The organism is Clostridium vincentii (genome assembly GCF_002995745.1).
GTDB classification, from domain to species: Bacteria; Bacillota; Clostridia; order Clostridiales; family Clostridiaceae; genus Clostridium; species Clostridium vincentii.
Window position 1 is genome coordinate 57672 of record NZ_PVXQ01000008.1, and the last position, 54084, is coordinate 111755.

51 protein-coding genes, 7 tRNA genes and 1 other annotated feature (1 of these 59 cut by a window edge) are annotated in these 54084 nt (G+C 32.2%); of the genes, 49 read left to right on the plus strand and 9 right to left on the minus strand.

The features are described from left to right. From fsa to CLVI_RS05390, 3 genes are all read left to right on the plus strand, one after another. Window positions 1-207: the end of a fructose-6-phosphate aldolase gene (fsa, locus tag CLVI_RS05380; protein WP_106059097.1), read on the plus strand. It extends 441 nt beyond the left edge of the window; only the last 207 of its 648 coding nucleotides appear in the window; the start codon falls outside the window, past its left edge; its stop codon occupies window positions 205-207. A 56-nt stretch (window positions 208-263) separates the two neighbouring features. Continuing rightward, a complete protein-coding gene (gene tkt, locus CLVI_RS05385; protein WP_106059098.1) occupies window positions 264-2255 on the plus strand; it encodes a transketolase in 1992 nt (663 codons plus the stop codon). Between the two features lie 178 nt (window positions 2256-2433). Beyond that, window positions 2434-4041: a xylulokinase gene (locus tag CLVI_RS05390; RefSeq protein WP_106059099.1), complete on the plus strand. Its 1608-nt coding sequence runs from the start codon at window positions 2434-2436 to the stop codon at window positions 4039-4041. A gap of 83 nt (window positions 4042-4124) precedes the next feature. Here CLVI_RS05390 and CLVI_RS05395 read toward each other — a convergent pair whose 3' ends face one another. Further along, window positions 4125-4310, minus strand: a complete 186-nt coding sequence (locus tag CLVI_RS05395; protein ID WP_106059100.1) for a hypothetical protein — start codon at window positions 4308-4310, stop codon at window positions 4125-4127. A 104-nt stretch (window positions 4311-4414) separates the two neighbouring features. Between CLVI_RS05395 and CLVI_RS05400 the strand changes: the two genes are divergently transcribed. The 16 genes from CLVI_RS05400 (at window position 4415) to CLVI_RS05470 (ending at window position 19660) form a co-directional block, all read left to right on the plus strand. Further along, on the plus strand, window positions 4415-4990 hold the full coding sequence (locus CLVI_RS05400; protein ID WP_106059101.1) for a nucleoside recognition domain-containing protein: 576 nt from the start codon (window positions 4415-4417) through the stop codon (window positions 4988-4990). An 11-nt stretch (window positions 4991-5001) separates the two neighbouring features. Then, window positions 5002-5529: a spore maturation protein gene (locus CLVI_RS05405; RefSeq protein WP_106059102.1), complete on the plus strand. Its 528-nt coding sequence runs from the start codon at window positions 5002-5004 to the stop codon at window positions 5527-5529. A gap of 78 nt (window positions 5530-5607) precedes the next feature. Beyond that, window positions 5608-6339 carry an ABC transporter ATP-binding protein gene (locus CLVI_RS05410; RefSeq protein ID WP_106059103.1) on the plus strand — a complete coding sequence of 244 codons (732 nt, stop codon included), beginning with the start codon at window positions 5608-5610 and terminating at the stop codon, window positions 6337-6339. After that, the gene (locus CLVI_RS05415) at window positions 6326-7951 is read left to right on the plus strand and encodes a putative ABC transporter permease subunit (RefSeq protein WP_106059104.1); all 1626 of its coding nucleotides are present in this window, start codon (window positions 6326-6328) and stop codon (window positions 7949-7951) included. The genes CLVI_RS05410 and CLVI_RS05415 overlap by 14 nt, the downstream gene beginning before the upstream one ends. Before the next feature lie 39 nt (window positions 7952-7990). Further along, window positions 7991-8238 (plus strand) — a binding site (T-box leader). Window positions 8239-8273: 35 nt separating this feature from the next. Continuing rightward, entirely contained in the window at window positions 8274-10229 is a 1956-nt protein-coding gene (gene metG, locus CLVI_RS05420) for a methionine--tRNA ligase (RefSeq protein WP_278320504.1), read from the plus strand. Between the two features lie 49 nt (window positions 10230-10278). Next, window positions 10279-11718 (plus strand): methionine--tRNA ligase, encoded by a 1440-nt coding sequence (gene metG / locus CLVI_RS05425; protein WP_242980572.1) that lies wholly within the window; start codon window positions 10279-10281, stop codon window positions 11716-11718. Between the two features lie 49 nt (window positions 11719-11767). Then, window positions 11768-11917, plus strand: coding sequence for a hypothetical protein (locus tag CLVI_RS17810; RefSeq protein WP_242980574.1), 150 nt, complete (start codon window positions 11768-11770; stop codon window positions 11915-11917). Between the two features lie 164 nt (window positions 11918-12081). Continuing rightward, window positions 12082-12879: a TatD family hydrolase gene (locus CLVI_RS05430; protein WP_106059106.1), complete on the plus strand. Its 798-nt coding sequence runs from the start codon at window positions 12082-12084 to the stop codon at window positions 12877-12879. Window positions 12880-13118: 239 nt separating this feature from the next. Beyond that, entirely contained in the window at window positions 13119-14165 is a 1047-nt protein-coding gene (locus CLVI_RS17970) for a G5 and 3D domain-containing protein (RefSeq protein WP_106059107.1), read from the plus strand. Between the two features lie 109 nt (window positions 14166-14274). Continuing rightward, the gene (rnmV, locus tag CLVI_RS05440; RefSeq protein ID WP_106059108.1) at window positions 14275-14823 is read left to right on the plus strand and encodes a ribonuclease M5; all 549 of its coding nucleotides are present in this window, start codon (window positions 14275-14277) and stop codon (window positions 14821-14823) included. A gap of 3 nt (window positions 14824-14826) precedes the next feature. After that, a complete protein-coding gene (gene rsmA / locus CLVI_RS05445) occupies window positions 14827-15669 on the plus strand; it encodes a 16S rRNA (adenine(1518)-N(6)/adenine(1519)-N(6))-dimethyltransferase RsmA (protein WP_106059109.1) in 843 nt (280 codons plus the stop codon). Window positions 15670-15736: 67 nt separating this feature from the next. After that, on the plus strand, window positions 15737-17017 hold the full coding sequence (locus tag CLVI_RS05450) for a hypothetical protein (protein WP_106059110.1): 1281 nt from the start codon (window positions 15737-15739) through the stop codon (window positions 17015-17017). 13 nt (window positions 17018-17030) lie between these two features. After that, a complete protein-coding gene (locus CLVI_RS05455; RefSeq protein ID WP_106059111.1) occupies window positions 17031-17594 on the plus strand; it encodes a hypothetical protein in 564 nt (187 codons plus the stop codon). Between the two features lie 117 nt (window positions 17595-17711). Beyond that, window positions 17712-18545: a YhfM domain-containing protein gene (locus CLVI_RS05460; protein ID WP_106059112.1), complete on the plus strand. Its 834-nt coding sequence runs from the start codon at window positions 17712-17714 to the stop codon at window positions 18543-18545. Between the two features lie 21 nt (window positions 18546-18566). Continuing rightward, window positions 18567-19409, plus strand: coding sequence for an Mrp/NBP35 family ATP-binding protein (locus CLVI_RS05465; RefSeq protein ID WP_106059113.1), 843 nt, complete (start codon window positions 18567-18569; stop codon window positions 19407-19409). A 62-nt stretch (window positions 19410-19471) separates the two neighbouring features. Then, window positions 19472-19660, plus strand: coding sequence for a ferredoxin (locus CLVI_RS05470; RefSeq protein WP_106059114.1), 189 nt, complete (start codon window positions 19472-19474; stop codon window positions 19658-19660). Window positions 19661-19712: 52 nt separating this feature from the next. On the opposite strand, the gene CLVI_RS05475 is transcribed toward CLVI_RS05470, so the two are convergent. The 4 genes from CLVI_RS05475 to CLVI_RS05490 all read right to left on the minus strand — a co-directional run bounded on the left by CLVI_RS05475 (window position 19713) and on the right by CLVI_RS05490 (window position 22395). After that, entirely contained in the window at window positions 19713-19910 is a 198-nt protein-coding gene (locus CLVI_RS05475; protein ID WP_106059115.1) for a hypothetical protein, read from the minus strand. A gap of 72 nt (window positions 19911-19982) precedes the next feature. Continuing rightward, window positions 19983-20435 carry a PadR family transcriptional regulator gene (locus CLVI_RS05480; protein ID WP_106059116.1) on the minus strand — a complete coding sequence of 151 codons (453 nt, stop codon included), beginning with the start codon at window positions 20433-20435 and terminating at the stop codon, window positions 19983-19985. A 6-nt stretch (window positions 20436-20441) separates the two neighbouring features. Further along, window positions 20442-21284 carry a DegV family protein gene (locus CLVI_RS05485; protein ID WP_106059117.1) on the minus strand — a complete coding sequence of 281 codons (843 nt, stop codon included), beginning with the start codon at window positions 21282-21284 and terminating at the stop codon, window positions 20442-20444. A 106-nt stretch (window positions 21285-21390) separates the two neighbouring features. After that, window positions 21391-22395 carry a DUF3048 domain-containing protein gene (locus CLVI_RS05490; protein ID WP_106059118.1) on the minus strand — a complete coding sequence of 335 codons (1005 nt, stop codon included), beginning with the start codon at window positions 22393-22395 and terminating at the stop codon, window positions 21391-21393. A 260-nt stretch (window positions 22396-22655) separates the two neighbouring features. Between CLVI_RS05490 and nrdD the strand changes: the two genes are divergently transcribed. The 6 genes from nrdD (at window position 22656) to CLVI_RS05520 (ending at window position 33302) form a co-directional block, all read left to right on the plus strand. After that, window positions 22656-24770: an anaerobic ribonucleoside-triphosphate reductase gene (nrdD, locus tag CLVI_RS05495; protein ID WP_106059119.1), complete on the plus strand. Its 2115-nt coding sequence runs from the start codon at window positions 22656-22658 to the stop codon at window positions 24768-24770. A gap of 424 nt (window positions 24771-25194) precedes the next feature. Next, window positions 25195-26340: a homocitrate synthase gene (nifV, locus tag CLVI_RS05500; protein WP_106059120.1), complete on the plus strand. Its 1146-nt coding sequence runs from the start codon at window positions 25195-25197 to the stop codon at window positions 26338-26340. Window positions 26341-26390: 50 nt separating this feature from the next. Next, the gene (locus tag CLVI_RS05505; RefSeq protein ID WP_106059121.1) at window positions 26391-28313 is read left to right on the plus strand and encodes an aconitate hydratase; all 1923 of its coding nucleotides are present in this window, start codon (window positions 26391-26393) and stop codon (window positions 28311-28313) included. 118 nt (window positions 28314-28431) lie between these two features. Next, entirely contained in the window at window positions 28432-29751 is a 1320-nt protein-coding gene (locus CLVI_RS05510; RefSeq protein WP_106059122.1) for an ATP-binding protein, read from the plus strand. Window positions 29752-29924: 173 nt separating this feature from the next. Continuing rightward, the gene (gene nrdG, locus CLVI_RS05515; RefSeq protein ID WP_106059123.1) at window positions 29925-30434 is read left to right on the plus strand and encodes an anaerobic ribonucleoside-triphosphate reductase activating protein; all 510 of its coding nucleotides are present in this window, start codon (window positions 29925-29927) and stop codon (window positions 30432-30434) included. 312 nt (window positions 30435-30746) lie between these two features. After that, complete coding sequence (locus CLVI_RS05520; RefSeq protein WP_170065600.1) at window positions 30747-33302, plus strand: AMP-binding protein; 2556 nt, start codon at window positions 30747-30749, stop codon at window positions 33300-33302. Between the two features lie 130 nt (window positions 33303-33432). On the opposite strand, the gene asnS is transcribed toward CLVI_RS05520, so the two are convergent. Beyond that, window positions 33433-34827, minus strand: coding sequence for an asparagine--tRNA ligase (asnS, locus tag CLVI_RS05525; RefSeq protein WP_106059125.1), 1395 nt, complete (start codon window positions 34825-34827; stop codon window positions 33433-33435). A 196-nt stretch (window positions 34828-35023) separates the two neighbouring features. Here asnS and CLVI_RS17390 point away from each other — a divergent pair, with 196 nt between their 5' ends. Next, entirely contained in the window at window positions 35024-35194 is a 171-nt protein-coding gene (locus CLVI_RS17390; protein ID WP_170065601.1) for a hypothetical protein, read from the plus strand. A gap of 59 nt (window positions 35195-35253) precedes the next feature. Here the strand turns inward: CLVI_RS17390 and CLVI_RS05530 are convergent, their stop codons facing one another. Genes CLVI_RS05530 through murC form a run of 3 tightly spaced genes read right to left on the minus strand, consistent with a single transcriptional unit; the run spans window position 35254 to window position 38191 of the window. Beyond that, window positions 35254-35952, minus strand: coding sequence for a metallophosphoesterase family protein (locus CLVI_RS05530; RefSeq protein ID WP_106059126.1), 699 nt, complete (start codon window positions 35950-35952; stop codon window positions 35254-35256). Window positions 35953-35977: 25 nt separating this feature from the next. Further along, a complete protein-coding gene (locus CLVI_RS05535) occupies window positions 35978-36796 on the minus strand; it encodes a purine-nucleoside phosphorylase (protein WP_106059127.1) in 819 nt (272 codons plus the stop codon). A gap of 15 nt (window positions 36797-36811) precedes the next feature. Then, window positions 36812-38191: a UDP-N-acetylmuramate--L-alanine ligase gene (gene murC, locus CLVI_RS05540; RefSeq protein WP_106059128.1), complete on the minus strand. Its 1380-nt coding sequence runs from the start codon at window positions 38189-38191 to the stop codon at window positions 36812-36814. Between the two features lie 203 nt (window positions 38192-38394). Between murC and purR the strand changes: the two genes are divergently transcribed. The 23 genes from purR to CLVI_RS05655 all read left to right on the plus strand — a co-directional run bounded on the left by purR (window position 38395) and on the right by CLVI_RS05655 (window position 54078). Then, window positions 38395-39210: a pur operon repressor gene (gene purR / locus CLVI_RS05545; RefSeq protein WP_106059129.1), complete on the plus strand. Its 816-nt coding sequence runs from the start codon at window positions 38395-38397 to the stop codon at window positions 39208-39210. 128 nt (window positions 39211-39338) lie between these two features. Next, window positions 39339-39668: a septation regulator SpoVG gene (spoVG, locus tag CLVI_RS05550; RefSeq protein WP_106059130.1), complete on the plus strand. Its 330-nt coding sequence runs from the start codon at window positions 39339-39341 to the stop codon at window positions 39666-39668. A 163-nt stretch (window positions 39669-39831) separates the two neighbouring features. Further along, on the plus strand, window positions 39832-41199 hold the full coding sequence (gene glmU / locus CLVI_RS05555; protein ID WP_106059131.1) for a bifunctional UDP-N-acetylglucosamine diphosphorylase/glucosamine-1-phosphate N-acetyltransferase GlmU: 1368 nt from the start codon (window positions 39832-39834) through the stop codon (window positions 41197-41199). Between the two features lie 57 nt (window positions 41200-41256). Then, window positions 41257-42216 (plus strand): ribose-phosphate diphosphokinase, encoded by a 960-nt coding sequence (locus CLVI_RS05560; RefSeq protein ID WP_106059132.1) that lies wholly within the window; start codon window positions 41257-41259, stop codon window positions 42214-42216. 215 nt (window positions 42217-42431) lie between these two features. Beyond that, window positions 42432-43007: an aminoacyl-tRNA hydrolase gene (gene pth / locus CLVI_RS05565; protein ID WP_106059133.1), complete on the plus strand. Its 576-nt coding sequence runs from the start codon at window positions 42432-42434 to the stop codon at window positions 43005-43007. A 14-nt stretch (window positions 43008-43021) separates the two neighbouring features. Beyond that, entirely contained in the window at window positions 43022-46525 is a 3504-nt protein-coding gene (gene mfd / locus CLVI_RS05570) for a transcription-repair coupling factor (RefSeq protein WP_106059134.1), read from the plus strand. Window positions 46526-46629: 104 nt separating this feature from the next. Further along, window positions 46630-47691 (plus strand): SurA N-terminal domain-containing protein, encoded by a 1062-nt coding sequence (locus tag CLVI_RS05575; protein ID WP_106059135.1) that lies wholly within the window; start codon window positions 46630-46632, stop codon window positions 47689-47691. A 186-nt stretch (window positions 47692-47877) separates the two neighbouring features. Continuing rightward, window positions 47878-48429: a stage V sporulation protein T gene (gene spoVT, locus CLVI_RS05580; RefSeq protein WP_106059136.1), complete on the plus strand. Its 552-nt coding sequence runs from the start codon at window positions 47878-47880 to the stop codon at window positions 48427-48429. An 88-nt stretch (window positions 48430-48517) separates the two neighbouring features. Next, on the plus strand, window positions 48518-50059 hold the full coding sequence (locus CLVI_RS05585) for a putative polysaccharide biosynthesis protein (protein ID WP_106059137.1): 1542 nt from the start codon (window positions 48518-48520) through the stop codon (window positions 50057-50059). A 24-nt stretch (window positions 50060-50083) separates the two neighbouring features. Continuing rightward, window positions 50084-50878, plus strand: a complete 795-nt coding sequence (gene mazG, locus CLVI_RS05590) for a nucleoside triphosphate pyrophosphohydrolase (protein ID WP_106059138.1) — start codon at window positions 50084-50086, stop codon at window positions 50876-50878. Between the two features lie 238 nt (window positions 50879-51116). Continuing rightward, on the plus strand, window positions 51117-51392 hold the full coding sequence (locus CLVI_RS05595; RefSeq protein WP_106059139.1) for an HU family DNA-binding protein: 276 nt from the start codon (window positions 51117-51119) through the stop codon (window positions 51390-51392). Window positions 51393-51453: 61 nt separating this feature from the next. Then, window positions 51454-51714 carry an RNA-binding S4 domain-containing protein gene (locus tag CLVI_RS05600; RefSeq protein WP_106059140.1) on the plus strand — a complete coding sequence of 87 codons (261 nt, stop codon included), beginning with the start codon at window positions 51454-51456 and terminating at the stop codon, window positions 51712-51714. A gap of 67 nt (window positions 51715-51781) precedes the next feature. Then, complete coding sequence (gene yabP / locus CLVI_RS05605; protein WP_242980576.1) at window positions 51782-52054, plus strand: sporulation protein YabP; 273 nt, start codon at window positions 51782-51784, stop codon at window positions 52052-52054. A 6-nt stretch (window positions 52055-52060) separates the two neighbouring features. Beyond that, on the plus strand, window positions 52061-52453 hold the full coding sequence (gene yabQ, locus CLVI_RS05610; protein WP_106059142.1) for a spore cortex biosynthesis protein YabQ: 393 nt from the start codon (window positions 52061-52063) through the stop codon (window positions 52451-52453). 76 nt (window positions 52454-52529) lie between these two features. Continuing rightward, the gene (locus CLVI_RS05615; RefSeq protein ID WP_106059143.1) at window positions 52530-52814 is read left to right on the plus strand and encodes an FtsB family cell division protein; all 285 of its coding nucleotides are present in this window, start codon (window positions 52530-52532) and stop codon (window positions 52812-52814) included. A 60-nt stretch (window positions 52815-52874) separates the two neighbouring features. Next, on the plus strand, window positions 52875-53288 hold the full coding sequence (locus CLVI_RS05620; RefSeq protein WP_106059144.1) for a S1 domain-containing RNA-binding protein: 414 nt from the start codon (window positions 52875-52877) through the stop codon (window positions 53286-53288). Between the two features lie 145 nt (window positions 53289-53433). Beyond that, window positions 53434-53522, plus strand: a tRNA-Leu gene (locus CLVI_RS05625). A gap of 24 nt (window positions 53523-53546) precedes the next feature. Next, a tRNA-Met gene (locus CLVI_RS05630) sits at window positions 53547-53622 on the plus strand. A gap of 6 nt (window positions 53623-53628) precedes the next feature. Then, window positions 53629-53705 (plus strand) — tRNA-Met (locus tag CLVI_RS05635). A gap of 6 nt (window positions 53706-53711) precedes the next feature. Then, a tRNA-Leu gene (locus CLVI_RS05640) sits at window positions 53712-53800 on the plus strand. A 24-nt stretch (window positions 53801-53824) separates the two neighbouring features. Further along, window positions 53825-53900, plus strand: a tRNA-Met gene (locus CLVI_RS05645). A 6-nt stretch (window positions 53901-53906) separates the two neighbouring features. After that, window positions 53907-53983: transfer RNA gene (locus CLVI_RS05650), tRNA-Met, on the plus strand. Window positions 53984-53989: 6 nt separating this feature from the next. Beyond that, window positions 53990-54078, plus strand: a tRNA-Leu gene (locus tag CLVI_RS05655). Window positions 54079-54084 lie beyond the last annotated feature (6 nt).

Below are 54084 nucleotides of genomic sequence, written 5' to 3' on the forward strand. Positions count from 1 at the left end.
GCGGATATATTTGAAATTCATGGAATACAAACAGAAATAATAGCAGCTAGTGTTAGAAATCCAATTCATGTTATTCAAGCTGCACAGGCTGGAGCAGATATAGCAACAATACCTTATAGCTTAGTTTTGCAAATGATAAAACATCCATTAACAGATCAAGGGTTAGAAAAGTTTAAGGCAGATTGGGCAGCAGCATTTGGAAAATAACAATTAGATGCTATAATAGAAGTAAAATAAAATTAATTAGTAAAGTGAGGAACAATATGAGTAGAGAATTAGATAAACTATCGATTAATGCAATAAGAATGCTTTCAGCAGATGCTATTCAAAAGGCAAATTCTGGTCACCCGGGATTACCACTTGGAGCAGCTAGTATGGCATTTACACTATGGACAAAAATGAACCATAATGGGAAAAATTCGACTTGGGATAATAGAGATAGATTTGTATTATCAGCAGGGCATGGTTCAATGCTTGAATATTCATTATTACATTTATTTGGATATGGATTAAAAGTTTCCGATATTAAACAGTTCAGACAAGTAGGTAGTTTAACACCAGGACATCCTGAATATGCTCATACTAAAGGAGTTGAAGTTACAACAGGACCCCTTGGACAAGGAATATGTAATGCAGTAGGTATGGCTATGGCAGAAGCTCATCTTGCAGAAAAATTTAATAAGCCAAACTATACTGTAGTTGATCATTATTCTTACGCAATATGTGGGGATGGTTGTCTTATGGAAGGAATTTCAGGAGAAGCATCATCACTTGCTGGAACTTTAGGTCTAGGAAAAGTGGTTGTATTATATGATTCAAACAATATTTCAATTGAAGGAAGTACTGATATAGCATTTAGAGAAGATGTTGCTATGAGATATGAAGCTTATGGATGGCAAGTATTGAAAATTGCAGATGGAAATGATATTGATGCAATAGAAAATGCAATAGAGGAAGCTAAAGCAGAAACTTCAAAGCCATCAATTATAATAGTTAAAAATCAAATTGGTTTTGGATGTGCGGCAAAACAAGGAAAAGCTTCAGCTCATGGAGAACCATTAGGTGATGAAAATATATTAGAAATGAAGAAAAACTTTGGTTGGAAAACAGAACCTGCATTTTATGTACCAGATGAAGTATACACAAATATGAATGAATACATAGAAAAGGGCGTTTCAAAGGAAGAAGCTTGGGATAAACTATTTAAAGAGTATAAAAAAGCTTATCCAGAACTAGCTAATGAATATACTAAATGGTTAAGTGGCGAAATTGATAAAGAAGCATTATTGAATAATGAGGATTTATGGAGTTTTGATAAAGAAATGGCTACAAGAGAATCTTCAGGAATAATGATAAATAGATTAGCTAAGTTAATCCCTAATTTAATAGGGGGATCAGCTGACCTTGCACCTTCAAATAAAACTTATATGGCTGGCAAGGGAGAGTTCTCAGACGAAGATAGAAGCGGACAAAACCTTCACTTTGGAGTTCGAGAACATGCAATGGCAGCTATCGTTAATGGTATGTATGCTCATGGTGGACTTAAAGTATTCTGCTCAACATTCTTTGTATTCAGTGATTACATGAAAGGTGCTATGAGATTATCCGCAATAATGAACCTACCAGTAGCATATGTCTTAACTCATGATAGCATTGGTGTTGGAGAAGATGGACCAACTCATCAACCTATAGAACAATTAGCAGCGCTTAGAAGTATGCCAAATATGACAGTATTTAGACCAGCTGACTCAAAAGAAACAGCAGCAGCTTGGTATTATGCTGTAACTAATGGAACTACACCAACATCATTAGTTCTAACAAGACAAAAGTTACCACTATATGATGGAGACCCTACGAGAGCATTAAAGGGTGGATATATCATTAAAGACTCTAAGAAAGACATTCCAGATATACTTTTAATGGCATCAGGGTCAGAAGTAGAATTAATATTTAAAGCAGCATCTGAATTAGAAGTTAAGGGAATAGATGCAAGAGTTATAAGTCTACCAAGCTTTGAGTTATTTGACGCTCAAAATGAAGATTATAAGGAATCCGTTATGCCGAAATCAGTAAGAGCGAGAGTTGCTGTTGAAGCATTAACATCATTTGGATGGCACAAATATGTAGGTCTTGATGGAGATGTTATATCATTAGATACTTTCGGAGCATCAGGAAATGCAGATACTTTATTTAAACAATTTGGGTTTACTGTAGAAAATGTTGTAGAAAAGTCCGTAAAGGTTGCAGGTAAATAACTAAGAAAAAATAATAAATATATCAAAGTGAAGAACAAAATAATTATATAAAATAAGAAGAGTATGTAAAATAAAAAAATAATAGGATAATAGAAGCAAGTTTTGCAGTTAATAAAATGATTTATTTGCATAACTTGCTTTTATTTTAAATTAATAGATATATAGTGGAGGTTTTTTTATGAGTATAGGAATGAATGAGATAAAAAATGCTATAATCAATGGTAAAACAGCGCTTGGTATTGAACTTGGTTCAACTCGAATTAAAGCTGTTCTAATCGGTGAAGATAATATGCCTATAGCTTCTGGTAGCTATGATTGGGAAAATATATATTCCAACAATATCTGGACTTACAGCCTAGAGGATATTTGGATGGGGATACAGGACAGTTATCAGAAGATGGCTGAGGATGTTAAACAACAATATGGAGTAAACATTAAAACGATAGGGGCAATTGGATTTAGCGCCATGATGCATGGATATATGGCTTTCGACAAAGATGAAGAGCTTTTAGTACCATTCCGTACATGGCGTAACAGCACTACCGAAAAGGCTTCAGAAGAATTGACAAAATTGTTTAGCTACCATATTCCTCAAAGATGGAGTATTGCTCATCTTTATCAGGCTATCTTAAATAAGGAAGAACATGTAGTCGATATCAGTTTCCAGACAACCTTAGGAGGGTATATACATTGGAAACTAACAGGCCAAAAGGTTTTAGGCGTTGGCGAAGCATCGGGCATGTTCCCTATTGATATAGATACGAAAAACTATAATGCACATATGATTCAGCAGTTTGATGAATTGATTGATTCCAAAAATTTCTCATGGAAACTTGAGAATATTTTGCCGAAGGTTTTGGTAGCCGGTGAGGATGCTGGCGTTCTTACGAAAGAAGGAGCAAAGCTTTTAGACGTCACAGGACAGTTGAAACCAGGTATTCCACTTTGTCCTCCAGAGGGTGATGCAGGAACAGGGATGGTCGCAACTAACAGCGTTGCAAAACGTACTGGTAATGTTTCTGCCGGAACATCTGTTTTTGCAATGATTGTACTTGAAAAGGATTTGTCAAAAGTATATCCAGAGATTGATCTAGTTACAACACCTACCGGTAACCTAGTAGCTATGGTTCACTGTAATAATTGCACATCAGATCTCAATGCATGGGTTGGATTATTTAAAGAATTTGCAGAGGCAATGGGCGTAGAAGTTGATATGACGAAGTTGTTTGCGACTTTATATAATAAGGCACTTGAAGGAGATTCAGACTGTGGCGGATTATTGGCTTATAATTATTTTTCTGGTGAACATATAACGAATTTTGAAGAAGGACGTCCGTTGTTTGTGCGTTCACCAGAAAGTAATTTCACTCTAGCTAATTTCATGCGTGTTAATTTATTCACAGCATTAGGCGCGCTAAAAACTGGTTTGGATATTCTTCTTAAACAAGAAGGAATTCAACTAGATCAAATTCTAGGTCATGGTGGCTTATTTAAGACCAAAGATGTAGGCCAGAAAATCATGGCCGCCGCTATGGATGCTCCTGTTTCTGTTATGGAAACTGCCGGAGAAGGCGGAGCATGGGGTATTGCATTGCTTGCGTCCTATATGCTAAACAAAGCAGAGAATGAGACATTAGAGGATTATCTCACACAGAAAATATTTGCAGGGAAAATGGGTACAAAAATGGATCCTGATCCTAAGGATGTTGACGGGTTTAACGAATTTATTAAATGTTACACCAAGGGACTCGCCATTGAGAGAGCTGCAGTAGATAATCTTAAATAGATAAAAGACATAATTAAAGGAACCTTAACTTAGATATATAATAAGTTAAGGTTCCTTTTATTCAGTTTACGCAAAATTATGTACTATAGGATACCTTCTATTTTCAATATAGCTTCTAAGTTCTTAACTTTTTCATTTAAACATACAAACTTTTCTTTTATTGAATCTTTAGATAAAGTAGCATCATTAGCAACATTTTCTATTTCTTCCACAGTTTTTAATGCATCTTCAATGTCTTGTTGAGCAATTTTCAAGTTAGCTTCGTCCATATATTCGCTCTCCTTTTGAATAATTTATATAATTATCCTATCACGACTAAATCTTAAGTGCAAGGCATATATTTTAAGGGATAGTAAGGAACTTTGGAGGAAAAATGATAAATTACATTTGGTTTGGACTTATATTTTTAGGGACTGTTGTTTCATTGTTTACTGGTAAGGGGGGAGACATATCCTCAACTATTGTAAATTCAGCAGATTCTACGGTTAAATTGATTTTAAGCTTAGTAGGAATTATGTGCTTTTGGTGCGGAGTAATGAAAGTCGCAGAAAAAAGTGGCTTAACAGAGAAGTTGGCCAAGCTTATGAAACCTGTTCTAAAGTTATTATTTAAGGAAGCTTCAAAGGATGAGAAGGCACTTGGAGCTATAGTTATGAATTTAACTGCAAATATGATGGGCTTGTCTAATGCCGCAACTCCCTTCGGGATAAAAGCTATGGAAGAAATGGATAGGCTTAATCCTAATAAGGACAGGGCAAGTGACGACATGGCTCTTTTTTTAGTTATGAATGCAGCGTGTATCCAACTGGTACCATCAACTATAATTTCAATTAGAGCTGCTTGCAATTCTAGCAATCCAGGAATAATAATACTACCAGCAATAATTTCTACAGCTACTGCATCTATAGTTGGCATACTTTGTTGTAAAATACTGCAAAAGTATTTTTAGGGGGAGATTCTATGGGGGAATATTTAAGTCAGAGCATTATTGGAATAATAGTTGTAATCATAATTGGATATGGAATGATAAAGGGTAGGAAGGTATACGAATGGTTTATCGAAGGAGCTAAGGATGGCCTTAAGGTTTGCTATAATATATTCCCTTATCTTTTAGCTATGATAGTAGCAGTACAAATATTTAAACAAGCTAATCTTTTGGATATTATAAATAATATTTTAGCTCCAGTGGTGGGAATGGTAGGACTTCCAAGAGAATTGATTCCTTTAGTTATAATAAAGCCTTTATCGGGAAGTGGAGCTATTGGCATTTTCACTGATATACTTCAAAATTATGGAGCAGATAGCGAACTAGGATTAATAGCTTCAGTTATTATGGGAACTACAGAGACTATCTTTTATACAGTAACTATTTATTTTGGAGCTGTAAAAGTAAAAAAAACAAGGCATACCATATGGGCGGCTATTATGGCAGATATGGTAGCTATAATAATGGCTATTCTAATGGTGAAAATACTTATTTTAAGTTAAATTTAAGGTAAAAGAAATAGAAATTTTATCCATAATATGATAACGTTATAGATAATGTATTTAGGAGGCGTGGATAAAATGATAAGTATTGAAAATATCACAAAGACTTACAATGGTAGCAATAAAGCTGTAGATAACCTAAATCTAGAGATTCAGGATGGAGAAATATTTGGTCTGTTGGGTCCTAATGGAGCTGGTAAATCAACGACGATTAAGATGATAACTGGCGTTGTTCAACCGACTATTGGAGATATTAAGATAAATGGTATAAGCATTAATGACAATCCTGTAAAAGTAAAGGAGCAATTTGGTTATGTTCCAGATAGTCCAGACATGTTTTTAAGGCTTACAGGTATAGAGTATCTAAACTTTATGGGGGATGTTTATAACGTTGAAGAAAGTGAAAGAAAGATCCGGATAACAGAATTATCAAAGAGATTTGGTATGGATGAAGCTTTGGGGGACAAAATTCAAGCCTATTCTCATGGAATGAGACAAAAGGTAATTGTAATGGGAGTAATTCTGCATAAACCTAAGGTTTGGATATTGGATGAACCTTTAACAGGGTTAGATCCAAAATCAGCTTTTATATTAAAAGAGATGATGAGAGAACATGCTGATGCAGGGAATACAGTTCTTTTCTCAACTCACGTATTAGAAGTGGCTGAAAAATTATGTGATAAGGTTGCAATAATTAATAAAGGGCAGTTAATATATAATGGAACCTTAGAGAATATGAAAGAAAAGTGTAAAGAAAATGAATCCTTTGAGGAAATGTTCTTGGAGTTGACTAACAATGAAGAGGCTTAAATTATTAACAAAATATTTTCTTAAAAATGCCCTTGCAGAAACTTTTGGAAAAAGTAAAATTAATCCTTGGCTCATAGCACTTGGTATGGTTTTATGTATTGGATTATTATCCATGCCCTTCGCATTTATTGTAGGAGCATTATATGGACCTCTTGCCTCAATTGGACAAGAAGGATATCTTCTAAGTATCCTTTTATTTTTAGGCGCAACTATTACATTCATATTTGGAATAAATACAATAATGAACACTTTTTATTTTTCTAATGATGTAGAACAAATTTTACCATTGCCTTTTAAAGGGTCTCAAATAATATTTGGTAAATTTTTGTCAGTTTTAATTGATATGTATATGTATGCCGTATTTTTACTTTTACCTTTAATAGCATACGGAATAGCAAGTAAAGCTACCTTGGTTTATTATATATATATTGTTTTAGCGTTAGTTGTTACGCCTATTTTGCCTATGATATTAGCATCTTTAATTTGTATGTTTCTTATGAGGTTTACTAGTTTAGCTAAACATAAGGATGCATTTAGAATGTTTTGCGGAACCTTAATGTTAGCAGGGATAGTTGCTTTTAATATATTTACTCAATCAGGGGCAGTCGGTAGCGATGAGTCTATGGCAAATCTTATGGCAAGTGGTAATAATAGCTTGATGGATACAGTTACTAACGTATTAATTACCAGTAAGTTCGCATCACGTGGACTATTATACAGTGGTGAATTAAAGGGGCTACTATTTATTATGGCAGCTTTAATAATTAGTATCGCTGCCTTTGGGATATATTATATTGTAGGTGGTAATTTATATTATAAAGGAATTGTGGGAAGTTCTGAAACCTATAGCAAAAAAGAAAATATATTCAAAGAAAAAAATGTAGATAAATTTGTTAGGACCAGCTCTCCAGTAAAAGCATTAGTTATGAGAGATATTAAAATAGTGTTTAGAACTCCACAGTTCTTTATAAATTGTATTGTAATGTTAGTCTATATGCCTGCAATTATGGGTATGGGATTATTTGCGAGAGGTTCTAATATAGGAGAACTTCTTAGTAAAAGTACAGAATATTATGGATTTGCACTTGTGGCTGCTTTCGGGTTTGCGACTTTAGCTATTGCTACTGGGGGAGCTGCCAGCACGGCTATATCTAGAGAAGGAAAAGATTTTATGGTTTCTAGGTATATTCCAGTTTCATCTAAAGAACAGTTACTGTCTAAAATAATATCTTCACTGCTAGTAAATGAGCTAGGAGCTGTAATTGTAATAGGAATGATGGTTGCACTAGAGTTGCCTTTGAGCTTAATAATACTTGGGACTGTAATTGCAATATTATCAATTCTTGTAATATCATTAATTGAATTATATTTAGATTATAAATCGCCAAGGTTAGATTGGGAAACAGAGAGAGCTATGTTTAAGAAAAACTATTTACCACTAATCCTATTGCTTATCGTGATGATAATAGCAGGATTACTTTGCGGTCTAACGTTCTTAGTTAAAAACTACTTAATTATTTTTGGAGTTATGATAATAATAATTGTTGCAGTAATGTTAATCATATATCCAAAATTAGAGAAGGTAGCTGATAAGACTTATAATGAGGGCTGAAAAGTTGACATAGAAATTTTTTTGATTTATCATAATATAGTAAATGCAAAGAAAAGAAGAGTAATGGAGTAGAGAGTCTAAAGAGAGCTAATAACTGGTGAAAATTAGCGGCGTTAAGCTTTATGAAGATGGTCTTGGAGCAGAACTTTCGAGCAAAATTTTGTTAGATAGTTACGGGAGTAACCGTTATATTGCAAGGTGATAATAGTCACCTTAAGAGTTTCTTGTTGTGAAACAAGAAAAAATTAGAGTGGTAACGCGTAATTTAAGTTTAATACGTCTCTATATAGGTAATATACCTATATAGAGACTTTTTTATTTTCTGAAATTAAAGGAGGAAAAAAACATGTGTAAAAAAACATACTATATAACTACACCAATTTATTACCCATCAACAAAATTACATATAGGAAATACCTATACAACTGTTGCAGCTGATGCAATAGCAAGGTTTAAAAGATTAACAGGCTATGAGGTAATGTTTTTAACCGGGACAGATGAACATGGTCAAAAAATTCAAAGAATTGCTGACGAAAAAGGAGTTACACCGAAGGAACATGTAGACGAAGTAGTAGCGGGAATAAAAAAATTATGGAGCCTGATGAATATTAGTTATGATAAATTCATTAGAACCACTGATGACTATCATGTGAAGGCCGTTCAGGATATATTTAAGAAACTTCATGATCAAGGGGATATATACAAAAGTTCTTATGAAGGTTTATATTGCACTCCTTGTGAATCTTTCTGGACAGAAACTCAAGCAGTTGATGGTAAGTGCCCAGACTGTGGAAGACCAGTGGAAAAGTCAAAAGAAGAGGCATATTTCTTTAAGATGAGCAGATATGCAGATAGATTAATTAAACATATAGAAGACAACCCACATTTTATTCAACCAGAATCAAGAAAAAATGAAATGTTAAATAACTTCTTAAGACCAGGACTTCAAGACCTTTGTGTTTCAAGAACAAGCTTTGATTGGGGAATACCAGTAACATTTGATGAAGGGCATGTAGTTTATGTTTGGATAGATGCATTATCAAACTATATAACGGCTTTAGGATATGGGAGCGATGACACAGAGTTATACAAGAAATTCTGGCCAGCAGATGTTCATTTAATAGGTAAGGATATTTTAAGATTCCATACGATTTATTGGCCAATTATGCTAATGGCTTTAGGTTTAGAATTACCAAAGCAGATATTTGGACATGGATGGTTATTAGTTGATGGTGGTAAAATGTCAAAATCAAAGGGAAATGTAGTAGATCCAGTAACTTTAGTAGAAATATTTGGTGTTGATGCTGTTAGATATTATCTACTGCGAGAAATTCCTTTTGGATCTGATGGAATATTTAATAATGAAATATTTATAAAGAAAATAAATTCAGATTTATGTAATGATCTTGGAAATCTTTTATCAAGAACAGTAGCAATGATAGAGAAATACTTTGATGGAGTAGTTCCAGCCCAAGAAGCTCCTGAAGCTATAGACAATGAATTAATTAATTTGGCATTGGAAGCGCCTAAGAAGGTAGAAGCTTTTATTAATGATTTAAGAATTCCTGAGGCGCTTGAAAGTATATTTGAATTAGTAGGAAGAGCTAATAAATATATAGATGAAACAACTCCTTGGATATTAGCAAAGGATGAGGATAAGAAAAAGAGATTAGGAACAGTTCTATATAACTTAGCTGAAACACTAAGATTTTCAGGTGTATTATTAACAGCATTTTTGCCTGATACTGCAAGAAAAATTAATGAGCAACTTGAGGCAAAGAATACGGACTGGAATTCATTAGAAAACTTTAGGGGAACAGTTCCAGGAACAAAGGTTGTTAAGGGAGATAACTTATTCCCAAGGATAGATGTTGATGCAAAGCTTGCGCAGCTAGAGGCTATAAAGGAAGCTGAATCAAAATTAACAAAAAGAGAAATAACACCAATAAAAGAGGAAATAACTATAGATGACTTTGAAAAGTTAGATCTTAGAGTTGTTAAGGTTATAGCTTGTGAAGCTGTAAAGGGAACAAAGAAGCTACTTAAACTAAAGGTTGACTTAGGTGGCGAAGAAAGACAGGTTATTTCAGGGATAGCTAAGAATTATAAGCCAGAAGAATTAGTTGGAAAGAATGTTGTATTAGTAGCTAATTTAAAGCCAGTTAAATTAAGAGGAGAATTATCCCAAGGTATGATACTTGCAGCCTCAACAGATGATGATAGTTTATTATTTGTAGTTGACCCAGGGGAGCTGCCAACAGGTAGTGTTGTAAGATAATTTTAAGAGTTCAGGAAACTGGACTCTTTTTGATAAAGGAGGTTAAAGTATGAATGTTATTATAGGTAATGCTTGGCCTTATGCCAATGGACCCTTGCATTTAGGAAGAATAGCCTCACTTATGCCAGGAGATATTTTGGCCAGATATCATAGGCTTATGGGAGATGATGTTGTATTTATATCAGGTAGTGACTCTCATGGAACCCCTGTAACTGCAAAAGCTAAGGAAGAAGGAATTAGTCCTTTAGAATCTTTGGAAAAGTATCATAAAGAGTTTGTTAGATGTTTTAATAAACTAGGATTTTCCTTTGATATATTTACTAAAACTAATACACAATACCATAGTAAAAAAGTTCGAGAATTTATTATAGAACTATATAATAAGGGATATATATATGAAAAGGTTATAGAAGAGAGTTATTGTGAGGGGTGCCATGATGTTATACTTGATAAAAATAATGTGCCTAAATGTCCACATTGTGAAAGATGTAATGTAGAAGGAAGTTGCTCAGAGTGTTCAGAAATTTTTGAAAAAGATGAACATTTGGAAAGAAATTGTAGATTTTGCAATTTAAAAAGTGAAGTTAGAGAGACAAAACATCTATTTTTTGCATTATCAAAGTTTGAAAATCATATAAGAAGATTATTTATTAAACAAAAGGGTTGGAGAGAAAATGCACAATCAATAACAAAGAGATACTTAGATGAAGGTTTGAGGGATAGAGCTGTGACTAGGAATTTTAACTGGGGTGTTGATGTCCCTCTAGAAGGCTATGAAGATAAAAAAATATATGTATGGATTGAAGCTGTTATGGGATATTTAACAGCTAGTATAAAATGTTTAGAGGAGAGAGAGGAAGATTATAGAGAATATTGGGATGGAGAAGATAGCATAATATATTTTGTTCATGCCAAAGATAACATTCCTTTTCATACAGTAATATTACCAGCTATTTTAGTTGGCCTTGGGATAAAGAATCCATCTATTAGAGAGGTTTCTAGTGAACATTTAACATTAGAGGGTAAAAAGTTTTCCACGGCTAAGAACTGGGCTATCTGGGTAGACCATATAATAGATAATTATGGGGCCGATGAGGTAAGATATTATCTTATGGTAAATGGACCAGAAAATAAGGATTGCGATTTTACTTGGAGAAATTTTATAAGTACTATAAACAACGACTTGGTTGGTTTATATGGAAATTTTGTAAATAGAACTTTAAGTTTCATAAATAAAAACTTTCAAGGAGAAATTCCAAAAGGTGAAATATCAAAAGAGTTAAAGGATGAAATATTTAATTTATATTTTAATGTTGGTGATAAAATAGAGGAAGGTAAATTCAAGGATGGACTTCAATGTATTATAAAAATGATTAAGAAATCAAATAAATACTTTGATGACGAAAAGCCCTGGGTAACCTTTGATAGTAATAAGAAGAAGTGCAGTGAAACTATATATATGTGTACAAATAATTGCAAATTTAGCTAATTTATTAGAGCCTTTTATGCCATATTCTTCTGAAAAAATAAGGAGATTTTTGAATATTGAAGAGGGAACTTGGAGCTATATTGAAAAGAAGAAGGGCAAAATAGCAGATATACAAGTGTTATTTAATAAAATTGATAAAAAGAATGCTTTTGATGAAGTAAAAAAGATGAAAAAAGAAGGTGTGAGCAAAAAAAATTAGAGCATCTCAATAGGGGTCGAGATGCTCTAACTAACCATCAAAATGGTTAAGGGGTAAATAATAATGCTTTAACTACTTTACAAGTCTTACTATAGTCTTCTAATATGACAGTTATGTGTCAAAATAATTTAAAATTTTAAATAAAAAAAAGGAGTTAGTCAATTATGGATAAGAAATATAAAATATTTGATAGTCATGCCCATTATGATGATGATGTCTTTAATGAAGATAGAGATGGTCTAATCAAGGAATTAAATGAATCTGGAGTTATAGGAATACTAAACTGCTCCTCTAGTTATAAAAGTATAGCTAAGACCTGTGAGCTAATTAATAAATGGGATTTTATTTATGGGGCAGTAGGAATACATCCAGAGAATGCAGACGAGTTTACAGATGAAAGAGAACTTGAAATTTGTAAGGTGATAAAAAATAATATTAAGATTATAGCGGTAGGAGAAATAGGATTAGATTATTATTGGGATAAAAATCCATCAAGAGAAATACAAAAGGATGTATTTAGAAGGCAAATGAAAATAGCTGAAAATGAGAATCTGCCAGTTATAATTCATGATAGGGATGCACATGGGGATACTCTAGAAATAATGAAATCATTTCCAACAGTAAAAGGTGTGGTTCATTGTTTTTCAGGGAGTGTAGAGTTTGCTAAAGAATGTTTAAATCTAGGATATTATATAGGAATAACTGGAGTGGTTACTTTTAAAAATGCAAAAAAGCTCTTAGAAGTAGTAAAGGAAGTTCCTATAGAGAAATTGCTAGTAGAAACGGATTGCCCTTACATGGCTCCAGAGCCTAACAGAGGAAAAAGAAACAAATCAGATTATATAGAATATATAATAGACAGGATTGCTCTAATCAAGGAAATTGATCCTATACAAGTTAATATTCACGTTAATGATAATTTCTATAGGTTGATGCAATTGGAAAAATATAGTAGAATATAAAAGTAGAGTAAATAATATAAAATTAACGATATCTTAGATGTGCAATTTACAGATCTTTGAAAATAATAAATAAAAATTTTGTTAATGAACTGAAGAAATTGTATTATAAATATTTTTATAATATGTATGCACAAGATGCATTTTATTACAGTTCACAAATAGTACGGGTATTGAAATTTGACAAAAAGCACATCTGTAAGATATAATTTATAAGATGCTCTTGCCAAAGGAGGTAATATATGGTAGAAAACTTAAAGAATAACTTGAAGAAAAGTTTTTCTAACGGCCCGAAGGCGAAAATAATGTTGGGGCTAATCATTTGTTTGTTTTGTGTCACGTCAGTGATTATCTCTATGAGAAAAACAGTAAATGTTAGCATAGACGGAAATCAAGAGACATTTGTCACATATAAACAAAATGTTAAAGATGTGTTGCAAGAACAAGGGTATAGTATCAATGAAAAAGATAAGGTGCAACCATCATTAGAAGCAAAAATATCAAAGGATCAAACTATAGCAGTTAAAAAAGCTGTATTAGTTAATATTGTTATAGCAGGTACAGGGCGAGAAATATTAACAGCAGAAGACACTATTGGTGACATGTTAGTTCAGGAGGCAGAGATTCTTGAAGCAGAAGGAGTACAATATAAAGCAGAAGACATAGTAACTCCGAGTAGAGAGACTGTCATTAGTGAAGATATGAACATTCAATTAGTAAATGTTCTAGAGGAAGAGGTAACAGACCTAGAGGCAATACCTTATGAAACAGAACAATCTGTTGATTACGGACAGCTTGATACCTATAGAGAAGTAACTAAACTAGGAGTTTCAGGTGAAAAAGAGGTCACTTATAAAGTGCTTAAGCATGATGACCAGATAGTAGCCAAAGTGAAAGTTGGAGAGAAACCAATAACAGCTCCAGAAAATGAATCTGTTATAGTTGGTGGAAGTACTTTAAAGGTAAATAGAAGTGGCGAAAGCTATCAGTCTAAGAAGACTATGTACATGGAGTCTACAGCCTATAGTGGTGGAGGTATAACTGCCACAGGTAGAAGAGTGGCCTATAATCCAGGCGGATTAAGCGTAATTGCAGTGGATCCAAGAGTGATACCTTTGGGAAGTTTAGTAGAGGTAGCAGGATATGGACGAGCTATAGCAGCAGACACAGGTGGTGCTATTAAAGGAAATATTATAGATGTATATTTTGATTCTAGCAGTGTGTGTTCGAGTTGGGGTAGAAAATATGACGTTGAGGTTAACGTAATAGCTTACCCAGGCGAGTGGTAAAAACCTTTAAGAGATAACTTAAGTTATCTCTTGTTTTTTTGCAAATTTGACAGAATACATTTATATATGTACATTAATTATAGATTTAATAATGAAAGGAAGTAGTATTTTGATTAAAGAAGTGATAGTCGTAGAGGGTAGAGATGATATAACTGCTGTAAAAAGAGCTGTAGATGCAGAAATGATAACTACTAGTGGTTTTGGTATAAATGCAAAGATAATAGATAGAATAAAAGAAGCACAGAAAAGAAAGGGCGTTATAGTTTTAACAGATCCAGACTTTGCAGGAGAAAAAATAAGAAGCATAATATCAAAGCGGGTTAAAGGAGTTAAACATGCCTACATTGCTCAAGAAGATGGATTAAAAAATGGGAATATAGGGGTAGAAAATGCAACCCCAGAAGTCATCTTAGAAGCTTTAGAAAGAGCTAAGGTTACCTTAGAAGAAAAACAGGAAAATTTCAATATGGATGACATGTTTCATTGTAAATTAACAGGGAATATTGATTCTAAGAAAAGAAGAATAATCCTAGGAAAAGAATTAGGAATTGGCTATGGTAATGCCACTCAAATGTTAGGACGACTTAATAATTATGGAATTAAACAAGATGAATTTTTAAAGTCAATAAAAAGAATACAAGAAGAATTAGGAGAGTAAATAATGGATATACATGATTACAATACCCAGGATATAATAAAAAAATATAACTTTAGATGTTCTAAAAGCTTAGGACAAAATTTTTTAGTAGATGAGACCGTGCTAAATGATATTGTGGAAGGGGCTCAAGTCACTAAAGATGATTTAGTAATTGAAATAGGACCAGGAGTAGGTTCATTAACCGCAGCACTTTTAAAGAAGGCAAAAAAAGTAATTTCAATTGAACTAGATGATGAGCTTATTCCAATATTAGAAGCGGAACTGGGAGATCAGGAGAATTTTACTTTAATACATAATGATGCTCTAAAGGTAAACTTTCAAGAGCTTATTGGAGAAGAAAAGAATGTGAAACTAGTTGCTAATCTGCCTTATTATGTAACTACTCCAATAATAATCAAATTACTTAAAGAAAATTATAAATTTACTTCTCTAACTATAATGATACAAAAGGAAGTAGCAGAAAGACTAAATGCTGAGCCGAGTTGCAAAGAATATGGAGCAATAACTTTATTAGTACAATATTATTGTAATACAAATATTATAACAATGGTATCGCCTGAGAGTTTTATACCAAGGCCAAGAATAGATTCAGTAGTTATTAGATTAGATAGGTTAGAAGAACCTAAAGTTAAGGTTAATGATGAAGAATTAATGTTTAAAATAATAAGAAATTCCTTTAATATGAGAAGAAAGACCTTATGGAATGGGACTAAATTCTTAGGTGTTGAGAAAGAAGCTCTTTTAGGAGCTTATGAAAAAGCGAAAATAGATCCAAAACGCAGAGGGGAGACCTTATCCTTAGAAGAATTTGCAACATTAACTGACAGAATTATTGAAGTAAAATAGAAGTAGCATAATAATAAGTGCCTCGCATATAATGTATTGAACTAATATATGCGGAGGGAATAAGAGCTTGGCACATAATAAATTGTATAGAAATTTCATAATTTTACAGGAAGATGAAAAAAAACATGCAGATGCAGGTGAAAAAGCCCTATCAGGATACGCTAAAATAGAGGCGAAGAGTGACAAATGTAAAATATCATTTTATGCGCAGAACTTAAAAGAAAATGATAGCTATTCCATAGTACTTATTTGCTATAAGAAGGATATGAAACAAATAGTAGATTTGGGCACATTGCAAGTAAGTAAAGTAGGTAAAGGAGAAGCTTGCCAAGAATATTATATAAATAACATAGCAGGGTTAGATTTTTCTTATGAAAAGATATCAGGGGCTGCAATATGCAAATATAAGGATAACGAATTATCATTTTTAATGTATGGGTTTATGAATGGTGAAGATGTAAGTGCTGGATGGAAAAAATGCAAGGTTGTAAAACATGATGATAAAAAGGAAAAGGAATTTAAAAAGATAGTGAAAGAAGTTAAGAAAATAGAGAAAGATTATAAAAAAGAAGAAAAACATGAGGAAGAACCTTGTGAGGATAAAATGGAACACAAGCAAAAAGAAGAACCTTGTGAAGATAAAATGGAATACAAGAATAAAGAAGAACCTTGTGAAGATAAAATAGAACACAAGCATAAGGAAGAACCTTGTGAAGATAAAATAGAACATAAGCATAAGCATAAGGAAGAAATTTGTGAAGATAAAATGGAATATAAGAATAAAGAAGAACCCTATGAAGACATAAAAGAATATAAAGATAAAGAATGCAAGGATATGTGCTCTCCTAGAAGTGATGAAGGGGCTAAATTCGAAGAATATGAGAGTATTATTGATAAAATTAAAGAGGAAATTTTAGATCCATATGATTTTGATTTAAGAGGGTCTGGTGGCAAATTCTTTAATGATATCGCAAGTGGATTTGAAGAGACTAGAAATAAGTATAAAGACCTTAAATATTGTAAGTGGTATAAGGTTAAAGTTAATAGTCTGGATGACATGTGTAATATTTCAAATTACAATAAATACACAGTAGCATATTATCCGATGCTAAACTATTATCCTTATATAAGAAAATATGGACATTTTATGCTTGGGTATAAGTGTGATTCTAAAGGCAATTTAAAATATATTGTATATGGGGTCCCTGGAAAAAAAGGCAAGGAAGAACAACCTTATTTAGGGAAGACTGGCTTTGTTACTTGGATGGATGTGGAAGGTACTGACGTAGGCTGTTGGTTAATGTTCTATGATTATAAAAATTCAATAGTTGTAGTTCCTGCGAAGTAGGTAGGAATATCTTATGAATAAAAAACAATTGGCTGTTACATTAATGCTAGTAGGTCTAATGTTAGTTCTGGTATTTGCTCAAAAAATTTTTGATAACGGCTTTAGACAGGTCGCCTTAGTAGATAGTAATATGGGTCAGCTGAAAAATTATACTATAGATAATAAAGGGATTTCTTTTTCTTTGCCAGATAAATGGGCTAGTGAAGAAAAAGACAGTAATGACTATAGTGTTTATAAAGTAGAATTTAAAGATAGTGAGAATAATATCATGGGATATATTGAGTTATTAAAATGCAATGAAGATATAAGAGCTTTAGCACAGAAAGATATTAATAACATGGTTTTATCACATGGTAAGGAAAAAATTGAAGCTTATAAGTCAGTAAATAGAAATGGCATAAGGGTGGAATATAAAACGAAAGTCGAGAAGGGATATTCCTTTATTAATACTAATTATTACATTCCTATTAAAGATGGTACTATAGGCAAGTGTACTTTCATATCTAAGGAGAGTAACTATAAGGATAATCTTAGACTTGTTTATGATTCAATTGTAGATAGTGTAAGCCTAAAATAGGGAATTGCTATTAAGACAGTAAAGTATTATAATATAAATAATTAGGAGAAGCTAATAAGCTTCTCCTAATTGATTATACAGAATTAATTTAAAAACAAGCAAGGAGAGATATAAATTTTGAGAAAAATTAAATATTTGATAGTATCAGTTCTGGTAGTTATGATGACTACACTTTCAGGATGTGGAATTATAGATAGTGGGTTAGTTAAACTTAATTTTAGAAATAATGATTTTGAATATATTAAAGAAAATAAAGTAAATAAGATTGTAATACAGAGTAGTAGAGATTCTGGATTTAAATTTGTAGTAAATGATAGTAATGCAATAAATGATATATATAAAATTTTATGCAAAGGAAAAGTTAAAGGAGAGAAGACTTCATTAGATCCAGATTATGTATTTGAAGTATATGCAGGAGATGAAGTGAAATCATATAACTATGTTGTAAGTGTGGATGAAAGAGGAGTAGGAAATTTTTCTGATGAGGATACTGCATATTTAATTTCTAAAAATTTAGATGATACTATATTACAAAATCTTTCTATAATACGGAAGCCTAGGGATTTTGAAGATATATATTACAACACTATATTAAAAGTATTAGAAAAGGATAAAGATGAACTAACTCTAAATGGTAATACTGTTGGGGTAGATATACTTGGTGACGTAGATTGCTTGAAATATATGCTGTCAGTAGATTTAAAGTCCTTTGAAAATAAGCTAGAGGAAGTTGTTCCAGGAACCAAGATTATTAATAAGGATGCTAGTAAATTTGATACTATTATTACTGTAAAGAACAGAGGTTATAATAGTCAAATATTTAAAACAACAATAATATTAGACAACAAAAAAGATAAGAGTTATGAAACTTATTATGTTCAAGGCACTTATGAATATAAAAGTTGGCAGATTGAAGTAAGTGAAGCAAATGAAAAGCCTGATACATGGTAAATTAAAGGGGGAACATAAGATATGAGTGAATGTTCAAGTTGTAAAAGTAAGGATGATTGTAAATCAAAAGGAATAACATCCTGTGAGACATCTATTAAAGTTTTACCTAAGTATGGAAATGTTAAAAATATTATTGGAGTCATTAGTGGGAAGGGTGGCGTTGGAAAATCAACTATTACTGGAATTATGGCTACTATTCTAAGAAAGAAAGGATTTAAGGTAGGAGTTCTTGATGCAGATATTACAGGTCCATCAATGCCTAGATTCTTTGGAATTAATGCAGAAAGATCAATAATTACTCCAATTGATGAAAATATAGTGAAATTTCAACCTGTTGAGACTGAAAGTGGGATCAAGGTTATGTCCATGAACTTAATAACGCAACTAGAGGATCAGCCAGTTATATGGAGAGGTCCAGTAATAACAGGAGTTCTGAATCAGATGTATACTAATACAGAATGGGGAGATTTAGACTACCTATTAATTGATATGCCTCCTGGCACAGGAGATGTTGCGTTAACTGTAATGCAGGATTTCCCTATAAAAGAAATGATAATAGTATCTACACCTCAAGATATGGTTTCTATGATAGTTAAGAAGATGGTTATTATGGCTGGAAAGCTAGGAATACCAATAAAAGGCGTAGTTGAGAATATGGCATATATAATATGTACAGGTTGTGATAAAAAATTACGTGTCTTTAGTAAAAAGTCAGCAGAAGAACATGCTGAATATCTAGGTATTCCTTTAATTGGTGAACTTCCTATAGATTTAGAGTTTACAGCAGCACTGGAAGATGGAAAAGCTGAAGAATATGTACTTGATAATCCTTTATATTTATTAATTTTCGAAGGATTATATTAATAATATTCTTTCTTATGGGCATAATATAATATGATTTATAAGACTGAAAGGAATGATTTTAAATGAAGGCAAGAGTGGATGAAGAAACTTGTATTGGTTGTGGATTATGTCCGTCAATGTGTGAAGAAGTTTTTCAATTAAATGAAGATGGGAAAGCTTATTCTATTGTTGAAGAGGTGCCAGCTGGCTGTGAAGAGGCGGCTAAGGATGCAGAAACAAGTTGCCCTGTAAACGCAATACAATGTGATTAATAAAAAAAGAACCTTTTTAAAGGTTCTTTTTTTATCCAAATAAATGATAAATCTAAAAGAAATCAATCAACTTATCTACTGATTTATCAGAAGCGACTGAGTTATTAATGCAGTTAATAGTATTAGATAGATGGAGAGTATCTCCTATGTTTGCTGGATTTACTTGACCTAAGGGAACAGAAATTATTGTACCGTCTTCAAGGGAAACAAATGCATCAAAAATATTTTTATCTATTAGTATAGCTCTCATTTTACATACCTCCTATTATATCCTTATTTATAGGGTGGCTATAAAATAAAAAGATATACCAAATAGGTATATCTAATAAATATCATTATATATAATTTTAAATACAGTAAGAGCTTCTTCAATTTTAGGTTTTAATAAATTTGTTTTATTTTCAAAATTTGTTTTACCCTCTGTAGTTATTTTATATATTTTTTGAAATTTCTTTTTAGGATCATCCCATTCTCCTATAACTAGTCCCTGCTTTTCAAATTTTTTTAAAAGAGGATATATTCCACCAGTGCTAGGAATCCATAATCCCTGGGTTCTTTCACCTATCTTATTACATATATCATTACCATTAGCAGGATTTAAATTTAAGATATATAGTACATATATAGGAAGAAGGCCTTTGGTAAAGACTTGACCAACTGCCTCCTTTTCCTTCTCAACCTTCTTTAATTGTAAAATATTTTTTTTATATTCTTCATATAATCGCTTTTCTTCAGATCTAATATCATTTAGGTTCATTTGTTCAAAATTATCCATTTGTTATTAAACCTCTTGAATAATAAGTCCAATTAATCCAGGGCCAGTATGAACTCCTAGAGCAGGGCCTACAGTTGCAATATTAACTTCATTAACATTGTTAAGGCCTTTTATAGAATCACATAGCTCAGTTCCTGTCTCTAATGCATCCCCTTCAATAATCCAAATGTTACATTTACCTTTAGCCAAGTAATCTGTTAGTACTTCAAAAAGCTTGTTAATGGATTGTTTTCTTCCTCTTAATTTAGCATAAGTATGGTAGATGCCATCATCACCAACGTGGATAATTGGCTTTAGATTAAGAAGCTCGCCTATTGTTCCTGCAACCTTACCTATTCTTCCACCTCTTTTTAAATATTCAAGGGTATTTAAAGTAAAATAGCAATGACTTTTTTCTCTAAGTCCTGGGAGAGATTTTATAATTTCCTCAAAGCTTTTACCATCTAGTACTAATTTAGCAGCTTCAATTACAATAACACCTTCAGCCATACATAAAGTCTTTGTATCATATACATAAGATATTAATTTGGGGTGATCTTCCAAAACTAATCTTACAGAATTACTTGTACCGGAAAGGGCACTTGAAATATTTATTGAAATAACATGGGTATAACCTTCTTCTTCAAGAGAACAAAGTATTTTTTCAATCCTTCCTATATTAGGTAAAGAAGTAGTTGGAATTTCTCTTTTTAAAGAAGCATACATTTCATTTGGAGTTATATCTATTTTATCTTCATATTCTCGATCTGAGTAAATTATTCTAAAAGGGGCAAATTTTATATTATACTGCTCCATTAATTCCTTTGTTAAATCTGATGCACTATCAGTTAAAATTGCAACTTTTTGCATAGTAATACCTCCTAAATTTTTAAGTATATCATAAAATAAAACCTTATCACTATTGATAAGGTTTAGCAATATAAAATTTAGGAGTGAATTTTATGTTTAAATATGATTACTCAAATTTTAGCTCTGTAGAGGTATCTATTACATGCCATATAGTTTTCCCAGGAGATAGTGGAATCTCATTATGGTCTTTATCATAAAGGATAGTTCTAGAGTCTTCAGAGGATTTACTCCAAGTAATATCTATTATCTTACCCTTTGAAAGTACGTAACCTTCACCTTCTCCTAAGAGTTTTATATCAAGATGAACATTATCCGTGTTGGGTATTATCGAAGTTTTTTGTATTATTATATTTGAAAAAGTAAGTGATTCATTATTATAACTATCAACAGATTCCTTATCATCCATAGATTTTGTATATAGACCTTCATTATAACTATAACTAGTATTATAATATTTATTTATCACTATACGTAAACTATTTGAGGGTTTAAGTTCTTTGTCATCATAAAAGATTGAATCAAAGGATATAAAAGGAGATTTGGTAATCTTAAAACCTTTATCTGCTATAAACTTCTCTATATTTTCTGAAGAGGTATATAAATTATGAGGAGCTGTTCTAGAGGCGTCTCTCCAAAAGGTAGCACCATTTGTTATTTCATTAATACTATTTAAAGTGGGCGTATTTAAAATGGTAGTCAGCGCTTCAACGGAACCACCACAATGGGCAAAGGGTAGACCATACTCTTTAGCTATAGAAATAAAATATGGACGGACACTTCGGACAGGGCCAATTATTGAAGGAGAGTTTTTATGGAATAGAGCAATAAATCTAGGAATTCCGCCTTCAGCAGACGTTTCATATATTATATCAGCTTGGGAAAGACCACTCTGAGGTCGCGCTTCAGATGAGTTTTCAACCATAACCATAAACGGAATTTTATCATTAGCAAAATCTGGACATTCCTCCCCTGTATAATAGCTATATTCTTGAGAGGTGCTAGAAAACTTCTCTTCTGAAACATCATCTATAGAGGTAGGTTTCGTTTCACAACCTACAATTAAAGTGGAAAGTGTAATAGTAAAAAGAATAATAGTAAAAAGTTTTTTCATACATAGTACCTCCTGAAAAGAATTGGAACAATGATATAGTTTAATTGTAAGTCTAAAAGCAAAATATTTCCATAAAAATTTTTTAAGGAAGTTTAAAAAAGCTAAAACCTCAAAAAAAGGAGATAAATAGATATATTTAGCACTAGCAATAAGTAGATATGGCTAATTGAAAATTAGGGCTTATTGATATATATATTATAATGAAGTATAATAACATTTGTAGTTTTAATACTATATATTGTGTGGTAGGAGAGTGCGTAATGCTATATGTTGTAAAAAGAGATGGAAGACGAGTTGAGTTTAATATTGAAAAAATAACTCATGCTATAAAGGGTGCAGCCATAGAACAGGGTCTAAACCTAAAAACTAGCCAAATAGTTGGTGCAGTTCAAAAGGTTATAACTTATATAGAAATGACCGAAAAAGAAGAGATAACAGTTGAAGAAATACAGAACTTAGTAGAGAAAGCATTAGGGGATAGTGGCTATGAAAAAGTTGCTACAGCCTATTCTAATTATAGAAATGAAAGAACTAGAGTTAGGGAAATTAAATCTGATTTAATGAAAGCTATCCAACAAATAGGAGTTGAAACAGATAGAGATAATGCTAATGTTGGTAATAATTTTAGTTCAAAGCTCTTAAGGATTGCTTCTGAGTCAAATAAGTGGCACAATCTTGCAGCAATGCCTAAGTCTTTAGCTAAGGCTCATGAAACAGGAGATTTATATTATCATGATTTAGATAGCTATAATTTAACTATCAATTGTCTTCATATACCAACTAAAGAACTATTAGAGCGTGGGTTTAATACAGGGTATGGAACAATAAATGCTCCAAGGCGAATAGAAACTGCAGCTGAGCTTTCTTGTATACTCTTACAGTCTACACAGAATGATATGTTCGGTGGGCAATCTCATCCTGATTTCGATAATGATATGGGGATTTTTATAGAGCCAACAAGGCAAGAGATTATAAAAGAACTCAAAGAATTAGGTGTTGATGAAGAAAAGATTCAAGAAGTTGTTGAAAAAAAATTAAGAGCTAGAGTACGACAAGCGATGCAAGGCGTTGTATATAATCTTAATACTATGCATTCAAGAGCTGGGTCTCAGGTGCCCTTTAGTTCTGTAAATTTAGGAATTCCAAATACAAAAGAAGCTGCTTTAGTATGTGAGATTTTCTTAGAGGAATATGAAAAAGGATTAGGCAAAGGTGAGCAACCTATATTTCCAAACATAATTTTCAGAGTTAAAGATGGGGTTAATAGAGAAAAGGATGATCCTTATTTTTATTTATATCAATTAGCATGTAAAGTTGCCGCTAGGAGGATGAATCCAACTTTTATGAATGTAGATGCAGATTATAATAAGGAATATTATGATAGAGGATATATGCCTGCAACTATGGGATGTAGAACTTACTTAATGAGTAATATAAATGGAGAACCTGGTTGTAAGGGACGTGGGAATATTGCCCCTACAACAATTAATCTTCCTAGAATTGCACTTCATGCAAATAAGGATATAAATTTATTCTTTGAAATTTTTAAAGAGAAACTAGATTTATCTAAGGAATCTTTAATGCATAGATATAATATATTGAAAGGCTTAAGAGTTAAGGATTTACCTTTTATTGCTGGTCAATTTTTGATGAAAGGGTCAGAAGAGCTTGCTCCAGATGATTCTATAGAACCTATATTAAAGCAAGGAACTTGGGGAATCGGGTTTATTGGTCTTGCTGAGACACTTGTAGCATTAACCGGAAAACACCATGGTCAAAATCAAGAAACAAGAGAATTAGGATATAAAATTATATCATTTTTGAGAGAAACTACTGATAGATTCACACAGGAAACTAAGTTAAACTGGAGTACATATGCGACCCCAGCAGAAGGGCTATCTGGAAAATTTATCAAGCAGGATCAAAAAATGTTTGGAATAATTCCAGGCGTTACAGATAAAGAATATTATACAAATAGTTACCATGTTCCGGTAGGTTGTTCGATTTCTATTAAAGATAAAGTAGATATAGAAGCTCCATATCACAAATTATGTAATGGAGGCCATATTAGTTATTTAGAAGTAGATGACAATCCAAAGGGTGAAGATATAATGGATATAATAAATTATTCATTTAGAAGTACTAATATAGGTTACGTAGGAGTTAATTTTCATATAAGATATTGCAGAGCATGTGGAGAACCTCTTCACAGCAATGAAAGCAAATGTCCTAAATGTGGAGGTAATGATATTCAAGGAATATCAAGAGTTACAGGGTATCTAAGTCTTGATGAAAGATTTGGAGCTGGTAAGTACTATGAAAGAAAAGATAGAATCACTCATACAGATACGCATGTAAATACTTATAAGAGATAGAAATTTAAAGGGTGTTAACTAAAATGGGAGGGCACTGAAAAAGTGCCCTCTATATATTTTAAGAATTATAAAGCATAATTCCAATACTTTTAGTATAGGTGATATGCTTTTTTCTATTATGATTAAGTAGATTTGTCTCTCATAGGGATAGAACTAATGCAGTTTAAATTATTAATCTTGCAATAGTATGCGTAAAAACAAGAGTTTTATAATAAAAAATCTATATAGTGAAGGAAGCTGTGTGATGTCCTGCAAAAAAAAGATGCTCAGAGAACTTATATATTGTTATTTTTTTTGCCCTGTGTTAAAATTGAAAGATAAAATATATGATAGTATCAGTTTAATGAGATGAGTGGGGTATTTTATCAAGTGAAATTGGATTCATGTATTTAATTCATATAAGAATAAATCAGGGGGCTTTAGAATGACTGTAAATAGGTTAAGTGATGGGAAAAGAATATATATTGTAGATACAACCCTTAGGGATGGAGAGCAAACTGCAGGGGTGGTTTTTGCCAATGAAGAGAAGATAGCTATTGCTACAATGTTAAGTGATTTAGGAATAGACCAGTTAGAAGTTGGAATTCCAACTATGGGTGGAGATGAAAAGCAAGCTATTAAAGATATTGTAAAAAGAAATTTAAAAAGCAGTATTATGGCATGGAACAGGCCCGTTATTTCAGATATAGATCAATCTATAGATTGTGGAGTAGACGCAGTGGCTATTTCAATATCAGTTTCCGATATACATATACAAAATAAATTAAGGAAATCAAGGGAATGGGTTCTTGAACAAATGGTTAAAGGCGTTGAATATGCTAAGAAAAACGGATTATATGTATCAGTAAATGGAGAAGATGCTTCAAGAGCTGATAGAGACTTTTTAGTTGAATTCATGAATATTGCAAAACAGGCAGGGGCAGATAGATTTAGATATTGCGATACAGTAGGGGTTATGGATCCATTTAAAATAGAAGAAGATATTAGATATTTACATGAAAAAACAGGCGTTGATATAGAAATGCATACCCATGATGATTTTGGTATGGCTACAGCTAACACAATTGCAGGTGTTAGAGGAGGAGCTAATCATGTTGGAGTTACCGTAAATGGCTTAGGAGAAAGAGCTGGTAACGCAGCTTTGGAAGAAGTGCTAATGGCATTTAAATTTGTATATGGTATGAAGATGGATGATATTGATACTAGAATGTTTAGGGAAATATCTAAATATGTATCAAGAGCATCAGGCAGGGAGCTTCCTATATGGAAGGCTATTGTAGGGACAAATATGTTTGCTCATGAATCAGGAATTCATGCAGATGGTGCTATAAAAAATCCTACAAACTATGAAGCCTTTGATCCATCAGTTGTAGGACTTGAAAGGCAAATAGTAATAGGTAAGCATTCAGGTAGAGCTTCTGTAATTAATAAATTTCAGGAATATAATATTGAACTAACTGATAAAGAGGCATTTGATATGCTTGAAATTATTAGATCTAGGGCGGTAAGCTTTAAGAGGAGTTTATTTGATAAAGAGCTCGTAAAAATGTACAATGAATACAAGAAATAGACTGTTAAATAATAGTCGTAAAGACTAATGAAAAATTAGGAGGCAAGCAAATGGGAGATAATTTAGTATATAAGATTTTAAAAAGTCATATTGTTGAAGGGGAATTAAAAGTTGGGGAACCAATAGGAATTAAAATTGATCAAACTTTAACTCAAGATTCAACCGGAACTATGGCATATCTTCAACTTGAAGCTATGGGAATTGATAGGGTTAAAACTAAGAGATCAGTAGCATTTATAGACCATAATATGTTACAACAAGGATTTGAAAATGCGGATGATCACAAATTTATACAAACAGTAGCATCAAAATATGGTGTACACTTTTCAAAACCAGGTAACGGTATTTGTCACCAAGTATTTTTAGAAAGATTCGCACGACCTTCAGAAACTTTAACAGGGTCTGATAGTCATACCCCGACTGCAGGAGGCGTAGGAATGCTAGCTATGGGCGCTGGAGGTCTTGATGTTGCAATTGCAATGGGTGGAGGAGCTTATTACATAAGCACACCAAAGGTAGTGAAGGTTAATCTTACTGGTAAATTAAGTAAGATGGTAGCGTCTAAGGACATTATCCTTGAAGTTCTAAGAAAATTAACTGTTAAGGGTGGAGTAAATAAAGTATTTGAATATGCTGGAGAAGGCGTAAAGACTCTTTCAGTTCCTGAAAGAGCTACTATTACAAACATGGGAGCAGAACTTGGAGCTACAACTTCAATATTTCCAAGTGATGAAAGAACTTTAGAGTTTTTCAAGGCTCAAGGAAGAGAAGAAGATTGGATAGAATTTAAGCCAGATGCTGATGCTATATATGATGAAGAAGTAGTTATTAATTTAGATGACTTAAAACCACTTACAGCTAAGCCGCATAGTCCAGATAACGTAGTTACAGTAAAGAAAGCTGGAAGAATTAAAGTTGATCAAGTTTTTATAGGAAGTTGTACAAATTCTTCTTATGAAGATTTAATGAAGGTTTCTAAGATACTTAAGGGTAACAAGGTTAATCCTAATGTAAGCTTAGTAATTGGACCCGGTTCAAGACAAGTTATGGAGATGATGGCTAGAAATGGTGCCCTTGCAGATATAATTAGTTCAGGAGCAAGAGTACTTGAAAATTCTTGTGGACCATGTATTGGTATGGGTCAAGCGCCAGGAACTAATGGAATTTCGCTTAGAACTGTAAATAGAAACTTCTTTGGAAGAAGTGGAACATTATCAGGTCAAATATATATAGTAAGTCCAGAAACTGCTGCAGTTTCAGCACTGAGTGGAGTTTTGACTGATCCAACTGAAATAGATGTGGATTTAACAATAGATATGCCTAAAAAGTTTATAATAGATGATTCTATGATTTTAGCTCCAGCACCTACAAATGCCGAGGTCGAAGTGATTAGAGGACCAAATATTAAACCATTTCCGATAGGAAAGGAATTAGGTAGTGAAGTTAATGGAAGGGTAATAATAAAGGTTGAAGATAATATCACAACTGATCATATTATGCCGTCTAATTCAAAGCTATTACCATTTAGATCAAACATTCCATATCTTGCAGAATTCTGCTTTAATACTATTGATGAAGAATTCCCAAAGAGAGCTAAGGAATTTAATGGTGGATTTATAGTTGCAGGAAGCAACTATGGTCAGGGTTCTTCCAGAGAACATGCTGCATTAGCACCTCTTTACTTAGGAGTTAAGGCTGTAATTGCTAAGTCGTTTGCTAGAATTCATAAGGCTAACTTAATAAACAATGGAATAATTCCAATTGATTTTAAGAATGAAGAAGATTATGAAGGCATTGAATTACTCGATGAGCTAGAGATGGAAGGTATTCAAAATGCTATAGAAACTGGTATAGTTAAGATTAAGAACTTAACTAAGGCAACTGAATTTAAAGCAGTTATTGAATTAACTGAAAAGGAAATCGCAGTCATTAAGGTAGGCGGAAGACTTAATTATGTAAAAGCTAATAATTAAGGCAATTTTAAAAGAGGTAAAGAGGCTTTAAGAGCTTCTCTATCTCTTTTTTTGTATTTACTAAAGTAATTTGTAGTATAATAGCTTTAGACAAAATTTAAATATTGGGGGCAGTTTTATGGAACAGGAAGAGAAAATAAAATTATATTTAGATTCCCTATGTGTGTATAAGGGGATATTTAAGGAGAAAGTTGGGGATAAATTTAATACCCTTGTGGATAAAATATCTATAGATAGTTCTTTTGGAGAATGTATAGTTGCATATAATGAATTTACATATAGCTTGTTTAGTGTAAGTAAAGATCTTTCCTTTAAAGAAGGGATAGTTGATGAAATGTTATTAAATTCTAATCCTTTTAATGTAATGGTAGAAGGAAGTGAAGAAGTTGCTCCTTTCATTATTCAAGGAATAAAGGCAGAATTAGAATGTTTAGGGAAGATAGCATTAGTAAATAGTACAACAATTAAGGAAATATTTATATCGAAGTTTGGAGAGAATCAACTAGTGAAGAAAAGGATTGATTCATTGCTTCATTGGGGTATAAATAATATAGATTATATTGCTAAGAAGGATTCACCATTTGAAAAAATAAAATTATTATTAATGAATAGTAATGAATGGGCAAGTTGCACTGATGATATAGTTGATTTTCATAAGAAAAATGGTACAGGACGAGTTACTGCATATGGTGCATTTGTATGGGAAAGATACGATAATGATCAGGTAGGTCATTTAAGAGAAATAAAAGAGCCAGATCCAGTTAGACTGTCTAATTTGATTGGATATGAAAGCCAAAAGAAGGAGATTATAAGTAATACTAAGCAGTTCCTAATGGGAGCTCCAGCTAATAATCTTTTGTTATATGGAGCTAGGGGAACTGGAAAATCATCTACGGTAAAAGCTATTTTGAATGAATATTCTAATCAAGGGCTAAGATTAATAGAAGTTGATAAGAAACAGCTTAGTGACTTTACTCGGATAATAAGACTTCTTAAAAACAAAAAGCAAAAGTTTATTATATTTGTAGATGATTTAGTTTTTGATGAAAATGAAGATAGCTATTCAGCTTTAAAGACTATTTTGGAAGGTAAAGTAGAAAATAGACCAAGTAACATAATAATATATGCCACAACTAATAGAAGGCATTTAGTATCAGAAAAGTTCTCTGATAGAGATGACGTTAATTCAAAGGACACTATGGAAGAAAAGTTATCATTAGCGGATAGATTCGGAATAACTATAAGTTTCTTTACACCAAATCAAAAAGAATTCTTAATTATAGTTGATGGAATTGTTAATGAAAGAGGATTAATTGTTGATGAAGGGGAACTACATCGTGAAGCTTTAAAGTGGGAAAAGTGGCACAATGGAAGATCTCCAAGATCGGCGAATCAATTTGTAGATTGGTTACAAGGAATGCAAATGTCAGGTGAATAAGTCTAATTCCCCTAATAGGAGTTAAGATTCTATTAGGGCAATTTTGTATTTCAATTTTCTTTATTATGTAAAATAATAGAATATTATGTAGCTAAATGTATGAATGTTATTACAATATATAAAGTAAAAAGATGATATAATATAATTATGAGTGAGAAAAGGAAGTGAAATATATGAGTAAGAAAGTTAGATTGTCAGGAATAGCTTATGAGAGTTTAGTAAATGGCCCGGGAATAAGGAGAGTGTTTTTCTCTCAAGGGTGTAGACATGATTGTGAGGGATGTTTTAATCCAGAGACGCATGATTTTAATGGGGGAGAAGACCGAGATATGGACGAACTTATCAAAGAAGTGAAAGATAATCCTATGTTAAAAGGCATAACTTTTAGTGGGGGAGATCCCTTTGAAAGGGCAGAAGAATTTGCCTATATGGCAAAAAACTTTAAGGATCAGGGATTAAATATATGGAGCTATACTGGATATACCTATGAATTTATAATGAATAGTTTAGATAGTAGACCAGATTGGAAAGAATTTCTGAAATATATAGATATATTAGTTGACGGAAGATTCGACCAGGATAAAATGGATGATACTATTAGGTTTAGAGGTTCAAGTAATCAGAGAATTATTGATGTTCAGGAGAGCAGGAATACTGGAGTGGTTATAGTTCTACATGACTAGGAGATTATAGTTGAAAGTTTGAAATTTAGAGTGGAGAGTTGACATTTTTTGAGAGCATGCTTGTAGGTGAATTAAAATCTGGATTAAATTTAATGGGCACTGTGTATAGATTTGTTTGAAGACAAATTTATATGCAGTTTTTTTTCCCACTTGCTCCTATAAGTAATAATAAAAAAATTTTATATTATACGTGTAATTTAATTTAAAAAATAAGGGAATCTTTGCTATAATAACATAAGATTAAAAATTTCATACAATATATGTTGGAAGCTAGTTTATTAAACCCAATATAGTATGAGCGAAGGAGAAAATATGAATCTATATAATGTTATTATAGGAAAAAATACAGAAAATACGGATAAAATTGCGGCATCTATAACTATGGACAATGGAGAGCAAAGATCATATAGTTATTCAATGTTGTTTGAGAAAGCAAAATTATATGCCGAAAGACTTAAAAATGTAGGAATTGTAAACGGTGACAGAATTATTATTGTTGCTGATAATTCACCAGAATGGAATATAGCCTGCTTATCTATAATGAAATTAGGCTGTACTGCTGTTTTAATTGATGCTTCACTAACAACGGAAGAAATATTACGTCTTATACATAAATCAGATGCGAAGTGTATTTATACTACACCTAAAATAATGGAAAAGTTAGAGTGTGTTACATGCGAAGAAATTCCTGTTTTAGACATAATGAATAGGGGGAATCCATTTAAAAATCGTACAAGCTACATAACAAAAAACACACCTGAAATATTTGATGGAGATGAAAATATCGCATTTATTATATATTCTTCAGGCACAACAAAATCTGCATCAGGAATAATGCATACACATTACGCGATGAATGAAACTATAAAAATGACTGCTGATGAGAATGAACTTTCGTGTGAAGAAAGAATACTTTCAATCTTGCCAAGTAGTCATATTTATGGGGTTGTATGTGGTTTACTTGGAGCAATGATGTTAGGAGCAAGTATTCATTATCTAGAATCAATTAGTAATGAAATCTTGATAGCAACTTTTAAACAATATAAGCCAACTGTATTTCCTTGTGTCCCAAAGATACTTGAGCTATTTCAAAAGCAAATTATAAAGAAAATTGAAAGTAAGAAAGGGACAAAGTATATATTTAAAGTTTTTTTCCCTATATGCAAAATAATTCGAAAAAAAACAAAAATTAATTTAGGTAAGGTAATTTTTAAAAGTATACATAAAGGATTTGGAGGCGATTTAAGAGTCATAACCTCAGCAGGTGCACCGTTAGATGAATCTATAGTAGAGTTCTATTATGGGACAGGCTTTAATGTTCTAGTAACTTATGGATTAACTGAAACAAATATTCCTACTATTGGGAATAGATTTAGAAATATAGTAACAAATTCATGTGGAAAGGCTTATCCAAATATTGAGGTAAGGATAGCAAATAAGGATGATAAAGGGGCCGGTGAAATATATATTAAATCCCCTTACATGATGAAAGGATATTTTAGAGAGCCCTTGGCTGACAAAGCGGCTTTCGAAGAAGGATGGTTTAAAACAGGTGATGTTGCTAGAATAGATTATAAAGGTAATATTAATATTATCGGAAGGTGTAAGGATAACATTGTGCTTGCTACAGGAAAAAAAGTTGCACCAGATGATATTGAAAGTAAATATATTAATATTAGTGGAGTAAAAGAATTCATTGCCTGTGGTGTACCCTCTTCAGGGGCTGATTATGATGAAGTTCATGCTTTTATAGTTAAAGATAGTTCTCTTATTAATTCTGAGGATATTCTAAGAGAAATACAAAACAAAGGTGCTCAACTGTCACTGTATATGAAAATCTTAAAAGTGCATTTTATAGATGAAATCCCAATGACCTCACTTCAAAAACCAAAAAGGTATTTACTTAAAAAATATGCTTTAGAAAATGAGGGAAAGAGTAAATTAGATGAAAAAGATAGCCAAAGTAAAACAAATATGCTGACTATTGGACAAGAAGTTATTGATATTATTATAAAGATAGGAGGGTTAAATCATATATTGGTAAATAATGATTCGAAGCTTTTTTGTGAGTTAGGAATTGATTCTTTAGGTGCTATTGAGATTTCACTACAGATTGAAGAAAAATGGGGTGTACGGATTGATGATGCTTTCTATCAAGATATAACAATTTCTGAAATAGTTGAAATAGTTAAATGCCCTCAAAGAAGAAAATCGATGGCCTATGATATTTATCCTAAAAACAAAACAACTGCTAATTACATATTATTTAGATTTCATTGCATATTAGCTCATCTTTTATATAAAGTTAATATAAAGAATCATAATAACATACCTATTGACAGTGGTTATATAATTTGTGCGAATCATGTTTCAAATTTTGATTATTTATGGTTAACTATGCAATTTAGAAAAGAACAATTTCTAAACTTTTGTTGCATGGCAAAAACAGAGTTGTTTAATAAATCTTTATCAAGTCAGTTATTGGCTCAGGTTTGTGGGATGATACCTGTCGATAGAGGACGGTTAAATTCAGAAGCAATGAAATGTTGTGTGAGACAGTTGAAAGAAAAGTGGGGGCTTCTAATTTATCCGGAAGGAACACGCAGTAATAATGGAAAGATAGGCTTATTAAAAAAAGGTGCAGCCTCTCTTGCAATAGAAGCTAATGTTCCTATAATTCCTGCATATGTTAGAGGATCCTATAACATATATCCAAAAGGCAAAAAGCTTCCGAAGTTATTTGATTGGAAACATATGAGGAAATTTAATGTGGATGTAATTTATGGGGAACCTATACACCCACAGAACCTAACAATAGAAGCATTAACTAAATTAGTTGAGCAATCTATTGTAGCTTTAAATAGCTAAGATAAGAAGGAACTTAACTATATTGAGGATTATTAAATAAAAAAACAGCTGATATATACACTTACCTAATGGTTAATGAAAAAATATCAGCTGTACAAAAGTCCAAGGATTTATTTTAAGGTTAGAAAATTTAGAATTCAGATTGTCCAGTAGTTCTAGGGAAGGGTATAACATCTCTAATATTACCCATACCAGTAATATACATAATCAGTCTCTCAAAGCCTAAACCAAATCCCGCATGTTTAGTCGCTCCGTATTTTCTAAGCTCTAGGTACCACCAGTAGTCTTCTTCCTTAAGGTTTAATTCTGCCATCCTAGATTTCAAAACATCAAGTCTTTCTTCTCGTTGGCTTCCACCGATAATTTCTCCTATGCCAGGGACCAAGCAGTCCATAGCTGCAACTGTTTTATTGTCTTCGTTCATTCTCATGTAGAAGGCTTTAATTTCTTTTGGATAGTCAGTAACAAAAACTGGCTTTTTAAAATGCTCTTCAGTTAGATATCTTTCATGTTCTGTTTGAAGATCTATACCCCACTGAACAGGATATTCGAACATTTGTCCACAGTTTTGTAAAATTTCAACAGCCTCTGTATAGGTGATTTTGCCAAAATCAGAATTTATGACATGATTTAATCTATCTAACAATCCCTTATCAATAAATTGATTAAAGAAATCCATTTCTTCAGGACATTCATCTATAACATATTTTATAACATACTTAAGCATATCCTCAGCAAGTTCCATATCATCAGATAAGTCAGCAAAAGCTATTTCAGGCTCAATCATCCAGAATTCAGCAGCATGCCGTGTGGTATTTGAGTTTTCAGCTCTAAAGGTTGGCCCGAATGTATAAACATTTCTAAAGGCTAGTGCAAATGTTTCTGCATTTAATTGTCCTGATACGGTAAGGTTAGTTTCTTTTCCAAAAAAATCTTTTTTATAATCTATAGAATCCTCTTCAGTTTTAGGGATATTATGAAGATCAAGGGTAGTTACTTTAAACATTTCTCCCGCACCTTCACAATCACTGCCAGTTAAAATCGGAGTGTGAGTATATACAAAACTTTGTTCTTGGAAGAACTTATGGATTGCATATGAAGCTACTGAACGAACTCTAAATACTGCTGAAAAAGCATTGCTCCTTGGCCGTAGATGCGCAATTGTCCTTAGGTATTCAAAAGTATGTCTTTTCTTTTGTAGAGGGTAGTCTTGGTCAGACAATCCTTCTATAATGATTTCTTTAGCTTGAATTTCAAAAGGTTGTTTAGCTTCAGGAGTTTCAACCAAGAGGCCGATTATAGTAATTGATGAACTTATTGAAAGTTTAGAAATTTCTTTAAAATTTTCTAAGTTATCTCCGAAAACAACCTGAATATTTTTAAAGAAAGAGCCGTCATTTACTTCAATAAAACCAAAAACTTTTGAAGATCTTAAGGTTCTAATCCAGCCAGTAATCTTAACTTCCTTTGATAAATATTCATTAGTGTTTCTATAAATTGATCTAATTAAAAATGATTTATTCATTTTTTTCCTCCTTATGGTTATAAATTAATTATATATAAATAAATAAAAACTACTATCCATATCAATAAACTTAGGAGAGTAGTTTCAATCAAAATATCAATTTAAGGATAATGACATTTTGATTTTACAATACTTTAAGAGCAAATGCAACTTAACTAACATACATTAATATAGATTATGAAATTTGGAGGAACTTATGTTTAACGAAAGGATATTAAGTAAAAAATTTCAACAACTTAATTTATTAAAGGGAGCTTTAGTTGAGAGAAGTGAAGAGAGTAAGGAGGTAATAGTAGAAGATATAAAAGAAACTTTAGAGGATTTAGAACTTATACTTGAAGATTTTCAGTACATTTCTAAGGAGTAGATGCATTTATTAAAAAATTAAGCTGCCTTAAAATAAAATTTATTTTAAGGCAGCTTATATTATTCTATTCCGTTTTCGATACTTCTAATTAAAGAAGAAGGGAATTTTAACATTGTCATATCTTTAACTATTTTTTTATACTCATAGGGAACATATCTTATTATTGCCTTTGAATTACCATCCCTATCAATATCTAAAATGCAGTAAGTGGCATCAGGAGTTCTAATCTTAGGTTTGCCTACGCTTCCAGAATTTATGAATAGCTTAGATCCAAATTCTTTAATACAAGGAATATGAGTATGAGCACATACTAAAATATCCTCCTTTAATTCTGCCATAGCAGAAGTCGTGTTATCATCATCTTCTAGTAGGTATTCATTTATAGCCTTAGGACTACCGTGGACAAACTTAATTGTTTTTCCATTGAACTCTAGATTTATTGATAATGGAAGGCTATCTAAATAGAATTTATTGGCAGCCCGCAGTTCATTTACAACCCAGGGAAGGGCAAATAAATTAGTGGGAGTTTCTCTTATATAAGCATAACTGTCAGAAACTACAGAAACATCGTAATTTCCCTTTAAGCATAGTATATTTCTTCTTTGTATCATTGATACAACCTCATTTGGGTGGGGACCGTAACCAATTAGATCTCCTAAGCAAATTATAGAATCTACTCTTTGATCCTCTATATCTTCAAGGACCTTCATTAGTGCATATAAATTTCCATGTATATCTGATATGATTGCTAATTTCATTTCTTATTCCTCCAATATATATGACTTATAATGCCTCTATTAGAGAGCTCATAAGACTCATAAAATCATTTTTAACCCTATTTGAAGTTTCTATAACCTCATTATGATTTAGGGGCTTATCTAGTATTCCTGCTGCCATATTTGTTAAGCAAGAGATTCCTATAACCTTTAAGCCGCAATGATTTGCCACAATTACCTCTGGGACCGTGGACATTCCAACAGCATCTGCTCCTATAGCACGAACCATCCTTACTTCGGCAGGCGTTTCATAGGTAGGACCAGTCATCATTGCATATATACCTTGTTTAATATTTAACTTAAGAGAAATAGCTATATTTTGTACTATCTTCCTTAGGTCTTTATCATAGGCATTAGACATATCAGGAAACCTTGTACCAAAGTTATCTAGATTTTTACCAATAAGAGGATTAATTCCTGATACATTAATATGATCCTTTATGACCATTAAATCGCCTGATTTAAAGCCTGTATTAACTGCACCGGCGGCATTGGTAACAATAATAGTCTTAATACCTAAAAGCTTCATTACTCTAATGGGGAAGGTTACCTCCTCCATGTTATAGCCTTCATAGTAATGGAATCTTCCCTCCATTGCTACAACCGTTTTACCTTTTAAAGTACCTATTACCAATCTGCCAGCATGACCTTCAACAGTAGACACTGGGAAATTTGGTAATTCATCATAAGGAAAAAACTCAGCATTTTCAATTAAGTCTACTAAAGAGCCTAAACCTGATCCTAAAATTAATCCAATTTGTGGACTATAGTTGCTATTTTTTAGTATATAATCTGATGAAACTTGGATTTTTTTTAGTAAGTCCATAAAAATCACTCCAATCTATAGGCCAGCAAGATAATTTTCACCTACTATAACTACATCACCAGCACCTACTGTTAATATTAAATCTCCGGAGAGCACTTTATTTTTTAAATAATTAGTAGCTTCATCATGAGAATGGATATTTATACAGTTTAAACCTGTTTTTCTAATAGCATCGCCAAGCTCGTTAGAAGAAACTAATCCGGTGTCTGTTTCTCTTGCGGCATAAATATCCATTAATATTAATTCATCTGCATCATTAAAAGCTTCAGCGAATTCATTAAATAGGCTTTTAGTTCTTGTATAAGTATGTGGTTGAAAGACACAATATGTTTTATTATGAGGTATTTTTTTTACTGTGTCCAAAGTAGCTTTAATTTCCGTTGGATGATGTGCATAATCATCTATTACAGTAACACCATCTTTTTCACCCTTGTATTCAAATCTCTTATGGGCGCCGGTGCATTGAATAAGACTGCTTACAATTATTTCGTGGGAGATATTGAATATAAGACCCACAGCAATAGTAGAAAGAGCATTTAAAATGTTATGATTTCCTGGATTGCTTAGTGTTACTTCGAATAAATTACTTCCGTTTTCGAATACTGTGAAAGTTGCACATCCCTTATTATTGAAGGAAATATTTTTAGCAACTAAATTTTCTTTATCAAAGCCATAGGAAATAGTATTACAATCAACTTTTTCTAGGATACTTTTAACTCTAGTATCTCCTCCATAACCAATTAGGTAACCTTCTTTGGGAATTAGATGAGAGAATTTTTCAAACGCTTCATTTATGTGGTCGATATCTCTATAATAATCTAGATGGTCAGCATCAATATTTAAAATTATTCCTACATAAGGGAAAAATCTTAAGAAAGACTCCTTATATTCACAGGCTTCAGTAATGAAATATTCGCTCTCACCAATCCTATAGTTGCCGTTTAAAATGTCAAGTTCTCCACCGACTAGAATGGTTGGGTCTAAATTAGCTTCTAAGGTAAGGTAAGAAACCATGGATGTACAAGTTGTTTTCCCATGAGTCCCAGCGATGGCTACATTATATTTGTGACCCTTCATTATTAGTCCCAAAAATTCTGCTCTGTCCATTAAGTGAATATTTTGCTTTTTAGCTTCTAATAATTCAGGATTTGAAGCTGGTATTGCAGCAGTATAAACTACAAGATCTACATCTACTAAGTTTTCTTTAGAGTGACCTATATATACTTCTACTCCTTTATGTTGTAGCTTATTTAATATTTCAGAATTTTTAAAGTCAGATCCTGAAACTCTATAACCTTTGTTTAATAAAACGGCAGCTAGTCCGCTCATGCTTATTCCACCTATACCGATGAAATGTATTTTCATATGTTTATCATTAATAAAATCGAATGACAAAATATCAACTCCTTTTAGTTAGTATAAGTATAATTATATACAAAAACGTTAAAATAAACACATTTTAGAGTAAAATAATGCTATTTTATAGAAATAGTATGAAAATCTATTGCCAAGGCTATTAATAAGGAATAAAATATGAATATTACAAAGAAAAAAGCTATGGAAAGTTCGTGTAGTAGGGGAGAAATATAGGTGAGTATATGGAGAAATTAAGCAGAAATAGCAGAGTTGTAGCAATTACAAAGATATTAATGGGAAGTCCTAATAAAATAATAAGATTGAATAAATTTTCGGATTTATTAAATGCAGCTAAATCTACTATAAGTGAAGATATAGTAATTATAAGAGAAGTTTTGCAAAAATTAGAGATGGGCAAAGTAGAAACTATTTCAGGTGCGGCTGGAGGAATAAAGTTTATTCCAGGAATAGGTGATGATAAAGGTAAGGAATTTGCATTAAAACTATGTGATTTACTAAAGGATGATGGAAGAGTAATTGCAGGTAACTTCATTTATATGACAGATGTTATGTACAATCCAGAAATAATAGGTGAAGCAGGAGTAATATTATCTTCTTGCTTTAAAGATAAGAAAGCAGATTATGTAATAACGGTAGAAACTAAGGGTATCCCTTTAGCATATGAAGTTGCAAGAAATCTTGGAGTACAGCTTGTTATAGCAAGAAGGAATACTCAAGTTACTGAAGGTCCAACAATGACTATAAATTATGTGTCAGGCACAAGTGGGAGACTTCAACAGATGTCATTATCAAAAAAATCTATGAAATCATCTAGTAGATGTGTTTTTATAGATGATTTTATGAAAGGCGGAGGAACTGCTCAGGGAATAAAGGATCTCCTTAAGGAATTTGATAGTGAGCTAGTTGGAATAGGAGTGTTAGTAGATAACAAAGAAGCTGAAAAAACATTCATAGATGAATATGTATCTATTGTGGAATTTAAGTCAGTAGAAAAGTTAGCAATAACAGATATAAAACCATCCAATATGTTTACTTAACTGAAGGTAATATTTATGGTGAATTAATATAAAAGAACAAATTTCCAAAAAGTTCTCAAAACAAAGAGGGATTTGGACATATTTGGAGAATAATATACCATATAAAGAACAACTGGAGGTGTAGTGAATTGCAAATCACAGACGTTAGAATTAGAAAGATAGAAGCCGATGGAAAGATGAAGGCTATAGTATCCATTACATTTGATAATGAATTCGTTGTACATGACATTAAAATCATTCAAGGTCAAGGCGGATTATTTATTGCAATGCCTAGCAGAAAAACACCAGCTGGAGATTTTAGGGACATAGCTCATCCTATAAATACAGATACTAGAGAAAAAATTCAATCGGCAATTTTAGAGGCTTTTGAAAAAGTTAGAATTGAAGAATCTAAAATTGAAGTACCTAACAGTGAAGAGTCTAAAATTGAAGAATTTGCTGGGGAAGCTATCAAGTAATAGAAAAATAAAAGGAGGAGAACTTCCTTTTATTTTTTTGCACATAAAATACTAGAAAGGTTGAAATACCAATTCCATTACAATATAATAGAAGAGGTATAACAATTTAATTAAGTATCAAAATTGATATACGAATTAATATTTGACATAATGAGGTGATATTGTGTATAAATGCGCGCTGATTTTAGCAGCAGGGCAAGGAAAAAGAATTAAATCTAATATTCCAAAGGTTTTACATAAAGTATGTGGTAAGGAAATGGTTAATCATGTTATAGATAATATGAGAAATGCAGGGATTGAAGATGTAAATGTAATTATTGGTAAAGGGGCAGAACTTGTTAAAGATTACACAAAAGATAGAAAAGTATTCTATTCAATGCAGGAAGATCAGTTAGGTACTGGCCATGCTGTAAAATGTGGAAAAGATTTTTTACAAGGTAAGGATGGAATAGTTGCAGTATTTGCAGGAGATGCACCATTAACTAAAATAGAGACTATAAACAATTTAATGGAAGAGCATATCTCAAAAAATAATTCAGTTACATTATTGTCAGCATATGTAAAAGATCCTACAGGCTATGGTAGGATTATAAGAGATGGTGATGAAGTTTTAAAAATAGTTGAGCATAAGGATTGTACTGAAGAAGAGCTTAAAGTAAAGGAAATGAATGCTGCAATGTATTGCTTTGATATAAAAGAGTTATTAGTTTCTTTAGAAGAATTGTCAAATGATAATACACAAGGGGAATATTATTTAACAGATGTTATTGGGATCCTAAAAAGCAAGGGAAAAAGAGTTGGTGCAGTAGTTACTGATTATGAAGATACTATTGGAGTAAATTCAAGAGCTCAGCTTGCAGAGGCAGAAGAAATTTTAAGAAATAGAATTAATAACATACATTTAGATAATGGAGTTACATTAATTGATCCTAAAACAACTTATATTGGAACGGATGTTCAAATTGGTAAAGATACAATAATATATCCTAACAATATAATTGAAGGAAAAACAATTATAGGAGAAGGATGTACTATACTACAAAATTCTAGAATAAAGGACAGTATAATAGAACAAGGAGTAGAGATTCAAGCTTCTATTATATTAGATAGTAAAATTGGAGAAAAAACCACTGTTGGACCATTCGCTTATATTAGACCAGATTCTGTAATAGGAAAATCTGCTAGAATTGGTGATTTTGTTGAAATTAAAAAGTCAATAGTAGGAGATAATACAAAAGTATCTCATTTAACATATATTGGAGACGCACAAGTTGGTAGTGGATGTAATTTTGGATGTGGAACTGTTGTGGTAAACTATGATGGTAAAGCGAAACATAAAACAATAATTGGTGATAATAGCTTTATAGGTTGCAATACTAATTTAATATCGCCTGTAGAGGTCGGAAATAATAGTTATATAGCAGCTGGATCAACAATTACTTCTAAAATAGAAGAAGGAGATCTTGCAATAGCTAGAGCTAAGCAAAGGAATATAAAGGGCTGGGTTAATAAAAAGGGTTTAATGAAATAAGTTTATATAAATTATGCCAAATGCTAAAGCTTAAAATTTAAGGAGGACCTTACAAATATGATAAACTGTGGGAAGAATATTAAGATCTTTACTGGAAATGCACATCCTGAACTTGCTCAAGAAATTGCTGAAATACTTGGTGTTGAGGTAGGAAAATCAAAGGTATCAACCTTTAGTGATGGAGAAATATCAGTTGATATAGCTGAAACCGTCAGAGGGGCGGATGTATTTATAATACAATCTACTTCTTCACCCGTTAATAATAACTTAATGGAATTACTAATAATGATAGATGCTTTTAAGAGAGCTTCAGCAGGAAGAATAACAGCAGTTATTCCTTATTATGGCTATGCAAGACAAGATAGAAAAGCTAAGTCAAGAGATCCAATTACAGCAAAACTAGTAGCAGATATTCTAACTGCTGCAGGAGCTCATAGAGTACTAACTATGGATTTACATGCTGCTCAAATCCAAGGATATTTCAATATACCTGTTGACCATTTAGTAGGAGCACCGATACTTGCAAGACATTTTGTTGAAATGGGATTAGCAGATCAAGATGATGTAGTTGTTGTTTCACCAGATTTAGGGAGTGTTACAAGAGCTAGAAATTTTGCAGATAGATTACATGCACCAATAGCAATAATAGATAAAAGAAGACCTAAGGCTAATGTATCTGAGATTATGAATATTATAGGAGATGTTGAAGGCAAACGATGTATTTTAGTTGATGATATGATTGATACAGCAGGAACAATAACTAATGCTGCAAATGCATTAAGAAAGTTAGGTGCTACAGCAGTATATGCTTGTTGTACCCACGGAGTTTTATCAGGACCTGCTTTTGATAGACTAAATGATAGTGCAATAGAAGAATTAGTAATGTTAAATACAATTAAGTTACCAAAGGAAGCGGACGTAGATAAGATTACGGGCCTTTCGGTTGCTCCATTATTTGCAGAAGCAATACAAAGAATATATGATGATGAACCAATTAGTAAGTTATTTGAAGTTTAATAATACATAATAAATTAGGGGTGCTATTTTTAGAGTAGCACTCTTTTTTGAATAAAGAATAAAATATTATAAATGAGAAAAACTAGACTATAAATTCTTAAATTGAAAATTAATTATAATTAATAACAAAGAGGTTTTGAATTTAAACTTCTTTGTTATCTTTGAATAATTGAGTATAATATATAAATATTAGATACTTATGAAGGAGAAATAAGATGTTTCTTATAGTTGGTCTGGGTAATCCAGGAAAAGAATATAAAAATACAAGACATAACATAGGCTTTGATGCTATAGATGCTATAGCTAAGAAGTATAAAATAGAAGTAAATAGGATAAAATTTAAAGGTGTGTATGGTGAAACATTTATAGAGGGAGAAAAGGTAATTATTCTTAAACCATCAACATACATGAATCTAAGCGGAGAAAGTATACGTGCTGTAATGGATTTCTATAAGGTTAAGCATGAAAATATTTTAGTAATATATGATGATATAAGTTTAGAAGTTGGAAGACTTAGAATAAGAGATAAAGGTAGCGCTGGTGGGCACAATGGCATAAAAAATATAATAAGTAATATGGGTACAGAAGAATTTGCAAGAATTAAAATTGGCGTAGGACAACCCAAAGGAGACTTAGTTAATTATGTTTTAGGGACTGTTGCAAAAAAAGAAAGAAAGATTCTTGATGAAGTTTTAGAAGTAGTAGTATCAGCAACTGAAGCTATTATAAAGGAAGATGTTAAAGAAGCTATGAATAAATATAATAGTCTAAATTTAAATAAAATAGTTTAAGGATGGTGCTTAAAATGAGATTAAAGGGATTAATGGAACCTTTAATTAATAGTAAGGAATTTTCCAGTGTTAGATCATATATACAAAAGGGAGAACTTCCCATTGATATAGAAGGCTTGTCGGAATCAGCTAAGGCTTATTTGATTAGTGGTATATATGAAACTTTAGAGAAACCTGTTGTGATAGTTACACATAGTGATATGGAGGCAAAGAATATATATGAAGATTTAAATTTATATGTAAGCAATGTTTCCTATTTTCCTGCTAAGGAAGTAGTTTTTTATAACATTGATGCTATATCTGGAGATTTAAGATGGGCTAGATTAAAGGTTATTAAGGATATAATAGATAAGAAAAAAAATATTATTGTTACATCAATAGATGCATTTGTACCTGAGTATACTCCAAGAGAATTGTTTTTAACTCATAGGATTGTATTAAAGGTAGAAGCTGAAGTAGATTTCAAAAAAATTTCAAAGCTATTAGTTGAAGGTGGATATGATAGGGTAGATATGGTTGAAGGTAAAGGAGAGTTCTCACTGCGTGGAGGGCTCTTAGATGTGTTCCCTCCGGATTCTATTTATCCATATAGGATAGAACTTTTTGGAGATGAAATAGATTCTATAAGAACTTTTAATACAGAATCTCAAAGAAGCATAGAAAAAGTAGAAAATATAGACATATTTCCTGCAAAAGAGATGGTAGTAGATGATGAAATAGTAAAGAGATCTATAGATTTAATAAAGAATGAACTTGCAGAAACTTTAAAGAATAATTCGGATAAAGACAGAGCAAATAAGCTTGTAAAAACTATTAATAATAATTTAGAAAAATTAGAGGAGACTCATTTTTTTGAAACTATAGATAGTTATTTGCCTTTTTTGTATAAAAATAGTGAAAGTTTATTTGATTATTTAGAGGATTATATAGTTATTATAGACGATAAGCTAAGGGTGAAAGGTAAACTTGAAAGTACTTACTTAGAGTTTAACGAAAATTATTCCGTATTCCTTCAAAGGGGGGACGTATTACCATCCCAAGGAAAATTGCTTATTGACCACGAGAGGGTATTAGAATTATTAGAAGAAAAGGTAATGGTGAATTTAGAGGGTATTAGAAAAAATAGTGATTTTTTAAGATCTCTTCATCATGTAGAAATTAATGGAGCGATACTTCATCATTATCAAGGGCAACTTGACTTGCTAATAGAGGATATTATAAGGAAAAAAAGTGATGGATACAGAACTATTATATTGTCAGGGACTAGAGCTCGAGGAGAAAGATTAGTTGATACATTAAGAGAAAGAGGTATAGAAAGTAGTTACAAGGATGTAGTTGAGGAGATGGCCTTAGGGCAAGTGGTAATAACTTTTGGAAATCTTTTGAAAGGGTTTGAATGTGCTGAATATAAGGTTTGCGTCATATCTGATAAAGAAGTTTTTGGTGAGGCAAAAAGAAAACTTAAAAAAGCAAAGAAGAGAAATAAAGGTGTTTCTAAAATTAAGAGTTTTGCAGAATTAAAGCCAGGAGACTATGTTGTGCATGTAAATCATGGTATAGGTGTTTATAAGGGTATAAGGCAAATCGAGGTCGGAGGTAATAAAAGAGACTATTTAGATATCATTTATGATAAGGGCGATAAATTATATGTACCTGTTGACCAGCTTGATTTAGTACAAAAATATATAGGTAGTCAAGGCAAATCCCCTAAGGTTAATAAATTAGGGGGAGCCGAGTGGCAGAAAGCTAAAACTAAGGTTAAGAATTCTATAAATGAAATAGCTGAAGATTTAGTTAAGCTTTATGCAATGAGAGCTACCTTAAAGGGGCATAAATTTTCAAAGGATACTCAGTGGCAGAGTCAATTTGAGGATGAATTTCCATTCCAAGAAACACCAGATCAATTGACTTCTATAGAAGAAATTAAGGGTGATATGGAATCAGATAAATCTATGGATAGGCTTTTATGTGGAGATGTAGGCTATGGTAAAACTGAGGTTGCTATAAGAGCTGCGTTTAAGGCTGTTATGGAAAGTAAGCAAGTTGCATTTTTGGTGCCCACAACAATACTTGCAGAACAACACTACAAAAATTTGAAGAAGAGATTTTCAGATTTCCCGATTACTATTGATATGGTAAGTCGATTTAGAACTGCAAAAGAGCAGAAAATAACATTACAAGCAGTTAAGGAAGGTAATGTTGATATTTTAATCGGTACTCATAGACTGGTATCCAAGGATATTCAATTTAAAGATTTAGGATTACTTATTGTAGATGAGGAGCAGAGGTTTGGAGTAGCTCAAAAGGAGAAGATAAAGAATATAAAAAAGAATGTAGATGTACTAACTTTAAGCGCAACACCAATTCCGAGAACTCTCCATATGTCTTTAACTGGAGTACGAGATATTTCGTTAATTGAGACACCTCCAGAAGAAAGATATCCTATCCAGACCTATGTAGTTGAACAAAATGACCAGCTGATAAGAGATGCAATAATAAGGGAAATAAGTAGAGGTGGCCAAGTTTATTTTGTTTATAATAGAGTTGAGGATATAGAGAGAATTGCTAATTATGTGAAGGGATTAGTTCCAGAAGCTAAGGTTACAGTGGCTCATGGACAAATGACAGAGAGGCAGTTAGAGAAACAAATGATGGAGTTTATGTCAAATGAATATAATGTTATTGTTTGTACAACGATAATTGAGACTGGTATAGATATACCAAATGTAAATACTATTATTGTTTATGATGCCGATAAAATGGGATTATCACAGCTGTATCAATTAAGAGGTAGAGTTGGACGTTCTAATAGGGTAGCTTATGCATACTTGCTATATACTAAGGATAAAGTGCTTACTGAGGTGGCTGAAAAAAGACTAAAGGCATTAAAAGATTTTACGGAACTTGGATCAGGATTTAAAATTGCTATGAGAGATCTAGAAATAAGAGGAGCTGGAAACATGATGGGTTCTTCTCAACATGGCCACATGGCAACTGTTGGGTATGATTTGTATTGTAGAATGCTAGAAGATACTGTCAAGATTGTCAAGGGGGAAATAGATAAAGAACCTATAGAAACTACTATTGATTTAAAAGTTGATGCATATATACCTTCTTCATATATCGAGGATGAAATGCAGAAAATTGAGATTTATAAGAAGATTGCTGTTCTAGAAAATTTAGAAGAATATATGGATATCAAGGAAGAACTTGAGGATAGATATTCTGATATTCCTGATGCTGTTTATAATCTTATGGATATTGCTTATATAAAGAGCAGGGCAAAGATATTATGCATAGAAGAGATTAAAGAAACACCAAAAGATATAGTATTTTCCTTTGTAGGTGGTGATGATACCTATAAAAAAATATTTAGTAAGCTAATTGATAAATATAAAAACAATGTCTTACTTAAGTTTGGTGATAAACCATCGTTTACATTTAAGCAAGGAAAATATAAGAAGGAACAAATACTGGCTTTCTTTAAAGAAATGTTGGATAATTTAATAAAAAAATAATTAAATTATGCATGTATTAGTTTGAATTGATATTGCATTATTGGTATACTAATACAATGTCGTTATAACCTATTAATAAAAAAAAGAAAAGTGAGGGAAAAAATTTGAAGAGAATAAAAACATATATAGCAATGGCAGTTACGGGGCTTATGATACTTTCATTTGCTGGATGTAATTTAATAGAAAGAACTGAAGAATCAGTACAAAATACTGTATACGCTAAAGTGGGAAGTACTAAGATAACAAAAGGTGATGTAGATAAGGCCTTGAAGCAGTACTTAGATCAATATGAAACACAGTATGGAGAAGATTTCGAAACCAATTCAGCGGTAACAGATCAGTTAAAAGAATTAAGACAGCAACAAGTAGATGGATTGGTAGATAATGAAGTTATTTATCAAAGTGCGGCTGAACTTGAAGTAACGCCAACAGATGAAGAAATTCAAACTCAAGTAGATGAAAGAATTACCTATTATAAAGAAGCTTTGGAGACAGATGAAGCCTATAAAACATGGTTAGAAGGGAATGGATATGATGAGACTAGCATCATAGAGTTCTTGAAAAAACAAGTTGTAATTAGTATGACTGTTGATAAGATGCTTGAGGGTGTTGAAGTTACAGATGAAGATATACAAAGTGATTATGATTCTAAAAAAGACACTACTTATACTGCTGCAGCCGGGGCAGATGTAACACATCTTCTATTTACACCAGAAACAGATGCGGAAGGCACTGTAGTAGAAGGTGCTGATGAAGCGGCACTAGCAAGGGCACAAGAAGCTAGAACAAAAGTATTAGCAGGAGCAACAATAAGTGATTTAGCTACTAGCGATGAATATAAAGACCATTCTCAATATGAAGACTTAGGCCGTGTATCGTTTGAGGGAGTTAGTGAATCTGGAAGCAGTATGGTTCAAGAATTTACTGATGGATTTAAGAGTCTACCAGCAGGTCAGATATCCGAACCAGTAAAAACAAGTTTTGGATATCATTTAATTCTAGTTTCAACTATATATCCTGACAGTGCGGTAACACCACTTGATGATACATTGAAAGAAACTATTAAAGCAGAACTGCTACAAACTAAGCAAGAAGAAGCTTATACAACTAAGCTAGAAGAGCTTAAAACCAATATAAAAGTTAAGTTGTATGAAGATAGAATATAATATATTCAAAAATAGGCATAAAAAGTTTTATACTTTTTTTGCCTATTTTTTATGAGAAATTTTATGAATTATAAATAATATTTTGATGGATATAAAAATATTAGCTAAAAGTGTATAAAATTTCTATTAAGTTAAATAATAATAGTGATACAAATTAGTTAGTAAATGAAGGAGGGTAATTTAATAATGAAAGCAACAGGAATTGTAAGACGTATTGATGATTTAGGCAGAGTTGTTATACCAAAGGAGATTAGAAGGACTTTAAGAATAAGAGAAGGAGATCCTTTAGAGATTTTTACGGATAGAGAAGGGGGCGTAATTTTAAAAAAGTATTCACCTATAGGAGAACTCACCGATTTTTCTAAGCAGTATGCTGACAGTTTGCAGCAAGCAATAGGACACATTATATTAATAGCTGATAAGGATGCTTTTATTACTGCGAGTGGAGCACCTAAAAAAGAGTATGTGGAAAGAAAAACTAGCTCTGAGTTAGAAAAAGCTATGGATGATAGGAAAACTATTATTCTAAATGAAAAAGATAAGTTAATACCGCTACGCAATGATGATGACAATGCAGACGAATACACATGTCAAGTAATTTCACCTATAATAACAGAGGGTGACTCTATAGGGGCTGTAATAATAACTTCAAAGGAAGTAGGAGCTAAACTTGGAGAGCTTGAATTAAAGCTTGCTGAAACAGCAGCAGCATTTTTAGGAAAGCAAATGGAACAATAAAAATATTTAAGATATTATATTATTAGTAATAATACCTCTAAACTCAAAATAACAATAATTAGTACATAGTAAAGTTTGGAGGTATTTTATGAAGAAGCAGTCTCTAATAAAAGGCAGTTTGATATTGGGAATTTCAGGAATAATAGCAAGGTTTCTTGGATTATTTTTTAGATGGCCACTTATAATGCTCGTGGGAGACGAGGGTGTAGGATATTATCAAATGTCATATCCATTATATATGTTCTTTGTTGCTATGGCTTCAGGTATTCCTGTTGCTATGTCTAAAATAATATCTGAAAATAATGCTATGGGAGATATAAAAGGAAGTTTCGAAGTGGTTAAGGAATCCACTATTCTTATGGCTATTATTGGGACAGGCACATCTCTTATATTGTTTCTGTTTGCACAACCTATTGTAGAACTATTGCAGTGGGACCAAAAGGCATATTATTCTCTTGTAGGAATATCCTTTGCCCCAATAATAATATCCATTATGACTGTTTATAGAGGTTTCTTTCAAGGCTTTCAGAATATGACGCCTTCAGCTATATCTCAAATACTTGAACAAATAGGTAGAGTTGTTGTTGGAGTCGCCCTCGCAATTTTATTGCTACCTAAAGGAATAGAGTTCGCTGCTGGGGGGGCAACTTTTGGAGCGGCCGCAGGGGGCATTGCTGGAGGCGGATATCTATTAAGCAGGTATCTGAAAATAAAAAAAAGCTATGGTATAAAGAAAATTAAGAGCAATCCACAAGTTTTAAGTAATATATTAAAGATAGCTATACCCATATCTTTAGGCACAACGGTGGGAAGCATAATGAGCCTTATAGATTCGATTTTAGTTCCTCAAAAATTATTAGAAGCCGGATTTTCTACTCAACAATCAACTATATTGTATGCTCAGTTAACTGGGAAAGCGTCAGTAATAGTTAATATACCATTAACTTTATCAATGGCGATGTGTATATCTTTAATCCCTATTATTGCAGAAAGCTATGTTCTGAAAAAGAAGCGAGAAGTTGAAAATAAAATTAATTTATCAATGAAATTATCTACGGTAATAGCTATTCCATGCCTTTTTGGATTGTATTTTATGGCAGAGCCTGTAATGAAATTTATTTTTCCAGGTCGATTTGAGGGAGTGGAAATACTGAAATACTTAGCACTATCATTACCTTTTATTATAATAACTCAGACAACGACTTCAATTCTTCAGGGGGTCGGATGTTATATATTACCTGTTATAAATTTATTTGTTGGATGTATAGCAAAAATATTTATAACTTTGATACTAGTTCCTGTCAGTAATGTGAATATTTATGGAGCAGTTATAGCAAGTGTAAGTGCATATACTATAGTTGCTATTTTAAACATAATAACAATGAAAATAAAATTAGGAACTAAATTAAAATTCTATGAAAATTTCATAAAGCCCGCATATGCAGCTTCTTTTATGATGATTGGAGTACTAACAATATATAATATTTTATATAGAGGAACAGGAAGTAATGGTGTAGCGTGCTTAATATCTATTTTTATAGGTGTTATAATATATTTTATAGGGATAGTAGTACTTAAAGTATTTAGGTTAGATGAGGTAAAAAATAGAATTAAAAGAAGCAAATATTAGATAGATTAAAAGGAGATAACTTTAATGATAAGTAAACTGGAGAAGGACAAAAGAAATATTTATGATCTAATTGAGATAGTGGAGGCTCTAAGAAAAGAAAATGGCTGCCCATGGGATAGAGAGCAAACTCATGAATCTATAAAAAAAGCCATAATAGAGGAAAGTTATGAAGTCATGGATGCAATTGATAAAGCAGATGAAGAAGGGACTGTAGAAGAACTTGGGGATGTACTTCTTCAAGTAGTGTTTCATTCTGTATTAGGGAAAGAGGAAGGACGATATGACTTAGGAGATATCATAGATGGTATCTGCAATAAGATGGTATATAGGCATCCGCATGTGTTTGGAAATGATAAAGTCGAAAATACAGAGGAAGTGATGGTAAGTTGGGATGAGCTTAAAAAAAAGGAGAAGAATCTAGAAACTACCACAGATGAATTAAAGGCAGTTGCTAGGGCTTTGCCGGCATTAATTAGAGCTGAAAAAGTTCAGGGAAAGGCAAAGGCAAAAACAGTGGGGCATGAGTTGGATAAGGTGGAGGATGTCGCATTAAAAGTTAAACAGGAGCTAGAAGAAGTCTTAGATGTATACAGAAGCAAAAATAGGGCAATGATAACAGAGGAAGTGGGAGACCTGCTCTTTGCTTGTGTTAATATTTCTAGATTTTTAAATGTAGATCCAGAGGAAGCTTTAAATATGGCGACAGATAAATTTATAAGAAAATTTAGTTATATAGAGGAGAAAGTTAGGGAAGAGGGCCTAGATTCAAAGAAAATTCTTTATGAAGAAATGGATGGACTATACAATCAAGTAAAATAAGTGGAAAATTAAATTTTTTAAAGAAGGAATTCTATTCTTTATAGAGAATACTATAGTTTGGTAGAGACAATATTATATTGTATTTCGTACCAATAGCTATGTAAAAAGATAGCTAACAACATAAAAAGCCAAAAATGTATAGACTACATGGGAAAGTGGCTATATAATGGGGTAATGTAAGTGTGGTACATATAACACAGTTATAAAAACTTAATTGAATTTTAAGGAGGATGTAATAGTGAATAAATCAGAATTAATTACAAGTATGGCGGAAAAAAGCCAATTAACAAAGAAGGATGCAGAACTTGCTTTAAAGTCATTTGTTGACAGTATTGAGGAAGCTTTAGAAAAAGGGGAAAAAGTTCAATTAGTTGGATTTGGTACTTTTGAAACTAGAGACAGAGCTGCAAGAGATGGAAGAAATCCAAGAACTAAGGAAGTTATAAAGATAGCGGCTTCAACTGTTCCAGTATTTAAAGCAGGAAAAGAATTTAAAGAAAAAGTAAATAAATAATTAGAAAGAACCCGAGTTTTCCTCGGGTTCTTTTAAAAAGATACATAAAGGAGAAATAGAAGTGAGACTTGATAAATATCTTAAGGTTTCAAGAATTATAAAAAGAAGAACAGTAGCAAAGGAAGCTTGTGAAAGTGGGAGAGTTACTATAAATGGAAAAATGGCAAAAGCTTCTACAGATATTAAAGCAGAAGATGTTATTGAAATTCAATTTGCTAGTAGATCGTTAAAAGCAAAAATAATAAATATAGCAGAACATGTAAGAAAAGAAGAGGCAAAAGATATGTATGTTATTCTTGAGGGTATAGAAGATCAAGAATAGCATTTTTTAGAATAAAATTTTCTATCCACACATATATTCTATTATAGAATTTATGAAGGAGAAGATTATGGAAGACGAGAATAAAAGCAGTTTATCTCTAGAGAATAGAAAAATGCTAACATTAACAGGAATAGTAGAAGTTATAAGTTTTGATGATCAAAAAATTTCTTTGAATACTAAATTGGGCAATTTAAGTATTAAAGGTGAAAGTTTAAAAATGAATAAGCTTGATGTGCAAAATGGGGATGTAATTATAATGGGGACCATTTTATCAATGATATACAGTGGCAAAAATATAGTTAAGAATAAAGAAAATATAATAAAAAGGATTTTTCAATAAACATATATGCCACTACAATTAAATGTTCAATTTAATATAGTAATGTATAGTGTATTAGCAGGGGTATTAACAGGAATTTTATTTGATATATACAGAATACTAAGAGGAGTTAAAATTCCTAAAGTAATTATAGTAATTGAAGATTTGCTATTTTGGTCTTTATGTACGCTTATAATATTTACATTCTTGCTATATACAAACTATGCTTTTTTAGGTGTCTACGTATATATATTCATTTTTATTGCCTTAGCCTTGTATTTCAAGATTTTTAGTAGATTTGTTGTTATGATAGAAAATCGTATTGGAAAAATTATTTTTAAAGTATTTAGAGTGGCAATAAAAACTTTTTTATACCCATTTAGGGTCATATTAAAAAAAATGGGAAATAAAAATAGATAACTGCTTAAAAATAACTTGAATAATATAGATATAGTGATTACAATATACTTATAGATTTTAATACGAGGGGATACTTATGAAGAAAAAGTTAACTTTTAAAAATTTAATATTCTTAGTAATATCAATTGTATTTGTCATAGCCTTAATTAGACAGCAAGAAACTTCAAAGAGAATTGAAAAAGATAAACAAACTAATCAGGTTCAACTTCAAGAACTTAAAGAAACTAACGAAAGATTGCATGAGGAGAATGACAAAGCTCAATCTGATGAATATCTTGAGCAACTGGCTAGAGAAAGACTCAATATGATAAAGCCGGGTGAAACTTCTTTAGAGATTAAAAAGGCTGACCCAAAATCATAAAAATGGTTATTATTTTAAATAACATATATATATTTAATTTTAAGGAGGAATCTTATAAACATGACCTTAGAGGCAGGAAACATATTAGAAGGAATCGTTGTAAACATTACAAACTTTGGAGCTTTTATAGAGGTGGATGGCAAAACTGGTTTAGTTCATATTTCAGAGGTAGCAGATTCATTTGTAAAGGACATAAGACAACATTTAAATGAGCAGGATAAGGTTAAGGTTAAAGTTATCTCTATAGATGATAATGGTAAAATTAGCTTATCTATTAAGCAAGCAAATATTCAAAAAAAATCTGTTAAGCCAGCTGAATTTGATTGGGGAACTCCATCAAAGGGAGCTACTAAAATACCATCAGCTAACTTCGAGGATAAAATGTCTAAATTCTTAAAAGATAGTGAAGAAAAAATGCAAGATGCAAAAAAACATCAAGAATTTAAAGGTAAGAGTAGTAAGAGCAAATCATAAAATTTATATAAATTTATGGATAAAGAGCTTAGCTTATAGCTAAGCTCTTATATTTTAAATAAGAAATAATATAAAAGTGTTGACAGTATAGGAACCATACTATATAATAAAACTTGTCGCTAAGAACGAGAGAAAAGATAGGCTTGCCGAAGTGGCGGAACTGGCAGACGCACAGGACTTAAAATCCTGCGGTAGTTAAATACCGTACCGGTTCAATTCCGGTCTTCGGCACCAAATTCTCAATTGAAATAATAATAACGCGGGGTGGAGCAGTTGGTAGCTCGTCGGGCTCATAACCCGAAGGTCGTAGGTTCAAGTCCTGCCCCCGCAACCAAAAGATGGCGGAATAGCTCAGCTGGCTAGAGCATTCGGTTCATACCCGAAGGGTCGTAGGTTCAAGTCCTATTTCCGCTACCAATAAGTGCCGAAGTGGCGGAACTGGCAGACGCACAGGACTTAAAATCCTGCGGTAGTTAAATACCGTACCGGTTCAATTCCGGTCTTCGGCACCAAAATTTTAATTGAAACAATAATAACGCGGGGTGGAGCAGTTGGTAGCTCGTCGGGCTCATAACCCGAAGGTCGTAGGTTCAAGTCCTGCCCCCGCAACCAAAAGATGGCGGAATAGCTCAGCTGGCTAGAGCATTCGGTTCATACCCGAAGGGTCGTAGGTTCAAGTCCTATTTCCGCTACCAATAAGTGCCGAAGTGGCGGAACTGGCAGACGCACAGGACTTAAAATCCTGCGGTAGTTAAATACCGTACCGGTTCAATTCCGGTCTTCGGCACCAAAATTT

Coding starts and splice junctions, on each gene's coding strand:
- tkt (WP_106059098.1), top strand. CDS start 264: ATGAGTAGAGAATTAGATAAACTATCGATTAATGCAATAAGAATGCTT.
- CLVI_RS05390 (WP_106059099.1), top strand. CDS start 2,434: ATGAGTATAGGAATGAATGAGATAAAAAATGCTATAATCAATGGTAAA.
- CLVI_RS05395 (WP_106059100.1), bottom strand. CDS start 4,310: ATGGACGAAGCTAACTTGAAAATTGCTCAACAAGACATTGAAGATGCA.
- CLVI_RS05400 (WP_106059101.1), top strand. CDS start 4,415: ATGATAAATTACATTTGGTTTGGACTTATATTTTTAGGGACTGTTGTT.
- CLVI_RS05405 (WP_106059102.1), top strand. CDS start 5,002: ATGGGGGAATATTTAAGTCAGAGCATTATTGGAATAATAGTTGTAATC.
- CLVI_RS05410 (WP_106059103.1), top strand. CDS start 5,608: ATGATAAGTATTGAAAATATCACAAAGACTTACAATGGTAGCAATAAA.
- CLVI_RS05415 (WP_106059104.1), top strand. CDS start 6,326: ATGAAGAGGCTTAAATTATTAACAAAATATTTTCTTAAAAATGCCCTT.
- metG (WP_242980572.1), top strand. CDS start 10,279: ATGAATGTTATTATAGGTAATGCTTGGCCTTATGCCAATGGACCCTTG.
- CLVI_RS05430 (WP_106059106.1), top strand. CDS start 12,082: ATGGATAAGAAATATAAAATATTTGATAGTCATGCCCATTATGATGAT.
- CLVI_RS17970 (WP_106059107.1), top strand. CDS start 13,119: ATGGTAGAAAACTTAAAGAATAACTTGAAGAAAAGTTTTTCTAACGGC.
- rsmA (WP_106059109.1), top strand. CDS start 14,827: ATGGATATACATGATTACAATACCCAGGATATAATAAAAAAATATAAC.
- CLVI_RS05455 (WP_106059111.1), top strand. CDS start 17,031: ATGAATAAAAAACAATTGGCTGTTACATTAATGCTAGTAGGTCTAATG.
- CLVI_RS05465 (WP_106059113.1), top strand. CDS start 18,567: ATGAGTGAATGTTCAAGTTGTAAAAGTAAGGATGATTGTAAATCAAAA.
- CLVI_RS05470 (WP_106059114.1), top strand. CDS start 19,472: ATGAAGGCAAGAGTGGATGAAGAAACTTGTATTGGTTGTGGATTATGT.
- CLVI_RS05475 (WP_106059115.1), bottom strand. CDS start 19,910: ATGAGAGCTATACTAATAGATAAAAATATTTTTGATGCATTTGTTTCC.
- CLVI_RS05480 (WP_106059116.1), bottom strand. CDS start 20,435: ATGGATAATTTTGAACAAATGAACCTAAATGATATTAGATCTGAAGAA.
- CLVI_RS05485 (WP_106059117.1), bottom strand. CDS start 21,284: ATGCAAAAAGTTGCAATTTTAACTGATAGTGCATCAGATTTAACAAAG.
- CLVI_RS05490 (WP_106059118.1), bottom strand. CDS start 22,395: ATGAAAAAACTTTTTACTATTATTCTTTTTACTATTACACTTTCCACT.
- nrdD (WP_106059119.1), top strand. CDS start 22,656: ATGCTATATGTTGTAAAAAGAGATGGAAGACGAGTTGAGTTTAATATT.
- nifV (WP_106059120.1), top strand. CDS start 25,195: ATGACTGTAAATAGGTTAAGTGATGGGAAAAGAATATATATTGTAGAT.
- CLVI_RS05505 (WP_106059121.1), top strand. CDS start 26,391: ATGGGAGATAATTTAGTATATAAGATTTTAAAAAGTCATATTGTTGAA.
- CLVI_RS05510 (WP_106059122.1), top strand. CDS start 28,432: ATGGAACAGGAAGAGAAAATAAAATTATATTTAGATTCCCTATGTGTG.
- nrdG (WP_106059123.1), top strand. CDS start 29,925: ATGAGTAAGAAAGTTAGATTGTCAGGAATAGCTTATGAGAGTTTAGTA.
- CLVI_RS05520 (WP_170065600.1), top strand. CDS start 30,747: ATGAATCTATATAATGTTATTATAGGAAAAAATACAGAAAATACGGAT.
- asnS (WP_106059125.1), bottom strand. CDS start 34,827: ATGAATAAATCATTTTTAATTAGATCAATTTATAGAAACACTAATGAA.
- CLVI_RS17390 (WP_170065601.1), top strand. CDS start 35,024: ATGTTTAACGAAAGGATATTAAGTAAAAAATTTCAACAACTTAATTTA.
- CLVI_RS05530 (WP_106059126.1), bottom strand. CDS start 35,952: ATGAAATTAGCAATCATATCAGATATACATGGAAATTTATATGCACTA.
- CLVI_RS05535 (WP_106059127.1), bottom strand. CDS start 36,796: ATGGACTTACTAAAAAAAATCCAAGTTTCATCAGATTATATACTAAAA.
- purR (WP_106059129.1), top strand. CDS start 38,395: ATGGAGAAATTAAGCAGAAATAGCAGAGTTGTAGCAATTACAAAGATA.
- CLVI_RS05560 (WP_106059132.1), top strand. CDS start 41,257: ATGATAAACTGTGGGAAGAATATTAAGATCTTTACTGGAAATGCACAT.
- pth (WP_106059133.1), top strand. CDS start 42,432: ATGTTTCTTATAGTTGGTCTGGGTAATCCAGGAAAAGAATATAAAAAT.
- mfd (WP_106059134.1), top strand. CDS start 43,022: ATGAGATTAAAGGGATTAATGGAACCTTTAATTAATAGTAAGGAATTT.
- spoVT (WP_106059136.1), top strand. CDS start 47,878: ATGAAAGCAACAGGAATTGTAAGACGTATTGATGATTTAGGCAGAGTT.
- CLVI_RS05585 (WP_106059137.1), top strand. CDS start 48,518: ATGAAGAAGCAGTCTCTAATAAAAGGCAGTTTGATATTGGGAATTTCA.
- mazG (WP_106059138.1), top strand. CDS start 50,084: ATGATAAGTAAACTGGAGAAGGACAAAAGAAATATTTATGATCTAATT.
- yabP (WP_242980576.1), top strand. CDS start 51,782: ATGGAAGACGAGAATAAAAGCAGTTTATCTCTAGAGAATAGAAAAATG.
- yabQ (WP_106059142.1), top strand. CDS start 52,061: ATGCCACTACAATTAAATGTTCAATTTAATATAGTAATGTATAGTGTA.
- CLVI_RS05615 (WP_106059143.1), top strand. CDS start 52,530: ATGAAGAAAAAGTTAACTTTTAAAAATTTAATATTCTTAGTAATATCA.
- CLVI_RS05620 (WP_106059144.1), top strand. CDS start 52,875: ATGACCTTAGAGGCAGGAAACATATTAGAAGGAATCGTTGTAAACATT.